This is a genomic window from Nonomuraea sp. NPDC059007 (assembly GCF_042740555.1).
Classification (GTDB): domain Bacteria; phylum Actinomycetota; class Actinomycetes; order Streptosporangiales; family Streptosporangiaceae; genus Nonomuraea.
Window position 1 is genome coordinate 19,712 of sequence record NZ_JBHYJD010000012.1, and the last position, 57,066, is coordinate 76,777.

General features: G+C 70.7%; 49 protein-coding genes (1 of these 49 running past the window's edge). 23 read left to right on the forward strand and 26 right to left on the reverse strand.

The features are described 5' to 3' along the window. The 4 genes from ACFWY5_RS21270 to ACFWY5_RS21285 all read right to left on the reverse strand — a co-directional run. The coding region (locus ACFWY5_RS21270; RefSeq protein ID WP_379633781.1) for a carbohydrate-binding protein at positions 1-596 on the reverse strand (596 nt) is incomplete at its 3' end. Between the two features lie 85 nt (positions 597-681). Further along, positions 682-2,943: a glycosyl hydrolase family 18 protein gene (locus tag ACFWY5_RS21275; RefSeq protein ID WP_379633783.1), complete on the reverse strand. Its 2,262-nt coding sequence runs from the start codon at positions 2,941-2,943 to the stop codon at positions 682-684. Between the two features lie 360 nt (positions 2,944-3,303). Continuing rightward, positions 3,304-5,121, reverse strand: coding sequence for a M14 family zinc carboxypeptidase (locus ACFWY5_RS21280; protein WP_379625910.1), 1,818 nt, complete (start codon positions 5,119-5,121; stop codon positions 3,304-3,306). A 92-nt stretch (positions 5,122-5,213) separates the two neighbouring features. Next, positions 5,214-5,888: a nitroreductase family protein gene (locus ACFWY5_RS21285; protein WP_379633785.1), complete on the reverse strand. Its 675-nt coding sequence runs from the start codon at positions 5,886-5,888 to the stop codon at positions 5,214-5,216. Between the two features lie 93 nt (positions 5,889-5,981). On the opposite strand from ACFWY5_RS21285, the gene ACFWY5_RS21290 reads away from it, so the two are divergent. Genes ACFWY5_RS21290 through ACFWY5_RS21305 form a run of 4 tightly spaced genes read left to right on the forward strand, consistent with a single transcriptional unit; the run spans position 5,982 to position 9,697 of the window. After that, on the forward strand, positions 5,982-6,461 hold the full coding sequence (locus tag ACFWY5_RS21290) for an Lrp/AsnC family transcriptional regulator (RefSeq protein ID WP_379633787.1): 480 nt from the start codon (positions 5,982-5,984) through the stop codon (positions 6,459-6,461). 52 nt (positions 6,462-6,513) lie between these two features. Then, positions 6,514-7,413 (forward strand): ATP-binding cassette domain-containing protein, encoded by a 900-nt coding sequence (locus ACFWY5_RS21295; protein ID WP_379633790.1) that lies wholly within the window; start codon positions 6,514-6,516, stop codon positions 7,411-7,413. Then, on the forward strand, positions 7,410-8,162 hold the full coding sequence (locus ACFWY5_RS21300; RefSeq protein WP_379625919.1) for an ABC transporter permease: 753 nt from the start codon (positions 7,410-7,412) through the stop codon (positions 8,160-8,162). The genes ACFWY5_RS21295 and ACFWY5_RS21300 overlap by 4 nt, the downstream gene beginning before the upstream one ends. Beyond that, positions 8,159-9,697 carry a CocE/NonD family hydrolase gene (locus tag ACFWY5_RS21305; RefSeq protein WP_379633792.1) on the forward strand — a complete coding sequence of 513 codons (1,539 nt, stop codon included), beginning with the start codon at positions 8,159-8,161 and terminating at the stop codon, positions 9,695-9,697. The genes ACFWY5_RS21300 and ACFWY5_RS21305 overlap by 4 nt, the downstream gene beginning before the upstream one ends. On the opposite strand, the gene ACFWY5_RS21310 is transcribed toward ACFWY5_RS21305, so the two are convergent. From ACFWY5_RS21310 to ACFWY5_RS21325, 4 genes are all read right to left on the reverse strand, one after another. Next, positions 9,670-12,858, reverse strand: a complete 3,189-nt coding sequence (locus ACFWY5_RS21310) for a BTAD domain-containing putative transcriptional regulator (protein WP_379633794.1) — start codon at positions 12,856-12,858, stop codon at positions 9,670-9,672. The genes ACFWY5_RS21305 and ACFWY5_RS21310 overlap by 28 nt on opposite strands. 21 nt (positions 12,859-12,879) lie before the next feature. Continuing rightward, positions 12,880-13,677, reverse strand: coding sequence for a MerR family DNA-binding transcriptional regulator (locus ACFWY5_RS21315; protein WP_379625925.1), 798 nt, complete (start codon positions 13,675-13,677; stop codon positions 12,880-12,882). A gap of 96 nt (positions 13,678-13,773) precedes the next feature. Further along, positions 13,774-15,855, reverse strand: coding sequence for a cellulase family glycosylhydrolase (locus ACFWY5_RS21320; protein WP_379633796.1), 2,082 nt, complete (start codon positions 15,853-15,855; stop codon positions 13,774-13,776). 100 nt (positions 15,856-15,955) lie between these two features. Then, positions 15,956-16,330: a hemerythrin domain-containing protein gene (locus tag ACFWY5_RS21325; RefSeq protein ID WP_379627719.1), complete on the reverse strand. Its 375-nt coding sequence runs from the start codon at positions 16,328-16,330 to the stop codon at positions 15,956-15,958. A gap of 108 nt (positions 16,331-16,438) precedes the next feature. On the opposite strand from ACFWY5_RS21325, the gene ACFWY5_RS21330 reads away from it, so the two are divergent. The 5 genes from ACFWY5_RS21330 to ACFWY5_RS21350 all read left to right on the forward strand — a co-directional run bounded on the left by ACFWY5_RS21330 (position 16,439) and on the right by ACFWY5_RS21350 (position 20,077). Beyond that, positions 16,439-16,795 (forward strand): winged helix-turn-helix transcriptional regulator, encoded by a 357-nt coding sequence (locus ACFWY5_RS21330; protein WP_379627717.1) that lies wholly within the window; start codon positions 16,439-16,441, stop codon positions 16,793-16,795. Between the two features lie 32 nt (positions 16,796-16,827). Next, positions 16,828-18,012 carry a serine hydrolase domain-containing protein gene (locus ACFWY5_RS21335; protein WP_379627715.1) on the forward strand — a complete coding sequence of 395 codons (1,185 nt, stop codon included), beginning with the start codon at positions 16,828-16,830 and terminating at the stop codon, positions 18,010-18,012. Then, a complete protein-coding gene (locus ACFWY5_RS21340) occupies positions 17,987-18,550 on the forward strand; it encodes an AAA family ATPase (protein WP_379633798.1) in 564 nt (187 codons plus the stop codon). The genes ACFWY5_RS21335 and ACFWY5_RS21340 overlap by 26 nt, the downstream gene beginning before the upstream one ends. Positions 18,551-18,579: 29 nt before the next feature. Then, entirely contained in the window at positions 18,580-19,230 is a 651-nt protein-coding gene (leuE, locus tag ACFWY5_RS21345; protein WP_379627711.1) for a leucine efflux protein LeuE, read from the forward strand. Between the two features lie 214 nt (positions 19,231-19,444). Further along, positions 19,445-20,077: a VC0807 family protein gene (locus ACFWY5_RS21350; RefSeq protein ID WP_379627709.1), complete on the forward strand. Its 633-nt coding sequence runs from the start codon at positions 19,445-19,447 to the stop codon at positions 20,075-20,077. A 934-nt stretch (positions 20,078-21,011) separates the two neighbouring features. Here the strand turns inward: ACFWY5_RS21350 and ACFWY5_RS21355 are convergent. After that, complete coding sequence (locus tag ACFWY5_RS21355; RefSeq protein WP_379633800.1) at positions 21,012-22,163, reverse strand: sensor histidine kinase; 1,152 nt, start codon at positions 22,161-22,163, stop codon at positions 21,012-21,014. 362 nt (positions 22,164-22,525) lie between these two features. Between ACFWY5_RS21355 and ACFWY5_RS21360 the strand changes: the two genes are divergently transcribed. The 8 genes from ACFWY5_RS21360 to ACFWY5_RS21395 all read left to right on the forward strand — a co-directional run bounded on the left by ACFWY5_RS21360 (position 22,526) and on the right by ACFWY5_RS21395 (position 32,017). After that, positions 22,526-23,146 carry a DedA family protein gene (locus ACFWY5_RS21360; RefSeq protein ID WP_379633802.1) on the forward strand — a complete coding sequence of 207 codons (621 nt, stop codon included), beginning with the start codon at positions 22,526-22,528 and terminating at the stop codon, positions 23,144-23,146. Between the two features lie 37 nt (positions 23,147-23,183). Beyond that, positions 23,184-23,999, forward strand: coding sequence for a DMT family transporter (locus ACFWY5_RS21365; RefSeq protein WP_379627703.1), 816 nt, complete (start codon positions 23,184-23,186; stop codon positions 23,997-23,999). A gap of 1 nt (position 24,000) precedes the next feature. Then, positions 24,001-25,206: a glycosyltransferase gene (locus ACFWY5_RS21370; protein ID WP_379633804.1), complete on the forward strand. Its 1,206-nt coding sequence runs from the start codon at positions 24,001-24,003 to the stop codon at positions 25,204-25,206. Further along, a complete protein-coding gene (locus ACFWY5_RS21375) occupies positions 25,203-25,901 on the forward strand; it encodes a DUF998 domain-containing protein (RefSeq protein WP_379627699.1) in 699 nt (232 codons plus the stop codon). The genes ACFWY5_RS21370 and ACFWY5_RS21375 overlap by 4 nt, the downstream gene beginning before the upstream one ends. 115 nt (positions 25,902-26,016) lie before the next feature. Continuing rightward, positions 26,017-26,718 (forward strand): hypothetical protein, encoded by a 702-nt coding sequence (locus ACFWY5_RS21380; protein ID WP_379633806.1) that lies wholly within the window; start codon positions 26,017-26,019, stop codon positions 26,716-26,718. Beyond that, the gene (locus ACFWY5_RS21385; protein ID WP_379633808.1) at positions 26,715-27,467 is read left to right on the forward strand and encodes an isocitrate lyase/phosphoenolpyruvate mutase family protein; all 753 of its coding nucleotides are present in this window, start codon (positions 26,715-26,717) and stop codon (positions 27,465-27,467) included. Before ACFWY5_RS21380 ends, ACFWY5_RS21385 begins: the two co-directional genes overlap by 4 nt. Positions 27,468-27,474: 7 nt before the next feature. Continuing rightward, positions 27,475-30,489 (forward strand): BTAD domain-containing putative transcriptional regulator, encoded by a 3,015-nt coding sequence (locus ACFWY5_RS21390; protein ID WP_379633810.1) that lies wholly within the window; start codon positions 27,475-27,477, stop codon positions 30,487-30,489. A gap of 31 nt (positions 30,490-30,520) precedes the next feature. Further along, entirely contained in the window at positions 30,521-32,017 is a 1,497-nt protein-coding gene (locus ACFWY5_RS21395) for a DHA2 family efflux MFS transporter permease subunit (RefSeq protein WP_379633812.1), read from the forward strand. Here the strand turns inward: ACFWY5_RS21395 and ACFWY5_RS21400 are convergent. The 9 genes from ACFWY5_RS21400 to ACFWY5_RS21440 form a co-directional block, all read right to left on the reverse strand. Further along, complete coding sequence (locus ACFWY5_RS21400) at positions 31,986-33,206, reverse strand: MFS transporter (RefSeq protein WP_379620453.1); 1,221 nt, start codon at positions 33,204-33,206, stop codon at positions 31,986-31,988. The two genes, ACFWY5_RS21395 and ACFWY5_RS21400, sit on opposite strands and share 32 nt — an antisense overlap. Before the next feature lie 293 nt (positions 33,207-33,499). Continuing rightward, complete coding sequence (locus tag ACFWY5_RS21405) at positions 33,500-34,339, reverse strand: serine hydrolase (protein ID WP_379633814.1); 840 nt, start codon at positions 34,337-34,339, stop codon at positions 33,500-33,502. 218 nt (positions 34,340-34,557) lie between these two features. After that, entirely contained in the window at positions 34,558-35,436 is an 879-nt protein-coding gene (locus tag ACFWY5_RS21410) for an alpha/beta hydrolase (RefSeq protein ID WP_379620449.1), read from the reverse strand. 52 nt (positions 35,437-35,488) lie between these two features. Beyond that, positions 35,489-36,883, reverse strand: a complete 1,395-nt coding sequence (locus ACFWY5_RS21415; RefSeq protein WP_379620447.1) for an NAD(P)/FAD-dependent oxidoreductase — start codon at positions 36,881-36,883, stop codon at positions 35,489-35,491. Between the two features lie 163 nt (positions 36,884-37,046). Then, positions 37,047-37,835 carry an ABC transporter permease gene (locus ACFWY5_RS21420; RefSeq protein ID WP_379633816.1) on the reverse strand — a complete coding sequence of 263 codons (789 nt, stop codon included), beginning with the start codon at positions 37,833-37,835 and terminating at the stop codon, positions 37,047-37,049. Further along, positions 37,832-38,689, reverse strand: coding sequence for an ABC transporter permease (locus tag ACFWY5_RS21425; RefSeq protein ID WP_379620443.1), 858 nt, complete (start codon positions 38,687-38,689; stop codon positions 37,832-37,834). The genes ACFWY5_RS21420 and ACFWY5_RS21425 overlap by 4 nt, the downstream gene beginning before the upstream one ends. A gap of 2 nt (positions 38,690-38,691) precedes the next feature. Beyond that, positions 38,692-39,921: a PotD/PotF family extracellular solute-binding protein gene (locus ACFWY5_RS21430; RefSeq protein ID WP_379620441.1), complete on the reverse strand. Its 1,230-nt coding sequence runs from the start codon at positions 39,919-39,921 to the stop codon at positions 38,692-38,694. Positions 39,922-39,926: 5 nt separating this feature from the next. Further along, positions 39,927-40,985, reverse strand: a complete 1,059-nt coding sequence (locus ACFWY5_RS21435; RefSeq protein WP_379620439.1) for an ABC transporter ATP-binding protein — start codon at positions 40,983-40,985, stop codon at positions 39,927-39,929. Then, positions 40,986-42,419: a gamma-aminobutyraldehyde dehydrogenase gene (locus ACFWY5_RS21440; protein WP_379620437.1), complete on the reverse strand. Its 1,434-nt coding sequence runs from the start codon at positions 42,417-42,419 to the stop codon at positions 40,986-40,988. It abuts the gene before it with no gap. A 203-nt stretch (positions 42,420-42,622) separates the two neighbouring features. On the opposite strand from ACFWY5_RS21440, the gene ACFWY5_RS21445 reads away from it, so the two are divergent. The 3 genes from ACFWY5_RS21445 (at position 42,623) to ACFWY5_RS21455 (ending at position 44,273) form a co-directional block, all read left to right on the forward strand. After that, on the forward strand, positions 42,623-43,117 hold the full coding sequence (locus tag ACFWY5_RS21445) for an Lrp/AsnC family transcriptional regulator (RefSeq protein ID WP_379620435.1): 495 nt from the start codon (positions 42,623-42,625) through the stop codon (positions 43,115-43,117). Positions 43,118-43,200: 83 nt separating this feature from the next. Further along, positions 43,201-44,019, forward strand: coding sequence for a hypothetical protein (locus ACFWY5_RS21450; protein WP_379633819.1), 819 nt, complete (start codon positions 43,201-43,203; stop codon positions 44,017-44,019). Next, positions 44,019-44,273 carry a hypothetical protein gene (locus ACFWY5_RS21455; protein ID WP_379633821.1) on the forward strand — a complete coding sequence of 85 codons (255 nt, stop codon included), beginning with the start codon at positions 44,019-44,021 and terminating at the stop codon, positions 44,271-44,273. Before ACFWY5_RS21450 ends, ACFWY5_RS21455 begins: the two co-directional genes overlap by 1 nt. A 53-nt stretch (positions 44,274-44,326) precedes the next feature. On the opposite strand, the gene ACFWY5_RS21460 is transcribed toward ACFWY5_RS21455, so the two are convergent. From ACFWY5_RS21460 to ACFWY5_RS21495, 8 genes are read right to left on the reverse strand one after another with little or no spacing between them, the layout of a single operon-like run. Next, entirely contained in the window at positions 44,327-47,014 is a 2,688-nt protein-coding gene (locus tag ACFWY5_RS21460; RefSeq protein WP_379633823.1) for an alpha-mannosidase, read from the reverse strand. Then, positions 47,004-48,086, reverse strand: a complete 1,083-nt coding sequence (locus ACFWY5_RS21465) for a Gfo/Idh/MocA family protein (protein ID WP_379620427.1) — start codon at positions 48,084-48,086, stop codon at positions 47,004-47,006. Before ACFWY5_RS21465 ends, ACFWY5_RS21460 begins: the two co-directional genes overlap by 11 nt. Positions 48,087-48,111: 25 nt before the next feature. Further along, positions 48,112-49,011 carry a sugar phosphate isomerase/epimerase family protein gene (locus ACFWY5_RS21470; RefSeq protein ID WP_379633824.1) on the reverse strand — a complete coding sequence of 300 codons (900 nt, stop codon included), beginning with the start codon at positions 49,009-49,011 and terminating at the stop codon, positions 48,112-48,114. A gap of 16 nt (positions 49,012-49,027) precedes the next feature. Then, positions 49,028-50,227, reverse strand: a complete 1,200-nt coding sequence (locus tag ACFWY5_RS21475; protein WP_379620423.1) for a CehA/McbA family metallohydrolase — start codon at positions 50,225-50,227, stop codon at positions 49,028-49,030. Beyond that, positions 50,224-51,315, reverse strand: coding sequence for an ABC transporter ATP-binding protein (locus tag ACFWY5_RS21480; protein ID WP_379620421.1), 1,092 nt, complete (start codon positions 51,313-51,315; stop codon positions 50,224-50,226). Before ACFWY5_RS21480 ends, ACFWY5_RS21475 begins: the two co-directional genes overlap by 4 nt. After that, positions 51,315-52,139, reverse strand: coding sequence for a carbohydrate ABC transporter permease (locus ACFWY5_RS21485; protein ID WP_379620419.1), 825 nt, complete (start codon positions 52,137-52,139; stop codon positions 51,315-51,317). The genes ACFWY5_RS21480 and ACFWY5_RS21485 overlap by 1 nt, the downstream gene beginning before the upstream one ends. Further along, positions 52,136-53,062, reverse strand: coding sequence for a carbohydrate ABC transporter permease (locus tag ACFWY5_RS21490; RefSeq protein WP_379620417.1), 927 nt, complete (start codon positions 53,060-53,062; stop codon positions 52,136-52,138). Before ACFWY5_RS21490 ends, ACFWY5_RS21485 begins: the two co-directional genes overlap by 4 nt. Next, a complete protein-coding gene (locus tag ACFWY5_RS21495; protein WP_379620415.1) occupies positions 53,037-54,410 on the reverse strand; it encodes an extracellular solute-binding protein in 1,374 nt (457 codons plus the stop codon). Before ACFWY5_RS21495 ends, ACFWY5_RS21490 begins: the two co-directional genes overlap by 26 nt. A gap of 126 nt (positions 54,411-54,536) precedes the next feature. On the opposite strand from ACFWY5_RS21495, the gene iolC reads away from it, so the two are divergent. The 3 genes in view from iolC to iolB are tightly spaced (each overlapping or abutting the next) and all read left to right on the forward strand, a layout consistent with a single transcriptional unit that may run on beyond the window. Then, entirely contained in the window at positions 54,537-55,469 is a 933-nt protein-coding gene (iolC, locus tag ACFWY5_RS21500) for a 5-dehydro-2-deoxygluconokinase (RefSeq protein WP_379633826.1), read from the forward strand. Beyond that, the gene (locus ACFWY5_RS21505; protein WP_379620411.1) at positions 55,466-56,371 is read left to right on the forward strand and encodes a deoxyribose-phosphate aldolase; all 906 of its coding nucleotides are present in this window, start codon (positions 55,466-55,468) and stop codon (positions 56,369-56,371) included. Before iolC ends, ACFWY5_RS21505 begins: the two co-directional genes overlap by 4 nt. Continuing rightward, on the forward strand, positions 56,368-57,066 hold the 5' portion of the coding sequence (iolB, locus tag ACFWY5_RS21510) for a 5-deoxy-glucuronate isomerase (protein ID WP_379620409.1). The gene runs 153 nt beyond the window's last position; only the first 699 of its 852 coding nucleotides appear in the window; its start codon is at positions 56,368-56,370; the stop codon falls past the right edge of the window. Before ACFWY5_RS21505 ends, iolB begins: the two co-directional genes overlap by 4 nt.

Genomic DNA, 57,066 nt, shown 5'->3' on the forward strand with positions numbered 1-57,066 from the left:
ACGCGATAACCCGTGACCGTCCCACTGGACGCACCCCACGACAGGGCCAGCGAACTGTTCGTCGCCGTCACCGACGCCGCACCCGGCTGACCGGGAATGCCCACGCAGCCGGTGGTGGTGCCCGAGACGTCACGCCCCGTCGACTCGCCCACACTGTTGTAGGCCTTGATCGTGTACGTGTGCGACTCACACGTACCCAAACCCGAAATCGTGGCACTCGTACCGGTCACCGTCGACTTCAACGTCGCACCCTCATAGACGCGATAACCCGTGACCGTCCCACTGGACGCACCCCACGACAGGGCCAGCGAACTGTTCGTCGCCGTCACCGACGCCGCACCCGGCTGACCGGGGACGGTCGGCTGCGGGTCGCCCTGGACGCTCTTCCAGAGGGCGGGGACGTTGGGCGGTTCCCAGCCCGGCTGGGAGGTGTGCGACTGGCGGGACTCGAAGTCGGCCGAGTTGTAGGTGACGCGGGTGCCGGTGGGATAGGAGGTCCAAGCCTGCCACTGGGGGTAGGCGACGGCCTGGGCGGGTGGTCCGACCAGGCCGAAGATCAATCCGACGACCAGGACGAGTAAGGCGCGGTATTTCATGAATTCTCCGGTTTCGAGTCGTACGGCCCGCGCCCCTGGGGGGCGAGGGCGCGAGCCGTACGGGCCCGTGGGGTGGGGGGTGTGTTCAGCGCAGGCCGTTGTTGAGGGCCGTGGTGAGGGATCCGTCGTCGCCCGACATCTCCCAGACCATCGCGCCCAGCAGGTTCTTGGCCTTGATGTACTCGGTCTTCTTGCCTATGGACCAGGGATCGTCGAACGTCCACCACTGGCCGCCGGGGCCGGTGTAGCAGTAGGAGGAGATCGACTGTTCGTCGTGCCTGACCGTGCAGCCGGGCACCCGTGAGGCGATGTTCTTGTAGCCGCGCGTGCCCGCCTCCTCGGGGAAGTCGCCGGGCGCGGCGCCGTTGGCCGACTGCCATTCGCCGAACTTGCCGCCGTCGGCCACCTGCTGCCAGCCGCGGCCGTAGTAGGCCAGGCCGAAGGTCAGCTTGCGCGGGTTCACCCCCGCGTCCAGGTACTTCTGGATGGCCTTGTCGACGCTGAAGTCCGGGTTGTACGGCGAGTCGGTGTCGAGATGAAGGTTGCCCTGGTGGCCCGTGCGGTTGGGCTCCCAGGAGTTGTCGCTGCCCGCGCCGTGGAAGTCGTAGCCCTGGACGTTGGCGAAGTCCAGGTACTGGAAGATCCTCGACAGGTCCCATCCGGCGTCGATCTTGACCGGGTCGGCGGGGGTGAAGGCGGTCAGGAGGTAGCGCTTGCCGGTGGTGACCGTCAGCGCGTCGAGCTGGGTGCGGAACTCCTGCAGCAGGAGGGTCAGGTTGTTCTTGTCGTTCGGGCTGACGTGATTGCCCGCGTGACCGGGGGCGCCCGGCCACTCCCAGTCGACGTCGATGCCGTCGAAGACGCCCGCCGCCACGCCGGGGCCGCCGCGGCCCTGGTAAACGGGCAGGTCGCCCTTGATGTACATGTCGATGCAGGACTTCACGAACGCCTTGCGCTTGGCGTCGGTGGAGGCGGCGTCGGAGAAGTACTTGGAGTAGGTCCAGCCGCCGAGCGAGATCAGCGACTTGAGGTGGGGGTGCTTGGCCTTGAGCTTCTTGAGCTGGTTGTAGCTGCCGGCCAGCTTCTGGTCCCAGGTGTCGCCCACGCCGTCCACCGACTCGCCCGCGCCGAATCCCTTGACGTAGTCGGCCCACGCGTCGCCCGCGCCGTCGCCCTGGTTGGGGTCCTGCGGGTTGGGGGTGGTGGCCCGGTCCACGCCGTTCATGCAGGTGTGCTGCGTCGGGTGGACGTTGGAGAAGGCGTAGTTGATGTGGGTGAGCTTGGCGGCCTGCGCGTCGAGGCTCTTCATCGTGTACGCGCGGCCGTAGATGCCCCACTGCACGAAGTAGGCGACCTTGTTGTAGCTGCCGCCCGGCGTCTCCGGCTGGGTCTTCGCGGTGAACGGGGCGCTCTTGTCGGACTCGTTGCCCGACGGGTCGACGGCGCTGACGGTGAACGTCTGGTTCGTGTCGGGCGGCAGGCCGCCGACCGTGGCGCTCGTCGTCGTGGAGGTGGTCTTCAGGGTGGCGCCCTGGTAGACGCGGTACTCCTTGATCGTCCCCGAGTTGTCCGTCGAGGCGTTCCAGGCCAGGCTGATCGAGGTGCTGGTCTGGCTGGGCGAGCGCAGGCCGCCGGGCACGCTCGGCTTGACCGTGTCCGGCGTCCCGGTGGTCGAGACCGTGACGGGGGCGCTCTTGTCCGACTCGTTGCCCGACGGGTCCACGGCGCTCACCGTGTAGGTGTGCGCGGAGCCGGGTGACAGGCCGGTGAGCTGCGCGCTCGTCCCCGTGGCGGTCTTCACGACCGCGGCGCCCTCGTAGACCCGATACTCCTTGATCGTCCCTGAGTTGTCCGTCGAGGCGTTCCAGGCCAGGTCGATCGTGGTGTCGGCGCGCGCGGTCGACCGCAGGTCGCCCGGCACGCTCGGCTTGACCGTGTCGGTGGGCACGCCGTCACACGGGTTGCCGTTGAGCTTGCAGCTCTGCGGTACGGCCTGCGCGCCGCCCGGATTGCCGAGGAAACCGAAGGTGACGGCGGCGCCCGGGGCGAGGGTGCCGTTCCATCCGACGTTGCTGAAGGTGAAGTGCTGCCCGCTACGTGCCAGGGTGGCATCCCAGAACGAGCCGACCGTGATGCCCGCGGGCAGGTCGAACTCGACCTTCCAGCCGTTGATCGTGCTCGTGGTGCCGTTGGTGACGGTGTAGCGGCCTTCGAAGCCGCTGCCCCAGTCGGAGGTCTTCGTGAACGCCGCGGTGGCCGAGGCGGCCTGAGCGGGCCCTGGAACGAGGAGGGCTAACAGCAGACTTGCCAGCGCGGTCAGGGAAAGTAAAGGAAGGGTACGCCGCATGATCGCTCCCTCGGCGGGAGAACTGTGGGGGGTGTCCTGCCCTGTGAGGGGTCAGGCAGGTGGTACGGGCGGCAACGGATGGTGATCGTGGCAGGCTGTGGGGGGTGGGGGGCGCGCCATGATTGCCTCGGTTCAGATCTTCTCTTAGGAAAGTTTCCTAAGAGTTATGGCGATCGTAGGCTTGACACCCATGCCTTACAAGACCTAATTCCATCTTCAATCGCCGCAGCTGGTCACCAACTCCGCGCCACGGGTTAAAAGCGCACCGTAACGGCGGCTTCGCCGTACCCGCAAGACAAGCAGGCGCGCAGACAAGAGCGCGCCCCCACACGCGGGTGGGGGCGCGCCGTCGGGAGGGGACTACGGCTGCTGCGTGATCTTGACGTCGTCGACGCCCGCCTCCAGCAGGGAGGCGGTCGAGGCGTCGGCGGCCTCGATGAGGACGCGGACGGTCTGGCCCGCGAACGGGGTCAGGTTGGCGTTGGCCACGCCCCACGAGCCGTTGCGGTTGCTCGCCGCGCCGAGCTGCTCGAACACCTGGGAGGTGGTGTTGCCGACGACCTTCACGCGGAAGTAGTCCGCGTTGGAGGAGTTGGAGCCGTGGGCCAGGTACCACGACAGCGACAGGGACAGCGTCCCCGTGGCCGGCAGCGTGATCTGCGGCGACTGGATCGAGGTCAGCCCGCCGTCGATGTCGTGATCGCCGGCCGCGGCCCCGGCCAGGCGGCCGGTCACCAGGTCGTTGGCCCCGCTGACCGTCGTGCCGAGCTGCTTGGCGCCGCTGGAGGTGGTGGCCTCGGGGTCACCGCGCTCCCACAGACCCGTCGTGGCGCTGCCCGGGACCACCGTCCAGCCCTTGTCGGTCTCGAAGGTGTCCTCCCAGACGGTGGTGCCCGGCGTGGTACCGCAGTATTGGGCCTCCTTGCCGATGATGCGGTAGACGCAGTCGGAGTACTCCAGGAAACGCAGGGAGGCCTCGCGGTTGCGCGTGGTCTGCGGCACGATCTGCTCGTCCGGCGGGTAGAAGCCGGGACTCGCGGTGCGCGGGTACATCTCGAACGTGTAGCTGAAGATCTTGTGGACGCCCCACATCCAGTCGCCGATGCTCCCGTCGGTGATGTACAGGTCGCTGGACTGCTCCGGCGTGTAGTTGTTGGTGGAGGCCATGTTCTGGCCGAGCGTCGCGTGGGCGTCACGGTCGTCCTGGGTCAGTCCCGGCGCCGTGTCGTTGAAGGTGTAGCCGTAGGGCCACAGGACCAGCTCGCTGTAGGTGTGCCAGTCGATGTGCGACCTGATCTGCTGCTTGCCGCCGACCACCCGGGTACGCACCCAGTCGGCCACGGCCTTCACCTCGACCGCCGACTCGGGGGCCGAGCCCCGGTAGGTGTCGCTGGAGGTCGAGCCGGAGGAGCCGCCGCAGCAGCCCCAGTTGTAGTTCCAGTTGCGGTTCATGTCGGTGCCGACCGCCGTCGAGCCGGAGTTCGGCTGGCGGTTCTTGCGCCAGGAGCGGTAGCTGCCCGTCGCGATGTCGTACTCGCCGCCGTCCGGGTTGAGGTCCGGCAGGATCCAGATCTCGCGGGTGTTCACCAGGTTGGTGATGCGCGCGTCGGTGCCGTAGTTGTCGGCCAGCAGGTGCATGAGGTACAGCGCCATCTCGACCGTGAGGTGCTCGCGCGCGTGCTGGTGCGCGGTGAACAGCACCTCGGTCTCGTTCTCGTCGGCGCCGACGTTGTCGCTGATCTTCACGCCGACGAGCTGCCTGCCCTGGTACGACGTGCCGTAGACGAACTTGCTGGCGATGGTCGGTTTGGCGGCGACGAGCGCGTTGATGTTGGCGTTCATCTCCGCGTAGTTGTGGTAGCCCGAGTCCGACGGCGGGAAGTCAAACGCTGCCGCGCCGGACGGGGATAACGGGCGTGGCACCTCCGTGACCCGGTAGCCGAGCTTCTTGATCGCCGCGACCTCGGCGGACGTCGCGGTGACCAGGACCGAGTCAGCCGCCACCTCCTCGATGGCCGCGCCGGTGCCCGAGACCGCGCTGCGCTGGCGCGCGTCGGCCGGGCCCTGAACCCGATACTGCTTGTTCGCGGGCGGTTCGGCACCCGCGCCCACCTCGGTAATGCCGGTCAGGCAGAACAGGCCGAGTGCGGCAAGCAGGATCGTTAATCGGCGTCTCACCTCGTTCCTCCTCAGGCGCGCGATTAGGGGGGTGTGTTGACGCGCGCCTGCACCGAGAGTGAAGACTTCCGCTCAGCCGGAAAAGGCCCAATTCAGCGGTAGTGCACCATGGCTTGCTCTAGTGGCTTCCTGGTTAGGTCGGGTACCTCGGCGCCGGCGGCGGCGTAACCCACGGGAAACAGGATGTAGGGGCGCTCGTTGGCGGGGCGCTCGCAGATCTCGGTGAGGAAGGCCATCGGGTTGGGCGTGTGGGTGAGCGTGGACAGGCCCATCGCGTGCAACGCGGCGATGAACAGGCCGCAGGCGATGCCGACGCTCTCGTTGACGTAGTAGTGCTTGGTCTTGCCGCTGTCGGGACGCAGGCCGTACTTCTCGGCGAAGCAGACCACCAGCCACGGCGCGACCTCCAGGTAGCGCTTGTCGGAGGTGGTCTCCAGCGGGGCCAGCGCCTCGCGCCACTCGGCGGGCAGCCGGCCGCCCTCGTAGTTCTGCCGCTCCTCGACCTCGGCGGCGTCCCTGATGCGGCGTTTGGTCTCCTGGTCGCCGACCACGACGAACTTCCACGGCTGCTGGTGGGCGCCGGAAGGAGCGGTGTTGGCCGCCAGCACCGCCAGCTCGACGCAGCGGAGCGGGACCGGCTCGTCGCTGAAGAAGCGGACGCTGCGGCGCCGGTCGAGGAAGTCGTAGAACTCGCGGCCGCGGGCGAGCATCTCGTCCGGCTCGTACCGCTCCGGCGTGTAAGGACGGAACGGGAACTTGTGCTCCATGAGGACGCAGTCTGCGGATAAGTGCCGGATATGACAACCGGCTGCCCGCTATCCTGACGATTTGACAGTTAAAGTCGAATATAAGGAGACAAAATGGCAGCCAAGCGGGCCGGGCTGGACGCGCTCGACCTCCGGATCCTCCGGCTGGTCGCCGAACACCCCCGCAGCGGCCTGCTGGAGTTCGCCCGGCTGCTGGGCGTGGCCCGCGGCACCGTCCAGGCCCGCCTGGACCGCCTGGCCGCCGACGGCGTGATCACCGACTTCGGCCCCGGCCTCTCCCCCGCCGCGCTGGGCTACCCCGTGCAGGCGTTCACCACGCTGGAGGTGCAGCAGGCCTCCCGCGAGCACATCTCCCGCACGCTGGCGGCCATCCCCGAGCTGATCGAGGCCTACATCGTGACCGGCCCCGGTGACGTGTGGTGCCGCATCGCGGGCCGCGACCACGAGCACATCCAGGAGATCATCGACCACATGCTGACCATCGACGGCGTACGGCGCAGCACGACGGTCATCACGCTGTCCACCGTCGTACCGCACCGCGTCCTCCCCCTGGCCGCGCGGGCTGCCAGCTAGCCGCCAGGCGCCTGCCAGCCCGTTGCCAGCCCCGCCCGCCAACCTCGGGGGCATGGACTACGCGATCGAAGCCGAAGGGCTGGTCAAGAGGTACGGCGACAAGGCGGCCCTGGACGGGGTCGATCTCGGCGCGCGGGCCGGAACGGTACTGGGCGTGCTCGGCCCGAACGGCGCGGGAAAGACGACGGCGGTGCGCATCCTGGCCACGTTGCAGCGCCCCGACGGGGGGCGGGCCCGCGTCCACGGGCACGACGTGGCGGAGCGCCCCGCCGAGGTACGCAAGCTGATCGGCCTGACCGGCCAGTACGCGTCGGTGGACGAGAAGCTCACCGGCGTGCAGAACCTCATGATGATGGGCCGCCTGCTCGGCATGAGCCGCTCCTCGGCCAGGGCGCGGGCGACGGAGTTGCTGGAGCGGTTCGGGCTGACCGAGGCCGGCGGGCGGGCCGCGTCCGGGTACTCCGGGGGCATGCGCCGCCGCCTCGACCTGGCCGTCAGCCTCGTCAGCCGGCCGAGCGTGCTGTTCCTCGACGAGCCGACGACCGGGCTCGACCCGCACGCGCGCAGCGAGCTGTGGGAGGTGGTCAGGGAACTGGTCGCCGGCGAGGTGACCGTGCTGCTGACCACGCAGTACCTGGAGGAGGCCGACCAACTGGCCGACGACATCCTGCTGATCGACTCGGGCCGGGTGGCCGCCAGCGGCACGCCCGACCAGCTCAAGGCCATGGCCGGCGGGCACCGGCTGGACATCAGGCCGCTGCGGGCCGAGGACGAGGAGAAGGCCATGGCCATCCTTGGCTCCGGCGAGCTCAGCATCCCGATCCACGACCTGGCCATGGCGCCGGCCGTACTCAGGAAGCTGGACGAGGCCGGGATCGTGCTGGCCGAGCACGCGCTGCGGCTGCCCTCACTCGACGACGTCTTCCTCACTCTCACCGGAGCACGCGCATGATCTCGCAGAGCCTCACCCTGACCTGGCGCAGCCTGGTGCCGCTGAAGAACAGTCCCGGCCAGTTGCTGGCCATGCTCATCCAGCCGGTCTTCATGATCGTCATCTTCGTCTACCTGTTCGGCGGCGCGGCGGGCGGCGACCGGGGCCAGGCGGTGCAGTACATGCTGCCCGGCGTGCTGGTGCAGGTGGCGCTGATGGCCACGATCGGCACCGGCATGAACCTGGCCACCGACATCGGCAACGGCGTCTTCGACCGGTTCAGGACGATGCCGATCGCCCGGATGGCGCCGCTGGCCGGGCGCATTCTCGCCGACCTGTGCACGATGACGGTCACGCTGGCGATGTCGGTGCTGGTCGGCTACGTCGTCGGCTTCCGCGTCACCACCTCGCCGCCGGCGGCGCTGGCGGGGCTGGGCCTGGTGCTGCTGTTCACGATGGCGCTGAGCTGGGCCTCGGCCTGGATCGGCGTGATCGCCAAGTCGGTCACCGCGATGCAGGGCGTCTCCACGGCCGTGCTGCTCCCGCTCACGTTCGGCAGCAGCGCCTTCATCCCCGCCACGGACCTGCCGGGCTGGCTGACCGCCTGGATGTCGGTGAACCCGGTCTCGCACCTGGCCGCGTCGCTGCGCGGCTTCATGGTCGGCGGGCTGGACGCCGCCGACGTCTGGATCACCCTCGGCTGGACCGCCGCGCTCCTCGCCGTCTTCGTGCCGCTCGCCCTGCGCGCCTACAACAGGAGAGTCCGATGAGAGCCCGCGACGGCGTCGAACTCGCCACCACGGTACGGCTGCCGCCCACCGGCGCCCGCCATCCCGTCCTGCTGGTCCGCACCCCCTACGGCCGCGACACGGTTCCGGGCCCCGGCCTCCACCTGGACGTGGATCGCCTGGTCGCGGCCGGATACGCGGTGGCCGTGCAGGACGTACGCGGAACCGGCGAGTCGGAGGGCGAGTTCCGCCTCTTCACCGGCGAGGCCGAGGACGGCCACGACGCGGTCCGCTGGGCGGCGACCCAGCCCTGGTCCGACGGGAACGTCGGCATGTTCGGCGACTCCTACCTCGGCCTCACCCAGTTGCTGGCCGCGCAGGAGCGCCCGGAGGGCCTGCGCGCGATCGCGCCCAGCCTCACCCCAGGCTCCTACCGCGACATCGTGTACGAGGGCGAGGTGGTGACGCTGAGCAAGATCCTCACCGTCTGCGCCCTGACGTTTGCGCTCGACGAGCTGCGCCGCCGCATCCGATCCGGTACGGCGGAGCCGTCCGCGGAGGCGGAGTACCTGGCCGGGCTGGGCTTCCCCGACCGGTTCCCGCAGCGGATGCGGGAGCTGGCAGAGCGGCTGCCGCTGTCGGACCAGCCGCTCATCAACGACCTGGTGCCCGGCTACGCCACCTGGATGGAGCACCCGGACCCCGGCGCGGAGGTGTGGCGGGGCGGCTCGTTCGACTACGCGGCGATCGAGGTGCCCGCCCTGGTGAGCACCGGGTGGCACGACTTCTGCCGCGACGCCTCCATCCGCCACTTCCAGCGGCTCGGCGGGAGTTCGCGGCTGGTCGTGGGGCCGTGGACGCACATCTCGCACGGGCGGGAGATCTTCTGGCGCGACTACGGGCCCACCGCCGCCCAGGAGGCGATCGACTGGACGGGGCTGCATCTGGCGTGGTTCGGCCACTGGCTGCGGGGGACGCCGCTGGAGGGGCCGGCGGTGCGGTACTTCGTCATGGGGGCCGACGAGTGGCGCGGCTCGCCGCGGTGGCCGGTGCCGGCGCGGCGGGTGCCGTACCACCTGGGGCAGAGCGGGGTGCTGTCCGAGACGCCCTCGCACGGCACGTGGGAGTTCGCGGCCGATCCGGGCGACCCGGTGCCGACCGTGGGCGGGGCGGTCCTGGACTTCACCGGGTTCGGGCCGCTGGACCAGCGGCCGCTGGACGGGCGGACGGACGTGCTGCGTTTCGCGAGCGCGCCGCTGGTGGGCGACGTGGAGGTGACCGGGCGGGCCGAGCTGGTGGTGCGCATGTCCACGACCGCGCCGACGGCCGACGTCACGGGCAAGCTGGTCGACGTGCATCCGGACGGGCGGGCCGAGCTGCTCACCGACGCCGTCACCCGGGCGGTGGGCGGCGAGGTCGTGGTGGACCTGGGGTGGATCTCCACGGTGTTCCGGGCGGGGCATCGGATCAGGGTGGACGTGGCCGGATCCAATTTCCCGAAATATGCCAGGAATCCGGACAAGGGGCTGACCACGATCCACTCGCCGTCCTACGTGATGTTGCCGATCAGGTCGTAGAGCTCGTCCTGGGTCAGGGCCGCGCCCCGGGCGTGCAGCCCGGCGAAGCGGTCCTCGCCCAGCGCGGCCCGCGCCGCCGCCATCCCGGCGTCGGTGTCGGCCGCGACATCGGCACGGCCGGCGCCGAACAGCAGGGCCGCGCGCTCCGCCTCGCCGCCGGCCAGCGCCGCCAGCGCGAAACCGCCGAGGACGGTCGCCAGCACCGGCAGGTCGGGCGCCGAGCCCAGGGGCGTGCCTCTCATGGCCTCCAGGGCCTCGCGGTGCTGGGCGAGTCCGCCGGGAAGGTCGCCGGAGGCCACCAGGGCTCTGCCGTAGCGGGTGCGTACCGTGGCGACGAGCTGCGGGATCGGCGCCGCGCCCGCCAGCATGTCCACGGCGGCCGACAGCGCGGTCAGCGCCTGGCCGTACTCGCCGCGCTGGTAGCCGATCATCCCCTCGCCCAGCCTGAGCTGCACGAGCACGTCCGGGTTGATCTCGTCGGTGACGCCCAGCCTGGCCTTGGCCAGGTCGGCCGCCGCGCCGTCCAGGTCGCCGCCCTGCGCCCGCAGCACCGCCATCCTGGTCAGCGTCGAGACCGACTCGTTGGCGCTGATCCACGCGCTGGTCAGCGAGGTCACCTCGGTGTACAGGTCGGTCACCGGCCGCCCCTCGCCGGCCCGCAGGGCGGCCAGCTGCAGCAGCGCCTCGCTCAGCCCCCACCGGTCGCCGATCTTCCTGAACCCGGCCACCGCCCGCTCCAACGCCTCCTCGCTCGCATGCGGGCCCCTGAGCATGAGGGCCGAGCTGGCCAGCCACAGGTCCTCGTCCTCGGCGTAGGAGAGCAGCAGTCCGTAGGCGTGCTCGTCGCGCCCGGCGATCATCGCCATGACCGCCTTGCCGATCCGCAGCATCGGATGGACCCGGCCCTCGGTCTCGGCCCGCGCGATCAGCGCGTCCATCTCGTCCGACATGCGGCTCAGCAGCGGCCGGTCCACCACGATCCGGCCGAACATCGTCACCCCGACCGCGAACCTGCACGCCGCGTAGGCCTCCGCCAGCCCCGGCGGCGGCTCCTCGCCCGCCAGCGCGAGCGCCTGCTCGGCCCACTGCGCGGACTCCTGCCGGTAGCCGCACATCCACCAGTACCAGTTCAGCGCGCCGCACAACCGCAGCGCCGTCTCGACCTCGCCCTCGTCCAGCGCCCAGCGCAGCGCCGCCGCGCAGTTGTCGCGCTCGGCCGCCAGCCGCTCGATCCACTCGATCTGCTCATCCGTCCGCAGGTACGGCACCGCCGTCTCGGCCACCTCCCGCATGTGGATCGCCAGCCGCCTCCTGAACTCCCCGCTCTCCCCCGCCTCGGCCAGCCGCTCCAGCGCGTAGGCGCGGATCGTCTCCAGCATCCGGTAACGCCCGTCGTCGCCCGCCTGCACCAGCGACTTGTCGGCCAGCGCGCCCAGAACGTCCGGGTCGCCGCCGCACACCGCCTCCACCGACTCCAGCGCCGCGCTGCCCGCGAACACCCCCATCCGCCGCAGCAGCGCCCGCTCGCCGGCGGTGAGCAGGTCCCAGCTCCACTCGACGAGCGCCCTCAGCGTCTGCTGCCGGGGCAACGCGGTACGGCTGCCGCCGGTCAGCAGCCGGAACCGGTCGTCGATGCGCTCGGCGAGCTGCCGCGCGGTCATCGTGCGCAGCCGGGCGGCGGCCAGTTCGATGGCCAGCGGCATGCCGTCGAGGCGGCGGCAGATGGCCGCGACGTCACCGACGTTGCCCTCGTCCAGACGGAACGACGGCCGCGCCGCGACCGCCCGGTCCAGCAGCAGCCGAACCGCCGGGTAGGCGGCGGCCCGCTCGGCGTCCACGCCCTCGGGCGGCAGTTCCAGCGGCGGAATGGGCACCAGCCGCTCGCCCGCGACGTTCAGCGGTTCCCTGCTGGTGGCCAGCACCCGCAGGCCGGGGCAGAGGGCCAGCAGCCGCTCGGCCACGACGGCGGCGGCCTCGATCACGTGCTCGCAGTTGTCCAGCACGATCAGCGCCCGCTCGCGCCCGAGGCGCTCGGCCACGCGGGTCACCGGGTCCTCGCCCGGCTGGTTGAGGTCGTCGCGCAGGCCGAGCGCGCCCGACAGCGCGCCGGGGACGTCGGCCGGGTCGGCGATCGGGGCCAGCTCGACCATCCAGGCGTCGGCCTCGCGCAGGGCGGCCTCGGTGGCCAGGCGGGTCTTGCCCGCGCCGCCCGGCCCGACGATCGTGGCGAGCCTCGCGTGCCCGAGCAGGCTCACGAGCTGGGCCAGTTCGTCGGCCCTTCCCACGAAGCCGGTCAGCGGGGCGCGTACGTTCCCCTTGGCCGGGCGCGGCTCGGGACGCCGGGCCGGGACCTCGCCCTTGAGCACGGCGAGGTGGGCGGCGCGCAGGTCGGGGCCGGGATCCACACCCAGGTCGGTGGCCAGGGCGCCCCTGACCCGCTCGAACAGCGTGAGCGCGTCGGCCTGGCGGCTGGCGGCGGCCAGGGCGCGCATGGCGAGACCGGCCAGGCGTTCGCGGTGCGGCCGCGCGGCCAGTTCCTCGCTCAGCCCTGCCGCCAGGGTGGCGACCTCACCGTCGCCCGGTGCCCGCGCCAGCACGGCCGTGGCATGGGCCTCCAGGGCGAGCAGGCGTTCCTCCTGCAGCCCCGCCGCGACGTTGGCCAGATGCGGCACCGCCAGCAGATCGGCCAGCGCGGGACCCCGCCACAACGCCAGCGCCACCGCCAGGGCACCCTCGCGATCCATTCCCGTGCCCGCCGCCGTTGTGCCCGCCGCTTCTGCGCCCGCCGTTTTAGTGCCAGCCGCTTTTGTGCCCGCTGCCCAGGCGTCCTGACCAGCAGGTATGGCTCGGACGGTCTGGGTGAAGGCGTGGGCGTCCACGCGCTCGCGCGGGATCGGCAGGACGTAGCCGCCCGCGCGGCCGTCCACCGTCAGGTACGGGCGCAACGCGGCACGCAGCCGCTTGACCAGGGTCTGCAGGGCGTTGGCCGCGTTGGCCGGCGGCTCCTCCGGCCACAGCGCGTCGATCAGGCGCTCGGCGCCGACGACCTGACCCGCCTCCAGCGCGAGCATCGCCAGCAGCGCGCGTACCCGGGCGCCGCCCACGTCCACGGGGACGCCGTCGTTCGTGACCTCCAGCGGGCCGAGGATGGATATGCGCACGCACTCCATCCTGCCGGGTGCTCACGACTTCAGATGCACGGCCACCTCCATGCCCACCGGCTGCCCCTCCTCCAGCAGGCCGATCTGGCGCACCTGGGCGAGCGACACCTCGGCGCCGCTCTCCTGCGCCGCGGCCAGCAGCGCGAGCACGGCCGGGTGGGTGGCGCCCTCCACCATGGGCACGTCCTGGTCCCAGCGCCAGCGCACCACCATCTCCTGCCCCGTCTCGATCGTGCCGCGCTCGACGTCCGTCCAGGACTCCGGCGGCAGGGCGGCGACCGGCCAGCAGCACAGCATCTGGACCTCGGTCTCGCTGCCAGGGGCGGCCCTGATCGTGGTCCAGAACGCGCCGGTCGGGCGGTTGCCCTCCGCGTCCAGGCGCCGCCACAGCCCGGCGAACAGCTCGTTGGCCTCCTCGTCACTGGCGATGTCCGGGGGCAGGACGACGCCGGCCCAGGGCTGGGCTTCGGCCTGCCGTATCTCTGTCTGCCAGCTGACGGGGCCGGCGAGCAGGCGTTCCAGGGCGTCGAGTGCGGCGTCCTGGCGCTCGCGGTCGGCGGCCAGCCTGGCGCGGTGCTCGGCCAGCGTGGCCGTCGCGGACTCGGCGTCCTGGAGCAGCTTGGGCGCCTCGGCGAGGGGCAGGTCGGCGGCGCGGGCGGCCTTGAGCCTGAGCGCGTGCTCGAACTGGGTGGCGCTGTAGCGGCGGTGCCGCGACCACGGGTCCACCGAGGCGGGCGGCAGAAGGCCCTGCTCGTCGTACAGGCGCAGGGCCTTCAGGCTCAGACCGGTCAGCTCGGCGAATTCCCCGATGTTCATCATGGGAACCAGTGTGGGACCTGCCCCTGGGGGAGGTTCCAGTCGTTGGTACGGGCGCCGTGCGCGGATCCCCACGCGCACGGCGCCCGAGTCGGCGGTTTAGAAGTCGTCAGGCAGGCGGACCTGGTCGCGGATCCACCGTCCCGCCTCCTTCAGCCGGCTGGTGCCGGTGAACGGGCCGCCGGGGCAGGTGCCCTCGGTGAAGACGGCGCCGGACAGCGGGTCGTCGGAGAAGTTCCAGTTGACCCAGCTGATCTTCTTCTGTGCCATCAGGTCGATGTACTGCTGCGACCTGGTGAAGTTGTTGCCGCCGCCGCCCGAGGACGTCTGCGTGCCGAACTCGGTGACGAACATCGGCAGGCGGTCGGCCGCGCGGGACAGGGTGCTGAGGTAGTTGCTGCCGTGCGAGGCGGCGTAGAAGTGGAACGTGTACATGATGTTGGTCGCGTTGACCGGGTTGCTGATGATCTCGCTCTCGTCGGAGCCCTCGGAGACGCCGAGCGAAGACCACGCGCGGGTGCCGACCAGGATCGTGCTCTCGGGGTCGTTGGCCCTGATCACGGGGATGATCTGGTGCGCGTAGTCGCGGATGCGCGACCAGGCGACGCCGCTGGGCTCGTTCATGACCTCGTAGAGCAGGTTCTTCTTGTTGTTGTGGCGCTGGGCGATCTCGGTGAAGAACGTCTTGGCCTTGTTGAGGTTGTTCTGGGCGAACGGGTCACCGGGGTTGAGCATGTGCCAGTCGACGATGGCGTACATGCCGCGGGAGGTGGCCTGCTCGATCAGGTTGTGCACCCGGTCGGTGAACGCCCGGGGGTTGGTGTCGTAGCCGCCCTCCTGGATGTACATGGAGATGCGCAGGACGTCCGACTTCCAGTCGTCGGCCAGGGCGTTGAGCGAGGCGGTGTTGAGGCAGTCGTAGTGCCACTGGATGCCGTGGCTGCTCATGCCGCGCAGCTGGATCTGCTTGCCGTTCTCGTTGCAGAGCTTGAGCCCGCAGACCCTGAGCTGGCCGTTGGCCTCGACCGGGGTGCCGCCGCTGGTGGGCGGCTGGGTGGTGGCGGTGACGGCGGCGCTGCGGTCGGACTCGTTGTTCGACGGGTCGCGCGCGGTCACGGTGTAGGTGTGCGTGGAGGATCCGGCCAGGCCGGTCACGGTGGCCGTGGTGCCGGTGACGGTGGCGACGACGGTGTCACCCTCGCGTACCCGGTAGTCCTTGATCGAGCCGCTGTTGTCCGTGGCGGCGTTCCAGGCCAGCGAGATCGAGCTGGATGTGGTCCCGGTCGAGCGCGGGTTGCCGGGGACGGTGGGCTTCTCGGTGTCGGGCGGGCCGGTGACGCCGACGCTGAGGCGGTCGAGGTTGGGGCCGCCGTTGGCGGTGGTCGAGGTGGCCCTGACGGTGTTGGCGCCCGCGTTCAGGGCGGCGTTGACCTGGACCTCCTGCCAGGTGCTCCACGCGCCGGTGCCGGGGAAGTCCTTGGTCTGGGCGCTGCCGTTGACGCTGATGGACATCGGGCGGTTGACAGTGGTGCCGTTGGCGTAGCGGAAGGTCAGGGTGGCGTTGCCGGCGGCGGCCGCGTTCACGGTGAACTCGACGGCGGAACCGGTGACGTTGTCGTAGTTGACGAAGCCGGTGCCGGTGAACCCGGCGTGGTTGGACTCCACCACGCCCTGGGTGATCGTGGCGTCCTCGGCCTGGTGATCGTTGCCGGGCGTGGCGGCGACCTCGGCGTCCAGGTAGTCCCAGTTCGGGTTGCCGCCGGTGGCGGAGGCCGTGGCCCTGATCGTGTTCGCGCCGGCCACGACCGGTGCGGTCAGCGTGGCGGTGGCCCAGGTGCTCCAGGCGCCGGTGGGGTTGAAGGCGCGGTCGTCGGCGATCAGGGCGCCGTTGACGGAGATGTCACTGGGGCGGTTGGCGGTGGTGCCGTTGGCGTAACGGAGGGCCAGGGTGGCGGTGCCCGCGGAGGGGGCGTTGAAGGTCCACTCCACGTACGGCCCCGCCACGTTGTCGCCGTTGACGAAGCCCGTACCGGAGAAGCCGGCGTGGTTGGACTCGACGGCACCCTGCGAGATCGTGGCGTTCTCCGCCTCAAGCCGGGTGGGCGCGGCTTCGGCGGGCAGTGCGGGTAAGAGGGCCAGACAGACGGCGGCCAGAGTGATCAGCCGCGTTGAACGATGCATGGGGTCCGCTCCTACTCGTTCATTAGGAAACTTAACTAACGAGCACACGGAGAATAGATCCGACGTCTGTCCGGAACAAGACCCAATTTGACAAGCGCCTCTACAGCCGTGACAACAAGGGAGCCAGTTGCTCCTCCTCGTAGTCGAGGTGGGCCAGCAGTTCGCCGGCCAGCCGTTCGAGGTCCTCGCGGAAGTCCGCGGCCCGCTCGATGGCGGCGAGGATCTCGGCGACCTTGCCGTGCTCGCGCTCAAGACGGTCGATGACCTCGGCGGACTCGGGGAAGCGGGCCCGCAGGGTGGTGAACAGGTAGTGGCTCTCGACGGTGTGGTGCATCTCGACGTGGTGGCAGTAGTACATGCAGCGCACCCGCAGATCACCGGTGATCTCGCTCGCGCCGCGCAGTTCCTTCAACTCCCGGCGCAGACCGTCGTGGACGGCGATCAGCTCGCGGACCATGGCATGGTCTCGGGACATCGGGGCACTCCTTCACGGTTCTTTCTAGTAACTAAGGGCATGATGGATTACCGTCGTGGTAAGCGCATAGATCGCACTTTTTCCTGCGTTAGTTACCTGGAGAGAACCGTGGAGTACCTGACGGAGACCGAGGCCAACTGCCGCGCCCGCGAGGTGCTCGACCGCGTGGGCGACAAGTGGTCCACGGTCGTGCTCTACAACCTCAGCACCGGCACCCACCGCTTCACCGAGCTGCGCCGGGCCATCCCGGGCATCAGCCAGCGCATGCTCACCGTCACCCTGCGCGGCCTGGAGCGCGACGGGCTGGTCAGGCGGACGGTCCACCCGGTCATCCCGCCCCACGTGGACTACGACCTGACGCCGCTGGGCTGCACGCTGCGGGAGATCGTGGGCGCTCTGGTCGGCTGGGCCCACCAGCACCTGGACGAGATCGATCGGGCGCGGGCGGCGTACGACAAGGTGTAGACGCGAGCCCGCTTCGGTGGTCAAGTCAGGGAATGACGGTACAAGGCACCTGCGATCCCCGGTTCTCCCTGGTCCGGGAGGAGTTCGAGCGCAACCTCGCCGAGCGCGGCGAGATCGGCGCTTCGGTCTGCGTGATGGTCGACGGCGAGGTCGTCGTCGACCTGTGGGGCGGCGAGGCCGCTCCGGGGACGCCCTGGCTCCACGACACCATCGGCCACGTCTGGTCGTGCACGAAGGGCGCCACCGCGCTGTGCGCCCACCTGCTCGCCGCCCGCGGCGAACTCGATCTCGACGCCCCGGTCATCCGCTACTGGCCGGAGTACGGCGCCGCCGGCAAGGGCGCCACCCTCGTCAGGCACGTGCTCGCCCACCAGGCCGGTCTGCCGGTGCTGCGCGAGCCGCTGCCCGCGGGCGCGTTCCACGACTGGAAACTGATGGCCGAGCGGCTGGCCGTGGCGGAGCCGTTCTGGGAGCCGGGGACCCGGCACGGCTACCACGCGCTGACCTTCGGCTTCCTGGTTGGCGAGATCGTCAGGCGGGTCAGCGGGCGCTCGCTTGGCACGTTCTTCCGCGAGGAGGTGGCCGAGCCGCTCGGGCTGGAGTTCTGGCTGGGGCTGCCGGAGGAGCAGGAGGTCCGGGTGGCGCCGACGATCCCGGCCGACGTCCCGGCCGAGTTGCCGTCGTTCTACGTCAGGGCGTTCTCCGACCCGTCGTCCATGCCGGCGCTGCTCCTGGGCAACGACGGCGGCTTCATGACCTCGTCCGACACCCGGGAGTCGCACGCCGGCGAGTACGGCTCGGTCGGCGCGATCACCAACGCGCGCGGGCTGGCCGGCATGTACCGGCCGCTGTCGCTGGGCGAGCTGGTTCCGGCCGAGCAGCGTTCGATCATGGCGAGGACCGAGTCGGCGGGCATGGACGCGGTGCTCGGGGTGCCGACGCGCTGGTCGGCGGGGTTCATGAAGTCCACCGACAACCGGCACCTGCCGGCGGCCGACAGCGAGGGCGCGCTGATGTCGGAGTCGGCGTTCGGCCACGCGGGCATGGGCGGCTCGGTCGGCTTCTGCGACCCTGGCGCCCGGCTGGCCTTCGGCTACTCCATGAACAAGCAGGGCAGCGGCCTGGGCATCAATCCCCGCGGCCAGGCGCTGACCGACGCCGCGTACCGGACGCTCGGTTACGATCGGGCCAATGGAGGGATCTGGTTCCGGCCCTGAGCGGTTCGTCGTCCTGACCGGCGGGCCGGGCTCGGGCAAGAGCACCCTGATCGACCGGCTGGAAGAGGCGGGGTACTCCAGGACCGAGGAAGCGGGCCGGGCGATCATCCAGGACCAGAGCGCGATCGGCGGGCGCGCGCTGCCCTGGGCGGACAAGGACCTGTTCGCCGAGCTGATGCTCTGCTGGGAGCTGCGCTCGTACCGGGCGGCCGCCGCCCTGGGGCCGGGCCCCGTCTTCTTCGACCGCGGCGTCGTGGACGTGATCGGCTACCTGCGGCTGGAGGGCCGGCCGGTGCCGGACCACGTGCACCGGGCGGCGCTGCGCCACCGCTACCACCGGCGCGTCTTCGCCGCCCCGCCCTGGCCGGAGATCTTCCGCAACGACGCCGAGCGCAAGCAGTCGGTGGAGGAGGCGGAGCGCACCTACACGGCGGTGACCGGGGCCTACGAGGACTACGGCTACGAGTTGGTGACGCTGCCGAAGGCTCCGGTCGAGGTCAGAACGCGCTTCCTCCTTGACAACCTCCCCCTATCCTGAATTATCCCGTCTTTCAGGAGCTCGCAGCCATGTACTTCGGCATCACTGACCTCTGGACCTTCGTGGCCGGTGCGTTCTTCATCATCCTGCTGCCAGGACCGAACTCCCTCTACGTCCTCAGCCTGGCCGCCCAGCGCGGCGTGAAGCAGGGCTACCGCGCCGCCGCCGGCGTGTTCGTCGGCGACTCGGTGCTCATGCTGCTGGCCGCCGCCGGCGCCGCCTCGCTCCTGAAGTCGAACCCGCTGCTGTTCACGATCGTCAAGTACGCCGGAGCCGGCTACCTGGCCTGGATCGGCTTCCAGATGCTGCGCGGCGCCTGGCGAGCCTGGCGCGCTCCCGAGGCCGGGACGGTCGACACCGCCGAGCCGGTCGACCGCGTCAACCCGTTCCGCAAGGCCCTGGTGGTCAGCCTGCTGAACCCGAAGGCGATCCTGTTCTTCGTCTCCTTCTTCATCCAGTTCGTGGACCCCGGGTACGCCGCACCGGCGTTCTCGTTCCTCATCCTGGGCGCGATCGTCCAGTTGTTCAGCGTCCTCTACCTGACCATGCTGATCTTCAGCGGGACCTTCCTGGCCGGGCAGTTCCGTTCGCGGCGCAAGTTGTCGGCCGGGCTGACGAGCGGTGTGGGGGCGTTGTTCCTGGGGTTCGGGGCCAAGCTGGCCACCACATCGCTGGGGTAAGGTCGGCCTATCGACCTGGTGAGGCGTATGTAGCCTTCGCGTGGAACGTGGCAAAAGAGGCAGTCGCACTCAGGCGGGTCAGGTACGGTTGGCCACCGGCGCGCTGCCCGGCGTGCCGAGGTGTCCGTGCCGTTACACCGACCGATCCGTTCGGCAAGCCCGGTTCCCCGCTGCCCGGGTAGTCATAGGATCTCGGCCTACCTGCGGAGCAGCCTTGAACCACCCTCCGATCACCCTGCCTCGCCTGACCACGCTCGCCCGCGACGCGGTGCCGAAGCTGCTGGAGGCGGTCGTGGCGCCGCTGGTCATCGTGTATGCCAGCGTGTGGCTGCTGGGCACGCAGGGCGCGTTGTTCGCGGGCCTGGCGTGGTTGTTCGGCGGACTGGTCTGGCGGCTGGCGCGGCGGGCCAAGGTCCCGGCCACGATGTGGATGGCGGCGCTGGCGCTGTCGTTCAGGACGGCGGTCTCCTTCTGGACCGGCGACTGGCACTACTGGGCCATCCAGCCGGAGCTCGGCACCATCTGCATCAGCGTGGTCTTCCTGGCCTCGGTCCGGCTGAACAAGCCGCTTGTGCAGAAGCTCACCCTCGACTACGTCCCGCTGCCGTCCGTGGTGCTCAAGCACGCGCGGATGCGCAGGTTCTTCGCCAGGATCACGCTGCTGTGGGGCTTCGTGCTGCTGGCCAACTCAACGGTGAGCATCTGGCTGGCGCTCAACGAGTCCCAGCTCCAGGGGTACATGCTGGTCCGCACCGGCGTGGTCGCGCTGATCAGCGGCTCGGCGATCGCCTTCTCCGTCCTGGCCTTCAAGCGGGTCCTGCGCCGCATGCACGTCGCCCACGCCTGAGCGCTCCGCCAGCACGATCGCGCCGCAGCAGGCCATCACCAGGCCGGTGAGCGTCGCGAACAGCTCCACCAGGTCCGGCACCGGCATGGCCATCGGCCCGGCGAGCGGGCCCGCGCTCAGGGTGACGATCAGGCTGTAGAGTCCCCAGCCGAACATGGAACCGGAGCCCACCCAGGCGATGGCCAGGGCGCGCCCGCCGTACCCCTTGACCATGGCGAGCAGGGCGAGCGCGCCGGCGAGGATGAGCGCGCCCTTCAGTCCGTTCTGCAGGAAGGCGACCGTGCCGGAAGCCGCCACCATCTCCGGGGGCAGGCCGAACGTGCCGCCGAAGGCCCAGAAGAGCTTGATGCCGGCGAGCGGCAGCGACACGGCGAGCGCGCCGTAGGCCATGAGCCGCTGGAGCGGCAGCGTCGCGCTCGGCGCCGGCCGGACCGCGCGGAACGCCCCCGGCCAGCGGTCGCGGGCGTAGAGGGCGAAGGCCGTGCTCAGCCCCACCGCCTGGCCGATGAACCCGCCGTAGACCGCCATGTACACCCACGGCGCGATCGGCCCGTCCGCGGGGAAGATCGACAGGCCCTCGATCAGTACGCCCGCCGGCGCCGTCACCAGGATCACCGAGAGCAGGCCGATGCCGACCCAGATGGGCAGCAGCACGAGCCAGGCGGGCAGCCGCATCCCCCACCGCAGGGTGAACGACAGCGCCAGCACCAGCCCCACGAGGTCCATGCCGAACGTCATGGCGTTCATGGCGACCATGACCGGATTGGCGAGGAAGGCCGGATCGGAGACGCCGACGGGGTTGCCCGCCAGCCAGAGCAGCTTGATCGTGAGGTAGGGGAGCATGGCGGCCATCGCGACGATCGCGGCGGTGACCCGGCCTATACCGGCTCGTTCACTGGTCATGCACCGATCGTGCCGCGGCGGGCCGCCCGGCTCATCCCGCTGTGCGGGGATGCGCCTCCCCCTCGCGGGGGAGCTCCACGGTCAGTTCGTACCCGCCGCCTCGCGGGCCGGCGGTCAGGGTGCCGCCCGCCAGCCGTACGCGCTCGCGCAGGGCCGTCAGGCCGGTGCCGCCGCCGATCGCGGTGGCCCGCCCGCGCGGCGCCCCGTTGGCGACGCTGACCCGCGACTCCTCGACCGTCACCGTCACGGGCGCGCCCGGCGCGTGTTTGGCCGCGTTCGTCAGCCCCTCCTGGACCACGCGGTGCGCCAGCGGCGGCTCGGCCGTCAGCCGCAACGTGATCTCCATGCCCGAGGCGCGCGCCCGCTCGACCAGTTCCGCCACGCTCTCGCCCACCGGGTCGAGCGGCGCGCTCGCACCCTGCTCGCGCAGCAGCCCGATGATCTGGCGCAGCCGCTCGGTCGCGTCCGCCGCGGCCACGCGCAGTTCCCCCGCCGCCTTGACCTGCGCGGGCGTCAGCCCCGGTGACAGTTCGAGCCCCGCCGCGCGCACCGCGATGAGCGCCAGGTCGTGGCCGAGGGAGTCGTGCATGTCGTGGGCGATCCTGGTGCGCTCGCGCATGCGCGCCTGCGACTCGGCCGCCGCCTGCGCCCGCGCGCGCTGGGTGCGCAGCCTGCTCCGCAACCCCCCGATCAGGTACGGCACCGCGTACGTGCCCAGCAGCCCGGTCACCATGGCGATCCACTGCTCGGCCCGCCCGCCTTCGGCCAGTACCAGCACGCATCCGCCCGCCGCGATCCCGGCGAAGGCGGCCACCGCCCACCGGACCCGCTCGACCTGGCGCCCGGCCAGGTAGGCGTACCAGAACAGGCCCAGCGACAGCAGGGTCATCGGGATGACCTTCGTGCTCCCCATCCCCGGCAGCCAGCCGAGGTCGAGCGTGGCGAAGCCCATCTCCAGGTCCCAGGGCGAGGCCAGGGTGACGAGCACGACCGCGGCCACCGGCCAGGCCCGCCCCACGGCGACGGCCGCCGCCAGCACCACGAGGCGCGTGCCCGTCACGGCCGCGAACGGCCCCAGGCCGTCGAGCGGGTCGGGCCCGGACGCGGCGGCGAGCACCGACAGGGCCGCCCAGAGGAGCACGTCGTAGCCGACCTGGCGGCCGGATCGGCGGAGGTGGTTCACGCCCTCGACGGTAGCGGGCGCCGGGCAGCGCCCGGACCTGCCGAACGTGGTGTGAGGACCCCGACGAAGGTAGGGCTAACCCCACCCCCGATTCGGATACCTGCACTCCTGACTCACCGGGAGGACACAGGAAGGATCGATGGTGTCAGCCGGAGGTCGTACCTCGACCCTGACGAAAGTCGGGGGTGGTGCGTACCGAACGTCCGATGCGCCGTGAACTGCGGACTTCTTACCTTCGTGGTGGTGTGACCCCGAGAACGTCTCAGGGGTTTGCCCGTGACCTTAGGGGGTTGTCCCCCGATGCCTCGCGGCTCCTCCCCCGAGATGGTGGATGGGCCCACTGAAGATTCGGAGTGCACGACATGTCTCACGCGATTCTCGACCTGCTGCAACAGGTCATGTCCTCGCCGTGGCTTTATGTCGCGCTGTTCGCCCTCGCGCTGCTCGACGGGTTCTTCCCGATCGTGCCCGCGGAGACCTCGGTGATCACCGCCGGGGTGTTCGCGGTGACCGGGCAGACCAACCTGGTGCTGGTCATCGTGGTGGCCGCCCTGGGCGCCTTCGCCGGCGACCACATCTCCTACCTCATCGGCCGTAAGTTCGGCGGACGGCTCCGCGAACGCAAGGCCCTCGTGTGGGCGCGCAACGCGCTGGCCGAGCGAGGCGGGCTGGTGCTGGTGGTGGCCAGGTACATCCCGGGCGGGCGGACGGCGACGACGCTGACCATGGGCGCGGTGCGCCACCCTCTGCGGTCGTTCACCTTCTTCGACGCGATCGCGACCTCCTCCTGGGCCATCTACTCCGCCCTGATCGGCTACTTCGGCGGCATGGCCTTCGAGAACGACCCGATCAAGGGACTCCTGCTCGGCCTCGGCATCGCATTGTCGATCACCGCGATCGTCGAAGGGGTCCGTTTCATCAGGAAGAAGCGAGCCGCTACTCAGGATTCGGCCGAGCGACTCCCTGTAGACACGTCCGTTTGACCCTTTTTGGCGACTATCCAGGTGAGAGGAGCGTTTCATGACTGTGCTGGCCGCGGCGATCGCCCTGATCGGCTCGCTGTTCTTCGCGCTCGGTGCGGCACTCCAGCAGTTCGAAGCACTCGGCTCCGGCAAGACCCGCCTCCGTACGCTGATCAAGCGGCCGCGGTGGGTCTTCGGCGGGGTCTCCATCGTCGCGGGCGGCGGCCTGCACATCGTCGCGCTGGGTCTCGGCCCGCTGACGATCGTGCAGCCGATGGGCGTGGCCAGCCTGCTGTTCGCGCTGCCGCTCGCGGCGGCGCTGCACGGGCGCAGGCCCTCCCGCGCAGAGCTGGGCTCGGCCGCCGTCGTGGCGATCGGGCTGATCGGCCTGGTACTCCTGGTTCCCCCATCGACCGGCCCCTCGTACCTGAGCCTCCAGGAGGTGGCGACCTTGCTCGCCGTCTCCGGGATCGCCGCGGTGCTGCTCTGGGCCGGTGCCAGGATCGCCTCCCCCGCCGGTCGCGCCGCCCTGCTCGCCACCAGTGCCGGAGTTCTCTACGGTGCCACGGCCACCCTCGTGAGGGTGCTCGCGGACACCTTCGGGGAACAGGGCTGGAACTGGTGGTACCTGCTCGCACTGCCCGTCCCCGCGCTGCTCGCCCTGATGCTCCTGCAGCGCGCCTACGCCGTAGGCCACTTCGGCGTCTCCTTCGCCTCGCTGCAGATCGCCGACCCGCTCACCGCGGTGGCCTTCGGCGCCCTGCTGCTCGGCGAACCTCTGCCCACCGGCGTTGCCCCCATCGCCGCCGCCGCGCTCACCGCGGCCGGAACCGTGGCACTTGCCCGTACCACCCCCTTGGAAAGGTCCGCCTGACATGGCCATGCCCCTGCCGACCCGCACTCCCGAGCTTCACCCCGTCGCCGACCGTCCCCGCCGGATCCTGATCTCCACCGACACGTATCCCCCCGACGTGAACGGCACAGCGGTCTTCACCTACCGCCTGGCCACCGGCCTGGCGGAGCGCGGCAACGAGGTCCACGTGATCTGCCAGTCGGACGAGGGCCCGGCCAAGGCGGACGTGGTCGACGGGGTCATCGTGCACCGGCTGCGCTCGGCGCCGCTGCTGGTCCACCCCACCATGCGGGTGACGGTCCCGACCCGGCTCGACCGGCTCGTCGAGGCCATCGACCCGGACGTTCTGCACTCCCAGGGCCACTTCGTGGTCGGCCGGGCGGCCATCAACGCCGCCCGCCGCCGCGGGGTGCCGGTCGTGGCGACCAACCACTTCATGCCCGACAACCTCTTCCAGTTCGGGCACGTGCCCGCGCGGCTGCGGGCCAAGGCCGGGCAACTGGCCTGGCGTGACTTCCGCCGCATCTTCAACCGCGCCCAGCGGGTCACCACGCCTACGCCGCTGGCCGCCAAGCTGCTGGCCGACCAGGGCTTCGCCGGCGAGGTCGAGCCGGTCTCGTGCGGCATCGACCTGACCCGCTTCCACCCGCACACCGAGCCCAAGCAGTGGGCGCGCAAGATGTTCGGGCTGCCCGACCGCAACACCGTGCTGTTCGTGGGCCGCCTCGACGAGGAGAAGCGGCTCGACGACCTCGTGCGGGCGCTGCCGTACGTGCTGAACGAGACCGACGCGCAACTCGCCTTCGTCGGCCGCGGCAACCAGCGCGAGGTGCTGGAGCAGTTGGCCAAGCGGATCGGGGTGGCCGACCGGGTGTTCATGCTCGGGTTCGTGCCCGACGAGCAGATGCCGCAGGCCTTCGCCGCCGCCGACGCCTTCGCCATGCCGAGCATCGCCGAACTGCAGAGCATCGCGACGCTGGAGGCCATGGCCAGCGGGCTGCCCGTGGTCGTCGCCGACGCGATGGCGCTGCCGCACCTCGTCGACGAGAACGGCTTCCTGTTCCCGCCCCGCGACGTCATCGCGCTCGCCAAGCACCTGACGACGCTGCTCACCGACGACGCGCTGCGCGAGCGCATGGGCAAGGCCAGCCGCGAGCTCGCCCTCACCCACGACCACCAGAACTCCCTTGCCCGGTTCGAGCAGATTTATGATGAGGTGGCGCGATGATCTGGGGTGCCGTCGCCGGTGCGCTGGTCGCTGTGTTCTCGCTGGGCTACGCCCAGCTCGCGCTGCCCGAGCAGCCTCTCCTCAGTGACTACGCGCTGGTCTCCGGCGGGCTGGTGCCGGTCGTGGCCGGCATGCTCGGGCTCGCCGCCACCTGCGTCTTCCTCGCGTACGGCCTGGCGGTCCGCGAGCCCGCGCGCACCGCGGCCACCCGGGTCCTGCTGCTGGCCGGTGCCGCCGGTCTCATGCTCAGCGCCGTCTTCCCCACCGACCCCGCGGGCGTCGCGGTCAAGTCGCTGACCGGGGAGATCCACCGCTGGTCGGCGGCGGTCGTCTTCACCACGCTGCCGGTGGCCGGATGGATGCTGGCCCGCGCCCGCGGCGCGCTGCCCCGCTGGAACGCGGTGCGGGCCCTGGCGGTGACCTCGGCGATCACGCTGGTGGTCTACCTGGCGACGCACCCCGCCTCGTTCCTGTCCCCGCTGATCAACGGCGGCGCCTACTACGGGCTGCTGGAGCGGGCGCTCGTGCTGGCCGAGATCGTGCTCCTGGTCATGATGGCCATCGCCGCCCTCAGGGAACACCGCCACCCGGACACCACCGCCGTCCCCGCACCGGACACCGTCCCGGACGCCGTGCCCGGCAACGTCTCCGACCCCGTGCCGGGCACCGGGCGTACGGAGCACCTGGCCGCCTAGCGCAAATACCCCCTTGACCACGGGGAGGCGCCTGCCTCTCCCCTTGGTCATGGGGGTGTTTGTCCTCCGCGACCCTTCGACGGGCGTCGAAGCGAATCGGACCTAGGCTCGGACCATGCTCATCACCCGATACGCGCAGGCCACGGCCGTACTGGAAGACAGCGGCGTCGTGCCGCCCCCGGTCCCGCAGGACGCCGCGCCCGGCACGCTCGCGTGGCTGCGGGCGCAGGTGTCGCGCTTCGCCTCCGGCCCCGTGCACGCCGAGCGCCGCCGGGCCGTCGTCGAGCTGCTGGCCGCGTACGATCCGGCCGAGCTGCGGGTACGGGCCAGGGCGCTGGCGGGCGTACCGGCCGACGAAGTGGCGGCCAGGAGTTTCGGGGTCGGTCAGGTGGCGGCGGTGGCCGCGGCGGCGAGCGGCTACCTCACCGGGGAGACGAGCCCCGAGGCCGATGCCGCGGTCCGGGAGCTGCTGCCGCTCGGCATCCCGATGATCACCGTGCTGCTGCAGGCGCACGCCTCCACCGCCGCCCTCATCGCGAACGCGCTGGCCCACGAGGACGGCGTCACGCCCGTCGAGGACCTGCTGCACGAGACGCTCCGCCACGACCCGCCACTGAAGCGCACCCGCCGGGTCGGGGTGGAGATCGACCTGGTGGCCGCCAACCGCGACCCCGACGTCTTCCCCGACCCGGACCGCTTCGACCCGTCCCGCGGGCGTACCCCGCACCTCACGTTCGGCCACGGCGTGCGCCCCTGCCCGGCCGCCGGGCACGCCCTGGCCATCGCCGCCGGCTACCTCGAAGGGAAGCGCTCATGACCGCGAACGAATCGGCGGGCCAGGTGTTCGGCCGCCTGCACGTGCCGGGGCGGCCGTTGCTGCTGCCGAACGCCTGGGACTATGGGTCGGCGTCCGCGCTGGCCGCGGAGGGCTACCCGGCGATCGGGACGACGAGCCTGGGTGTCGCGGCGGTGCACGGCAGGCCGGACGCCGCCGGCGCCACGAAGCAGGAGACGATCGCGCTGGCCAAGGCCATGGTCGGGCTCGGCGTGCTGGTGACCGTGGACATCGAGGGCGGGTTCAGCGACGACCCCGCCGAGGTGGCCGCGCTGGTCGCGGAGCTGGGGCGAGCCGGGGTGGCGGGCGTCAACCTGGAGGACGGACGGCCCGACGGCACGCTCAGGGACACCGCGCACCACCAGGAGATCATCGAGGCGGCGCTCGGCCACGGCGTGTTCGTCAACGCCCGTACCGACGCGCACTGGCTCAGGACCGGCGACGACGCCATTGAGCGGGTCAAGGCGTACGAGCGGGCCGACGGCGTCTTCGTCCCCGGCCTGACGGACCCGGCGCGGATCGCGGAGATCGTCAGGAGCACGAGCCGGCCGGTCAACGTGCTCTACGGCCCGCCGATGGAGGCGCTGGCCGAGGCGGGGGTGGCGCGGGTCAGCACGGGTTCGCTGCTGTACCGGGCGTCGTTGCGCGGGATGCTGGCCGTACTGGGAGATGAACGGCGGGCGATGCCGACCTACGAGCAGATCGCCGCGATGCTCCCGCAACCCCGATAATCGAGGCATGCGCTTCCAGATCCTTGGCCCGGCCAAGGTCCAGGCCGAGGACGGGCGGGAGGTCGTGCTCGGTGGCCCGCGGGTGCGGGCGCTGCTCGTCCTCCTCGCGTTGCGGGCCGGGCGCATCGTCCCCGCTGAGCAGCTCGTCGACGACCTGTACGGCACCCGCCCCCCGGAAGGCATCTCCAACGCCCTGCAGTCGCAGGTGTCGCGGCTGCGCAGGGCGCTGGGCAAGGACCTGGTGGAGTTCCATCCGGCCGGCTACCGCCTGGCGGCCGACCCGTCGCAGGTCGACGCGCACCGGTTCGAGAAGCTGGCCGCCGACGGCAGGCAGGCGCTCGGCTCGGGTGACGCCCGCACCGCCGCCGCCGTGCTCCGCGAGGCCCTTGACCTGTGGCACGGCGCTCCGCTGAGCGACGCCCCGCTGGCCGGGGCGGCCGCCGCCCGGCTGGAGGAGTTGCGCCTGGCGGCCGTGGAGGACCGCGTCCAGGCTGATCTGGCGCTCGGCCGCCACCGCGACCTGGTCGCCGAGCTGCGCCAGCTCATCACCGCCCACCCGCTGCGTGAACGGCTGCGCGCCCAGCTCATGCGCGCCCTGTACGGCAGCGGCCGCCAGGCCGAGGCGCTGACCGCCTACGAGGAAGGCCGCCGCATCCTCGACGAGGAGCTCGGTGTGGAGCCCGGCGCCGAGATGACCGCGGCGCACCTGGCGGTCCTGCGCGCCGACCCGGCCCTGGGCGGCGCGCAGGAGGGCGTGACCAGGCTCGGCCTGCGCTCGCAGCTGACCAGCTTCGTCGGCCGGGCCGACGACCTGGAGCGGCTGGGCACCCTGCTCGACTCGGCCAGGCTGGTGACGCTGATCGGCCCCGGCGGCGCGGGCAAGACGCGGCTGGCCACCGAGGCGGCCGAGCGTACGCCCGGCGACGTCTGCTTCGTGGAGCTGGCCCCGGTGGCCGACGCCACCGGCCTGGTGCGCGCGGTGCTGGCGGCGCTGGGCATCAGGGACGCGCCGGTCGCCGGGCCCGGCCGCCCCGCCCCCGCGCCCCGCGAGCGGCTGGTGGCGGCGCTGGCCGACAGGAAGCTGCTGCTCGTCCTGGACAACTGCGAGCACCTGGTGGCCGCCGCGGCGGAGCTGGCCGACGAGCTGCTGGCCGTCTGCCCCGCCCTGCGGGTGCTGGCCACGAGCCGGGAGGCGCTGGCCATCACCGGCGAGTCGCTCGTGCCCGTGCCGCCGCTGCGCCTGCCGCCGCCCGGAGTGCCCGACCCGCTGGACTATCCGGCGGTGCGGTTGTTCGCCGACCGGGCGGCGGCCGTACGGCAGGACTTCGCCGTGGAGGGCGCGGACCTGGAGCTGATCGTGGGGATCTGCCGGGCGCTCGACGGCCTGCCGCTGGCCATCGAGCTGGCCGCGGCCCGGCTGCGTACGCTGACGCTGGCCGACGTGGCGGAACGGCTCGGCGACCGCTTCCGGCTGCTGACCCGCGGCAGCCGTACCGCGTTGCCCAGGCACCAGACGCTGCGCGCGGTCGTCGACTGGAGCTGGGACCTGCTCGACGCCGGCGAGCAGCGGCTGGCGCGCAGGCTGACGGTGTTCGTGGGCGGCGGCCGGGTGGAGGCGGCGGAGCGGGTGTCAGGCGGCGGGCCCGGCACCGAGGACGTGCTGACCTCGCTGGCGGAGAAGTCGCTGGTCGAGCTGGTCGACGGCCGCTTCCGCATGCTGGAGACGATCCGCGCGTACGGCGCCGAGCGGCTGGCCGAGGCGGGCGAGCTGGACGCCACGCTGGCCGCGCACGCCGCCTACTGCCTGGAGCTGGCGACCGAGGCCGACGCCCGGCTGCGTACCCGCGATCAGTTGCCGTGGCTGGCGCGCCTGGACGAGGAGAGCGACGACCTGCACGCGGCGATCCGCTGGGTGGGCGAGACGGGACAGATCGAGCTGGCGCTGCGGCTGATCTCCCGGATGTCCTGCTACTGGTGGATGCGCGGGCACCGGGTGGTCAGCGCGCAGCTCGCCAACCTGGTGCTCGACACGATGGGCGAGCGGCCGCCCGAGGGTCTTGAGGAGGAGTACGCGGCGTGTGTGCTGACCGCCTCGGCCGACGGCCGCGCCTCCGCGGACCTGGCGCGCCGCCGTGAGCTGCTCGCGGCCGGGTTGTACGAGTACCGGCTGCCGTTCCGGGTCGAGTTCCTGACCATGCTGATGCCGCTGTTCACCGGACCGCCGGCGGGCTACCGGCCGGCGGACGTGGCGCCGCCGCCCGGGATGCTGCTCTCGCCGTGGACGCGGGCGCTGACGTCGCTGGGCACCGCCTTCGTCCACCACGCCTACGACCAGCTGGACGAGGCCGCGGAGCGGTTCGAGCAGGCGCTGGCCGACTTCACCGCCATCGGCGAACGCTGGGGCTGCATGCTGGCGCTGGGCGGGCTCCAGGACCTGCGCTTCGAACGCCGCGACTACGCGGGCGCGATCGCGCTGGCCGACCGGGCGATGGCGCTGTCGCAGGAGCTGGGCGCGAGCGCCGACGCCGCCGAGAACCTGTGCCGCCGCACCGACAGCGTCCTGTGCCTCGGCGATCTGGACGAGGCCGAGGCGGGCTACCTGCGCGCCGCCGAGCAGGCCCGCAGGATCGGCGCGCCGGACACGCTGGCGTGGGCGCACTTCGGGCTGGGCGAGGTGGCCGCGAAGCGCGGGCGGGCCGAGGCGGCCCGCGCCTACCTGGAGCAGGCGCTGACCGAGTGCCCGGAAGGCTGGTACGCCGTCGTGGACACGCGGGCCCGCATCCACCTCGCGCTCGGCCGGCTCGACCTGGCCGCCGGCGACACGGACGCGGCGTGGGACCGCTTCGCCACGGCTCTGGGCGAAGCGCAGCGCACGTTCAAGCAACTGTCACGGCCCGCGATCGACGGCCTGGCCGCGACCGCCGAGGCGCGCGGCGACGGCGAGATCGCGAAGCTGCTGCGCACGCTCACGCCGCGCGAGGCGCTGGAGCTCGCGGAGAAACCGTCAGCCACCGGTCAGTGACCGGTCAGCGCCGCCGCCCAGGGTGGGCGGCATGCGCAGTAAATGGGCCTGCCTGGCGATCGCCTGCCTCGCCACGCTCCTCCTCTCCCTCGATCTGACCGTCCTGCACCTCGCCCTGCCGAGGCTGGTCGCCGACCTCGGCGCCTCCCCGACGCAGTTGCTGTGGATCGGCGACATGTACGGCTTCGCGCTCGCCGGCCTGCTCATCACCATGGGCAACCTCGGCGACCGGATCGGACGCAAGCGGCTGCTCCTCATCGGCGCCGTGGCGTTCAGCGCCGCCTCCGTCGTCACCGCCTACGCCCCCAGCGCCGAGCTTCTCATCGCGGCCAGGGCGCTGCTCGGTGTCGCGGCGGCCACGATCATGCCGTCCACCCTGTCGATCATCCGCAACGTCTTCACCGAGCCCGGCGAGCGCACCACCGCGATCGGCATCTGGAGCTCGATGAGCGCGGCCGGGTTCGCGATCGGGCCGGTCGTGGGCGGCGTCCTGCTCGACCACTTCTGGTGGGGATCGGTCTTCCTGATCAACCTGCCGATCATGGCCGTCGTGCTCGTCGGCGGCTACCTCGTGCTGCCGGAGTCGCGCAACCCGGACGCGGGCCGGATCGACGTGCTGAGCGTCGTGCTGTCCTTCGCCGGCGTGGTCGCCGTCATCTACGCGGTGAAGGAGGCGGCGCACAACGGTCTCGGCGCCCCCGACGTCCTCGCGGCCGGCGTGCTCGGAGCCGCGGCGCTGGTGGTGTTCGCACGGCGCCAGACGCGGCTGGCCCATCCGCTCATCGACGTGCGGCTGTTCGCCAAGCGCGCCTTCAGCGCCTCCATCGGCACGAACCTGCTGGCCATCTTCACGATGATGGCGATGTCGCTCATGTTCGCCTGGTACCTGCAGCTCGTCATCGGCTGGTCGCCGCTCCAGGCGGGCCTGGCCGGCCTGCCCGGCGGCCTGTCCGGCGCCGTCGGCGGCATGGTCGCCGCGCCGCTCATCCGGGTCATGGGCCGCAACGGCGTGGTCGCGCTCGGACTGGCCATGAACGCCGTGTCCTTCGCCTGGTACGCCACGCTCGGAACCGACCTGAACTACTTCTACCTGCTGGTTCCCATGGTCATCGGCGGCATCGGGATCGGGCTCACGTTCACCGTGAACAACGACAACGTGCTGGCCACCGCGCCCAAGCAGCGCGCCGGGGCCGCGGCGGCCATCTCCGAGACCGCCTTCGAACTCGGCGGCGCGCTCGGCATCGCCGTCCTCGGCACGGTCCTGACCAGCACCTACCGCGCCAACATGACCTATCCGGACCCGGCCGCCCGCGAGTCGATCACCGACGCGATCAACCTGGCGAGCACGTTGCCCGCCGAGCGGGCCGGTGAGCTGATCGGCGCGGCGGAGCGCGCGTTCGTGGCCGGGATGCAGACGACCTCGGTGGTCACCGCCGCCATCCTGGTGGTCGTCGCGGGGCTCGCGCTGGCCGGGCTGCGCGGGGTGCCCAAGGTCATCACCGACGCTGAAGAACCTGCCCACCGGTGACCGCGGGCTCCGGCTGGGGGCGGAGGCTGCGCAGCCGTACCAGGACCAGGAGGGCGGCCAGGCCGGTCATGAGCGGCGGCACCACGAAGGCGAGGGCGGGGCCGGCCTGGTCGACCAGCTGACCGGCCACCGAGGCGCCGGTCGCGATGCCGAGGCCGATGGCGCCGTTGAGCCAGGTGAACGACTCGGTACGCACGTCCGCCGGGACCAGGTCGTCGATGATCGTGTAGCCGGTGATCACCACGGGGGCGATCACCAGGCCGGCGAGGGCGGCGGCGCCGTACGTCATGGGGATGGAGCCCGCGAACGTGAGCGCGGTGGTCGCGACGGCCAGCAGCGCCAGGCCGGCCACCAGCCGGACGCGCGCGGTGACCTTCCAGCGGACGGCGCCGTAGAGCAGCCCGCCCATCACGCTCGCGGCGGAGAACGTCCCGTAGATCGGGCCGGCCAGCGCGGGCTCGCCCAGCGCGGCCGTCAGCGACGTGATGCCGACCTGCAGCGAGCCGAAGACGGAACCCATGGCGAGAAAGGCGAGCGCCAGCGGCGCGACGCCGCGCAGCCGCAGCACCCCGCCGGTGGCCCGCACCCGGACCGGCATCGGCTCGGGCAGCGCGGTCCGCACGCTCGCGAACACGACGGTCCCGGCCACGATCAGCACCAGCGCGCCCAGCAGGGCCACGACCGGCGAGAACCCCGTGGACAGCCCCACCAGCAGGACGGGAGCGAGCGTGAAGGTCAGCTCATCGGTGATCGACTCGACCGCGAAGGCCGTGTTCAGCTTCCCAGAACCACCCAGCCGGTGCGCCCAGCGCGCCCTGACCATGGCCCCGACCTGCGGTACCGACGCTCCCGCCAGCGCGGCGGTGAGCACGAGGAACGGCACCGCCGCCCGCCCGGAAGCCAGCGCGAGCAGCGCCCCGAGCGCCAGCCCGTGAACGGCGATCTGCGGCAGCAGCACCCTGCGCTGGCCGTAGCGGTCGGCGAGCCGGCCGGTCTGCGGCCCCACCAGCGCCTGTGACACCGCGGCGGCCGCGGCGGCGATCCCGGCCGCGCCGTAGGAGCCGGTGGACCACTGCACGAGCAGCAGCACACCCATCTGCAGCATCGCGTACGGCAGGCGGGCCACCAACGCGGGCGCCAGGAACCGCCAGGCGCCAGGGGTGGCCAGCACGTTCAGGTAGGACCTCATCTGGTCTCCGTCCAGGTCATGACGGAGCCTCCCGGGAGCGCACCGTCGTGGTGGGCTTCGACCGGGGTGATACCGACGTGGTTCAGTCGGCCGCCGAGCGGTCTAACAGTGACCTATAACGCCGGATGATCCCCCTTTATTGCCCCTTGACGGGTGCCCTTGAACACACCCATCCCCCGCCACCAACCCCACCTCGCCAACCCGGCTCCACCGAACCTGGAAAGAGACCTGTGTGGGAAGGGGCGCGGGCGAAGGGGGTGCTGGGGGCCGTGCGTGGGCCCGTGGCGGCGGTGTCAGGTGATGGCGGGGACGGAGGGGCAGGTGCGGGTGATGCGGGGCGACAGGGCGTCGAGGCGCCCGCCGATCAGCCGCGCGAGGCCCTCGATGGCCTGGATGCCCCGTCCCTCCCCCGGCTGCAGGTCCGTCTGCACGGCCAGCAACAGGTCACGCCCCGGCCCGTGGATCCGGCCGTAACTGGTGACCGCCCAGGTGTTGTGCACGAAGGGCCGGGGAGTCCACCCGTTCTTCAACGCCACCCGGTCCCCGGGCCGCGCGGCGGCGCTGACCCCCCAAGCCTGATCGGCCTGCACGCGGCTCATCAGCCCGAGGATGTGCGCCCGATGGGCGGCCGACAGTCCCGCGCCCCCCTTGACCAGCAGCCGCAGCAGCCGGATGCGGTCGGCCGGGCTGGTGTTGGTCCCGCCCCAGTACCGGCTGGGCCCCGGGGTGGTCTCGCGCAACCCCATCCGCCGGTAGAAGTTCCCCATCCCGTATCCCGCGCCGACCCGCCACCACAGCGCGTCGGCGGCGTGGTTGTCACTCTCCCGGATCATCCGGGCCGCCAGGTCGCTCTCCGCGGCGCTGAGCCGCCCCCGCCGCAGCATCAGCGCCGTCAGGATGTCCACCTTGCTGCCGCTGGCGGTGATCATGCCGCTCTCGTGCTCTCGGTACGACAGCCGCAGCCCGCTGACCAGCTCGTGCGCGCTGTAGACGATCCGTCCGGGCTGCCGGGTCAGATACCGGTCGAGATCCCGCTGAAGCCGTCCTCGCGCCGCCGCCCCACCCACCGGATCCGGATATTTCAGTACACAGGCGGGGTTGGCCACGTGCACATGCGGCGCGAACGGCGCCACCGCACCCCCGCCACCACACCCCGCCACGCCCGCGACGACCCCACCGATGACAGCCGATCGCCACCCAGCACGCATGCCCGTCCCCCCGGAACACGACCTCGCCCCGGGGGTGGCGATCTTCCCATTACAGGATGATCTCTGCCCACCACCTCAACAGGTCACACGCCCCGATATCCGGGAAAGGGCACCAACCAGCCCTAATATCGGGCGGGGGTTCGTCAGGCGGCGAGGTGTTCGCGGAGGAAGGCCGCCACCTCGGCCACCGCCTGTCCCACGTACGGCTCGCGGTCGTACAGGTCCACGTGCTCCTTGGCATCCAGCCAGACCAGCTTCTTGGGCTCGTCCAGCCGCCGATAGACCTCCTCGGCCCCTTCGGGCGAGCAGAACCGGTCGATCACCCCGTGCACGATCAGCGCCGGTTTCGGGGACAGGAAGTCGGCGCCCATCATGTTGTCCATGGTGATCAGCTCGCGGATGCTCGCCCTGGTCACCTCGTTCTTCCAGGACGCCGCCGCGCCGCGGGAGGTCCCGTAGTAGGCGAACGGCTCGTCGCCCGGCATCGCCGCCTCCCCGTCCGCGGACACTGCGGGCACGTACTCGACCGCGCCACCGAGGTCCTGACGCTCCAGCACGCCGGTGAACCCGTCCAGCGCGCCCTGGTAATCCATGCCGGTCCGCATCGCGTACGGATTGTTGTACGCCCCCGCGACCCCGGCGAAAGCCTTAACCCTGGGATCAAAAGCAGCAAATTTCAGGGCATATCCGCCGCCCAGGCAGATGCCCACCGCCGCGATCCGCTCCGGATCCACCTCCGGCCGCGACCGCAGCAGCGACACCGCCGCCCGCAGGTCGTGCAGCTTGCCCTGCACGTCCTCATGCCGCCGGGGCTCGCCTCCCGACTCCCCCCAGCACCGGTGGTCGAAGGCCAGCGTGACGAACCCCTCGGCGGCCAGCCGTTCGGCGTAAAGCCCGGTCACCTGCTCACGCACGCCGGTGAAGGGGCCGGTCAGCACGACGGCCGGCCGTACCCCGGAGCCTGGGGGGACTCGCAGGTCGCCGGCCAGCACGATCCCGTCGGCGGAGAACTCCACTCTCATGCCCCAAGTCTGGGCGGCCGTGGGCCCGGGTGTCCACGGCCGCGCGCGGGACTCAGGAGTCGAAGCCCAGGCCCATCCTGTCGAGCGTGCGCAACCACAGGTTGCGCTTGCCCTGGTGGAGGTCGGCACGGGCGATCGACCACCGGGTGAACTGGATCACCCCCGACCGGACCGGCTCCGGCGGGAACGGCACCGGCTTCTCCTTGACCATCCGCAACTCGGTCCGCTCGGTACGCTCGCCCGACAGCAGGTCGAGCATGACGTTCGCGCCGAAGCGGGTGGCGCCCACGCCCATGCCGGTGTAGCCGACGGCGTAGGCCAGCCGGCCGCCGTGGGCCTGGCCGAAGAAGGCGGAGAAGCGGCTGCAGGTGTCGATGACGCCGCCCCACCGGTGGGTGAAGCGCAGGCCGGACAGCTGCGGGAAGGTGTCGTAGAAGTGCCCGGCCAGCTTGACGAACGTCTCGTCGCGCTGGTCGTACTCGGGCTTGAGGCGGCCGCCGTTGTAGTACACGGCGTCGTAGCCGCCCCACAGGATGCGGTTGTCGTCGCTCAGCCGGTAGTAGTGGAACTGGTTGGCCGAGTCGCCGACGCCCTGCCGGTTCTCCCAGCCCACCGAGGCGAGCTGGGCGGGTGACATGGGCTCGGTCATGAGCGCATAGTCGTAGACCGGCACGACGAAGTGCTTGAGCCGGCGCAGCAGCGGCGGGAAGACGCCGGTGCCGAGCGCGACCTTGGGCGCGGCGGCGCTGCCGTGCGGGGTGCGCAACGTCATGGTGACGCCGTCGTCGTCGAGTGCCCGGACCGGCGAGCGCTCGTAGATCCTGACGCCGAGCTTGAGGCAGGCCGCGCGCAGCCCGAAGGCCAGCTTGGCCGGGTCGAGCATGGCGCAGCCGCTGCGCTCCCACAGCCCGCCCAGGTAGGTGGGCGAGTCGACCTCGGCCCGCACCTGCTCCCGGTCCAGGGGCACGTAGTCGAGCCCGAGGTCGGAGATCAGGTCCAGGTGCTCGTTGAGGTCGTCGAGCTGCCACGGCTCGGTGGCCACGTGCAGTTCACCGGTGCGTTCGAAGGAGCAGTCGATGTCGTAGCGGCGCAGGGTCGCCTCGATCTCGTCGAGGTTCTCCACGCCCATGTTCTCGAGCCGCTCGATGTCCTCGGGCCAGCGCTCCAGCCCGTTGGCCAGCCCGTGTGTGAGGGTCGCCATGCAGAACCCGCCGTTGCGGCCGGTGGCCGCCCAGCCGATCCTGCGGCCTTCCAGCAGGACGACGTCCTGGGAGGGGTCGCGTTCCTTGGCCATCAGGGCGGTCCACAACCCCGAGAACCCCCCGCCGACGACGACGAGGTCGGCGGTCGTCTGTCCGAAGAGCCGCGGTTGCGGCTCAGGTCTGGCCGGACTGTCCAGCCAGTACGGCTTGCGCTCCGCATCAGCAAGCGCCTTCAGCGGATCCACAAATCCCACTTCCCTACGAAGTTAGTGTGAAATACGAAATTGCGGGATCTTATGAGTGATCACGCACGGGTTCCCCCCGCCGAAATCCGATCTCGCCTCCCTGTTCTTTGTCGTTCTTGTATGCCAAACCCCCCGCCGACCGGCGGGGGGAAGGTCGGATTTCTCAGGTACGGCGCCGCCGAGCCGAGACGAAGTTGGCCACGGCGATCAGCACTCCGACACCAAAGATCAGCGTACCCATGACGTTAACCTGCGGCGGGATGCCGGTCTTCACCGACCCGACGATCCACAGCGGGAACGTGATGGTCGAGCCGTTGACGAAGCTCGTCACCACGTAGTCGTCGACCGACAGCGCGAAGGCCAGCATCGCCCCCGCCGCGACACCCGGCATGATCGCCGGAAGCGTCACCTGCCGGAAGGTACCCCACGGCGTGGCGCCGAGGTCCCTGGCCGCTTCCTCAAGCGAGGGGTCGAGCGTGACCACTCTGGCCCGTACGGTCACCGTCACGAACGACAGCGAGAACAGCACGTGCGCGATGATGATCGTGACGGAGTCGCGCGGCATGTTCGCCGAGACGAACAGCGACAGCAGCGAGGAGCCCATGACCAGCTCCGGCGTCGAGATCGCGACGAAGACCAGGAAGTTGGTGACGCCCTTGCCACGGAACCGGAAGCGGCCGAGCGCGAGGCCCAGCATCGTGCCGATGACCGCGGTCACCACGGTGCTGGCGACCGCGATCACCAGCGAGTTGATCAGCGCGGTGGACAGGTCCGAGATCGAGAAGAGCTCCTGATACCAGCGCAGCGTGAAGCCCTGCCAGCTGGTGTTGGACTTGCTCTTCTTGTCGTTGAACCCGAAGAGGATCATCACGGCGATCGGCGCGGACAGCCAGACGATGATCAGCCAGGTGTAGGCGTGGAGGAGGCGGTCGCCCAGACGGTTCGTTCTCATCGGTTGGCCGCCGCTTCCAGAACGTTCTCCGTGCCCAGCGCCTTGGCGTAGATGAAGATGCCCACCAGCAGCACCGCCATCAGCGTGAACGACAGCGCCGACGCCGACGGGTAGGCCAGGTTCGTCAGGTACTCGGTCTGGATGACGTTGCCGATCATCGTGTTCGAGGTGCCGCCGAGGATCTGGGCGTTGACCGGGTCGGCCGTGGCGGGCACGAACGTCATCAGCACCCCGGCGAACACTCCGGGCAGCGACAGGGGCAGTACCACCCTGCGGAAGGCGGCCAGGCGGGTCGCGTACAGGTCCTGGGCCGCCTCGATCACGCGCGGATCCACGCGCTCCAGAGCGACGTAGATCGGCAGGATCATGAACGGCAGCCAGTTGTACGTCAGCCCCGCCACCACCGAGAAGGTCGTGGCCAGCACGTGGAAACCGGCGGGCAGCAGCCCCCAGCCCTTCAGCGTGCCGAGCAGGATGCCGTCGTCGGCCAGCAGGAAGCCCCACGAGATCGTGCGCAGCACGAACGAGACGAAGAACGGCAGCAGGAGCAGGAACAGGTAGGTGGACTTGCGCGTACCGCCCTTGAAGGCGATGAAGTACGCCACCGGGTAGCCGATCACCAGCATCGCGACGGTGGCCATGGCCCCGTAGGCGAACGAGCGGGCCAGCTGGGTGCTGTAGCGGCTCAGGGCGTCGGTGTAGTTGGAGAAGGCGAAGGTCTGGACGAAGCCGTCGATGTTGTTGCCGGTGGTCGTCGAGACCGAGGCCATCGCCGCCAGCGGCACCACCAGGAAGATCCCTAGCCATAGCCAGCTCGGCAGTGCGAGCAGGTAGGGGGTAAGCCGGCCTTTCATGCCTAGGCCTGGGTGACGGTCTGGAAGATGCGGTTGAACACCTGCTCGGTCTTGGTGGTGAGCTGGGTGTAACCGCGCAGCTTGGAGTAGTCGCCCTCGGTCGGGAAGATCAGCGGGCTGTTGACCAGCGTCTCCAGATCCGTCTTCTCCTTGCCCTGCAGCGTCGCCACCTTCGCCTTGAGGATGTCGTGCGCCGCGGGGACCGGGGTGACGAACTGGATGAACTCCTCCAGCTCGGCGGCGATCTCCGGCTTGTAGAACCAGTCCATCAGCGTGATCGCGTCGATCGGGTTGGCCGCGCCCTTGGGAATGAGCATGTTGTCGGTCCAGATCGTGCCGCCCTCCCCCGGCACCACGAACTTGACCGGCTCACCCGCGAGCTGGCGCTGGAACACATCGCCCGACCAGGCCATCGTCAGCCACACGTCACCCTTGGAGACGGCGTCGATGTAGTCCTGGTCGTAGTACTTGCGCACCAGCCCGGCGTCGCGCTGCTCCTTGAGCTTGGCGCCGGCCTTCTCCCAGTCGGCCTGCGTCGACTTCTCCGGGTCGATGCCCAGCGCGAACATGCCGAAGTTGCCGATCTCCTGGGCGTCGCGCATCATCCCGACGCGGCCCTTGTACTTGGGATCGAACAACGCGTTGATGCTGGTGATGTCGTCCTTGACGTACTTGGTGTTGTAGGCGATCCCCGTGATGCCCGAGGTGTAGGGCACGGTGTAGACGTTGCCCGGATCGTAGGCGCGGTCCTTGTACTTGGCGCCCGCGTTGGCGTTGAAGTTCGGCAGCTTCGACTGGTCCAGCTGGACCACGTAGCCCAGCTCGATCATGTGCTGGAGCTGGATGCCGTTCGTCATGACCACGATGTCGTAGCCGAGCGACTGGCCCGCCCTGAGCACCGGGTCGACCTTGCCGAAGAAGGAGGCGTTCTCGTCGATGACCTCTTTGTACTCGTAAGAGATACCGGTCGCCTTCTTGAACTCCTCCAGCGGCTTCTTGTCCTCGGGCATGTACTCGGGCCAGTTGGCGAAGACGACCTTGCCGGTCTTCTTCTGCTTGGCCCAATAGTCCTGGACCGCGTCCGGCTTGGCCGGGGCCTGCTTCTGACCCTGCACACCGCAGGCGGCCAGCATCAGCCCGGTGGCCGACAGCCCGGCGAGCCGCAACGCCTCACGCCGGGTGCGGGTCTGCGTCATCCCACGCAGAAGGGCGATCTTGTTCACGGGGTCCATGGCCTTCAACTTCCAATCACATATGAGTGCTGCGGCTGCCACGACAGCCAGACCGAGTCACCCCGCTCGGCCGTGGTAGTGGAGTCGTGCGCGTTCTGCTGGAATACCGTGACCTCGGCCCCGTCGGCGAGGGCCACGGCGTAACTGTTGTAGGTACCGAGGTAGACCACTTCGGCGACCGTGCCCGGCACCGCGCTGACCTGGCCGTTCGGCTCAGCGGTGTCGATGGTGATCTTCTCCGGGCGTACGGTGACCGAAACGTCGCCGTCCTGGCCCGGAACCAGGACCCGGCCACCGCCGATGGGCAGCACGCCGGCGGCAGCCGTACCAGCGAGAAGGTTGGATGTGCCGATGAAGCCGGCGACGAACTGCGTCGCCGGGCGCTCATAGATCTCACGCGGGCCGGCGAGCTGCTCCACGAGGCCGTCGTTCATGACGGCGATGCGGTCGCTCATCGTCAGCGCCTCGTTCTGGTCGTGCGTGACGTAGACGAAGGTGATGCCGACCTCGCGCTGGATGCGCTTGAGTTCGATCTGCATGGCCTGGCGCAGCTTCAGGTCGAGGGCGCCGAGCGGTTCGTCGAGCAGGAGCGCGCGCGGGCGGTTGACCAGAGCCCTGGCCAGCGCCACACGCTGCTGCTGGCCGCCGGACATCTCCCGCGGGCGGCGCTTCTCGCGGCCGGTCAGGTCGACGATCTCCAGCATCTCGGTCACCCGCTGCCGGATCTCGGCCTGGGCGACGCCCCTCTGCTTGAGCCCGAAGGCCACGTTGTCCCACACGTTCATGTGCGGGAACAGCGCGTAGGACTGGAAGACCATGTTCACATCGCGCTTGTTGGGCGGGACGTTGGTGACGTCCTTCCCGAGCAGCTTGACCACGCCCTTCGAGGGCTCCTCGAAGCCCGCGATCATGCGCATGGTCGTGGTCTTGCCGCAACCGGAGGGGCCGAGGAGGGAGAAGAACTCCCCCTCGGCGATCTCCAGCGTGACGCCCTTCACAGCCTGGACGACCTCGCCGTGCGACTGGTACTCCTTGACGACGTCATCGAGCTGGATCGCGTGCATCTAGTCTCCGATGTAGTGCATGACGTGCTTGACGCGCGTGTAGTCGTGAAGACCGAAGACCGACAGGTCCTTGCCGTAGCCGGAGTGCTTGAAGCCGCCGTGCGGCATCTCGCTCACGAACGGGATGTGCGTGTTGACCCACACCACGCCGAACTCGAGCCTGTTCGACATCCGCATCGCGCGGCCGTGGTCGGAGGTCCAGACGGAGCCCGACAGGCCGTAGCGCACGTCGTTGGCCTTGGCCAGCGCGTCCGCCTCGTCGGTGAACGTCTGGACCGTGATGACCGGGCCGAAGACCTCGTTCTGCACCATCTCGTCGTCCTGCTTGAGGCCGTCGACGATGGTCGGAGCGAAGAAGTAGCCCTTGTCGCCCACGCGGTGCCCGCCGGTCAGGACCTTGGCGTGCGACGGGGCCCGCTCGATGAAGCCCTGGACCCTGGTGAGCTGGTTCTCGTTGTTCAGCGGGCCGTACAGGGCGTCCTCGTTGGACAGGTCGCCGGTGACCGTACCGGCGGCGGCCGCGGTGAGGGCGGCCACGAACTCGTCGTGCACGCTCTCGTGGACCAGCACGCGGCAGGCGGCGGTGCAGTCCTGGCCGGCGTTGTAGAGCCCGGCGGTGGCGATGGACTCGGCGGCGGTCTTGAGGTCCTTGACGTCCTCGAAGACCACGACCGGGGCCTTGCCGCCCAGCTCCAGGTGGACCCGCTTGAGGTCGTCGGCGGCGGTCTTGGCGACGGCCATGCCCGCGCCGACCGAGCCGGTGATCGCCACCATGGCGGCGGTCGGGTGGCCCACGACCAGCGCGCCGGTCTCGCGGTCGCCGGTGACGACGTTGAAGACTCCGGGCGGCAGGACGCTGCCGATGATCTCGGCGAGTTTGACGGTGGATACGGGCGTCGTGTCCGACGGCTTGAGCACGATGGTGTTTCCGGCGGCCAGCGCCGGGGCGATCTTCCAGACCGCCATCATCATCGGGTAGTTCCAGGGCGTGACCTGGCCGATGACGCCGATCGGCTCGTGCCTGATGACGCTTGTGTGCTCGGCGAGGAACTCACCGGCCGTCGGGCCCTCAAGGGTCCTGGCCGCACCGGCGAAGAACCGGAAGTGGTCGGCCGCGACCGGAGTCTCGTCCTCGGCCATGCGGGCGCGGGGCTTGCCGGTGTTGAGGCACTCAGCCTCGTTGATCTCATCGGCCCTCGCCTCGATCGCCTCGGCGACCTTGAGCAGGAGATTGGCCCGCTCTCCCGGCGTGGTCTGACCCCACGACTCGAACGCGGCAGCCGCGGCGGCGTAGGCGGCATCGACATCCGCTGGACCGGAGATCGGAGCCTGAAGATAGGCTTCGCCGGTGCAGGGATCGATGACATCGGAGAATCGGCCGCTCTTGGCGTCCACGAACTCATTGTTGATGAAGTTCTGCAGACGGCTGGTCAACGTGTGACCTCCTGGTGAACGTGGCTGAGATGCCGCGACTCTGACAGAGTAACCGCATCTAGACAAGGGATTCCGAAGCAAAGGATACCGAATTGCTACGAATTCGCTTGACAGGACAGGGAGAACTGACAGCATGTCGCACCAGGACGGCAAGCTAGCGGGAATGCACCCGTAACGCCGGACTGGTAGGAGGATTCCCCGCGATGACGACCCCGCCCCGCGTACGCCGAAGCAACGACGCCGCTTCCGGGTCGGTCGTGCTCGACGATCTGTCGAAGCAGATCATCGAGCAGCTGCAGAATGACGGGCGGATGCCGTACGCCGCGATCGGCAAGGCGGTGGGGCTTTCCGAGGCCGCGGTCCGCCAGCGCGTGCAGCGACTGCAGGACGCGGGGGTGATGCAGATCGTCGCGGTCACGGACCCGCTGACGCTCGGCTTCCCCCGCCAGGCCATGATCGGTGTCAACTGCGAAGGCGACCTGGAGCTCGTCGCCGACGAGCTTTCGGCGATCGACGAGATCGACTACGTGGTGCTGACGGCGGGCAGTTTCGACGTGATCGTCGAGGTGGTCTGCGAGGGCGACTCCCACCTGCTGGAGATCCTCAGCAAGATCCGCGCCATCCCCGCGGTCCGCGCCACCGAGTCCTTCGTTTACCTGAAGCTCCGAAAGCAGACGTACTCCTGGGGTACCAGGTAAGGGGACATATCGTACACACAGAGTAGCTGACTGAATCCTTACAGTAGCTTTACTCTATGGTTACCCCCCTTCACGAGGGCTTGGTGGGTATCGCCACCCTCGATCCCGGGCATACCGCCCACATGCTGGAGGCATTGTTCGCCGACCGCCTCCAGATCCCTTCCGACAGCGGTGAAGTGGTGACCTGCTCGCTGTCGGAGTGTGTTCCCGCTGAGTACCGTGCGGACGGCGCCGTCCTCTACGGGAGCGACGAAGACCGGCTCGCGGTCATCACCGAGGTCCAGCTCGCCTGCGACCCCGTCAAACGCGAAACGTGGCTGGCGTACATAGCCAACATGCGCGCCCGCTACCACTGCCCCGCCTGTCTCATCGTCATCTGCCCCAGCGACACCACCGCCCGCTGGGCAAGCAAGGCCATCCACACCGGACACCCCGGACTGACCCTCACTCCTTTGGTGATCGGCCCCCGCAACACCCCCGTCATCACCGATGTCGCCACGGCGGTGGGCAACATCGGCCTGGCCGCGATCTCGGCCATCACCCACGGCCAGGACCCGGAGATCCAGACCATCCTGGCCACCCTCACCACAGCCCTGAACAGCATCGACCGGTCTGCGGCGGCTCGCTATGCTGAATACGTTGCCGTTGCCCTGACCGGCGACGCACAGAAGGAAATGGAGCGGCTCATGGCGACCACGTCATTCCTGTACCAGGGCGAGTACGCCCAGAGCCTCATCGCCAAGGGCGAAGCCAAGGCTGTGGTCAAGGTGCTGAAGGCACGCGGGATCCCGATCACCGACGAACAGCAGGCTCGCATTCAAGCCTGTTCCGACATCGAGACACTCGACCGCTGGGTGGAGCGCGCCCTCTCCGTCACCACGACCGAGGAGCTCTTCACCTGATGGAGCTCAGTCCTGAGATCTACCGAGGCGAGTACGCAGAGAGCATCCTTGAGCTGGGCAAAGCCGTAGGGCGAGCCCGAGCACAGACCATTGCCCTTGCGGCCGAGCTGATCCGGTATACCCGGGCACGCGACATCCGTGTCACCGCTGAGCAGCGCGCCATCATCGAAAGGTGCACCGACGTCAAGATCCTGGACGGCCTGACGAAGCGCGCCGTGTCCCTGCCGCCAGGCGGAGAGCTCTTCATTTCCTGACCACCCAGCAGCACCGCCCCAAGCACCGAAAGGGGCGGTGCTGCTCTGTTCGGTCAGCGGAACTGCACTGTGGCGATCTCCCAGGGGCCGAGGGGCAGGTCGAGGTGGCCTGGGATGATCGGTAGGCCGGGGCCTGGGCGGCCGCGGAGGTCGGCTTGGCGGGCTTCGGTGAAGGTGCCGTCGATGGTCGCCGTGGTGGCCACTGGCGCGTAGTTGACGACGCGGAGTTCCTTCCAGTCGTCGCGGCGGCGCAGCGAGGTCATCGCCACGCCGGGGCCGGTTATCGACAGGCCGCTCTGGGGTTCGGGCAGGTCGCCGGTGCCGGTGCCCGGGACGGCCAGGAGGTCGTGGCGGAAGGTTTCGGCCGCGGCGGGGACCTCGCTCCAGTCCCCGCTGTACGGCATCAGCGCCAAGCTCACCGAGCGAAGCCCGCGGGACTGGGCCGCCGGGGTGGGGATCTGGGGGCCGGCGGGTTCCGGGCGCAGAGCGTTGCGGTTGCGGGAGAGGAAGCCGACCGAGCGCAGGAGGGTGAGGGCGAGTTCCTGGCCGGTGATCTCGTACTCGGTGACGTGCTCCAGCAGGGCGGCCACTCCGCCGGCCGCTACCCAGGCGGAGGCCGGGTAGGTGGGCAGCGGGGTTTCGCCGCAGCCGCCTTCCGGGCTCGGGCCGCGTTCGACGACGGCGAACTGACCCTCCGCGTACGACGAGGTCGCCGCCACCGGCAACGGGATGTGCAAGCGGACCCGGTGGTCGTTGACCCGGTTGTCGAACTCCACGCGGAGCCGGACGAACGGCTCACCGGCCCGCAGTTCGACTCGCGTCTCCACGACCGTTTCGACCGTGGTGGTGCCGCGGCCGGGGTCGGGGGCGGCGAGCTGGGGGACGCGGGCGTGGTCGGCGCCGGTCATGGGTTCTGACTCGGTGGCGGGCCACAGGTACGTGCGGCGGATGTCGAAGGCGGCCACCAGCGGTCCCGACCACACCGGGGAGACCTCGACCACGACCGGCTCCGACACCAGGCGGTCACCGGCCGGCGGCGCGTAGTTGTAGGTGTCACCGGCGTCGCCGCCGTCCACGACGCGTCCGGCGCCGGTGACGGTCACGCCGTCGGGGCCGGTCAGGGTGAGGGTGCCGTCGGCGGCGACCTCGACCTTGAGCAGGCCGTTGTCCAGGACCTGCCCTTCCGCGCGGGCGGGGGCGATGCCGCCTGCCGGGGCCAGGCCGGGCTCCCACGAAACGGGACGCAGGCTGGTGTGGCCCAGCGCGGGCACCTCGACCAGCGCGGCGACGGTACGGCGGGGCTCGGCCAGGATGCGTACCCGGGTGACCCCGGCGGCCGCGGCGGCGATGTCGGCGGTGTCGAAGGCCTCGTCGCTGTGCCGGGCGACGGTGAAGGTCAGGACGCCGTCCTCGACGTTCCAGCCGGTGATGTGCTGGCCGTAGAGCTCGGGGCCGTGGATGAAGGAGAAGGCCAGCTCGGGGTCCATCTCCTCGTCGAGCAGCAGGGTGGGCTCGTATTCGAGGGTCTGGGTGTGGAGGGGCCCGCCGGGTCCGGCGAGCGGGTCCTGGCCGGCGACCTGGGTCAGGACGACGCCGCGCCGTACCGCGGGAGTGGGGTTGACGACGAGTACGCCGTCGGACGGGACGGCGGCGGACAGGCGGCTGGTGACCATGTCGCGCACGGCCTGGCCGAGGTGTTCGGCCTCGGCGATGCGGGCGGCGACCTGCTGGGCGGTCTCGTCGACGCCGCAGCCGGTGACGGAGTCGTGGCCGCTGGCGTCGACCAGGCGCCACCAGGCCATGTCGAGGAAGCGGCCCGGCCAGTCCTCGCCCCAGAGGGCGGCCAGCGGTTCGGCGTAGCGCTCGACCATGCGTTCGGCGCGGCCCATGGCCTGCTTGACGTGGGCGCGCACGGAGATGACGCCGGGCAGGATGTTGGCGCGCGCGTGCGAGCGCAGCTCGCCTTCGACGCGGGGCAGGCCGTGGACGGACGGGTCGAAGGCCTCGATGTATCCGGACAGGGTGTCCATGCGGGAGCCCATCGACGCGACCAGTTCCGGCAGCCCGGCGACCGGGGCGGAATGGTCGGTGCCGTACATGGCCAGCAGCGGGCCCTCGGGTCCGTGCCACGGGCGCATCCGCCGGGCGAAGGCGGCCGCGCGCTCCTCAAGCTTCCCGGCGCCGTGGATCAGGTCGACGCCGTTGCCGTAGCCGCCCTCGGGCAGGTACTGCGTGCGGACGGCGCTGCCGTCGGGCGCGACCCAGGCGAAGGCGTCGGTGACCACCTTCGACGGCACACCGCGGTAGACGCAGGCGTGTTCCAGCCCCGCCCGCCGAAGGATCTGCGGCATCTGGGCGGCGTGCCCGAACATGTCCGGCAGGTAGCCGACCTCCATCGCCCCGCCGAGCTTGTCGGCGCGGGAGAGCCCGAGCTCCAGGTTGCGCACGATGTTCTCGCCCGAGCACAGGAACTCGTCCAGCAAGATCTGCCACGGCCCCACGGCCAGCCGCCCGGAGCGCACCAGCGCGGCCAGGCGCTCGCGGTTCTCCGGCCGTACCTCCAGGTAGTCGTCCACGCAGGCCAGCTGCCCGTCGAGGGTGAAGTGGTAGCCGGGCTCGCGTTCCATGGTCTCGATCACTTCGTCGAGCAGCGCCACCAGCCGCAGCCGGAAACGCTGGAACGGCTCGTACCACTCCCGGTCCCAGTGCGTGTGCGGAACCAGCACGATCTCAACGCTCACGGGCTTCTCCCCCCAGGACAAGGTCATGCTGTACGGCGTAGCGTGCCGCGATCCGCTGGGCGGTGACGATGTCCTCCAGCGCCCCGGCGGCGTCGGTGAGCGGCGGCTTGCCGGAGGTCACGAACGCGTGGAAGGCGAGCAACTGTGTCTCGAACGCCTCGGTCACGTCCCGGTACTCGTTGCGGCTCTCGGCCCCGGAGACGACGGTCAGCACGGTGGGCGCGTTCATCAGGTACGGGGCGGGGAAGGCCAGCTCCAGCGTGCCCTTGGTGTGGTGGATGGCGACGGTCTCCCGGTAGGCCGGATAATCCTCCAGGTAATGCCATCGAATGGAATATCGCCCGGCGACCGGCAAAGGCCCAGAAATCTCGATTGAGCCGGGCGAACCACCCCAGTGCTCGACATGATCCACGGCGACCGGCGAGCCGGTGAAGCGCCGCAACAGCGACAGATCATGGCAGATCGAGCCCAGCGCCACGCTGTAGACCGACCGCAGCTCCGCCGTGGCCCGCTCGCCCAGCGCCCGGTCCAGGATCGTGTTCTCGGCCGCCCGCAGCGGCTCGACGTCCACGTCCCGCGCGTGCGCCAGGTTGGCGAAGGCGAGCTGCGACTCCCCGCTCGGGTGCAGCACGGTCACCTCGACCGAGCGGATCACGCCCGGCCCGCCCAGCTCCGCCAGGATCTCCTCGGCCCTGCGCACCGCCGGGTCGTACTGCTTCATGTAGCCGACCATCAGCCTGCCCTCGGGCAGCGCCGCGACCTCGGCCTCGGTCAGCGCCAGCGGCTTCTCGCACAACACGGCGTAACCGGCGGCGAGCGCCTGCCGTACCGGCTCGCCGTGGGAGCCGGAGGCGAGCATGACGACGGCGTCGAACCCGCCTTCGGCCAGCATGCCGGCCAGCGAGGTGTGACGGCGCGTCACCCCGAGCCGGTCGCCGACCGCGTCGGCGAGCGTCCGCGACAGGTCGCAGACCGCCGTGACCTCGAACAACTCCCGCCGCCTCGACAGCAGCGGCACATAGACGGCCTGGGTGACCGCCCCGCACCCCACCAGTGCGAGCCTCGTGCTCATCGTCGGCTCCCCCTCCCCCTCTGGCTCACAGCCCGAGGTCCTTCAGCTTCGCCAGGTTCGCGGCCTGGTCGGCGATGACGTCGGCGATCGGGCGGCGGCCGGGCAGGGTGTCCTGCTCGACGACGATCCAGCCCCGGTAGCCGATCTCGTCCAGCGCCCGCACGACGCCGGGCAGGTCGAGGACGCCCCGGCCCAGCGCGCTGAACCCGCCGCGGCCCATGATCTCCCGCAGGTCGGCGCCGTCGTCCAGCGCCGCGGCCAGGATGGCCGGATCGCCGTCCTTGACGTGCACCTGCCCGATCCGGCCGCGCCAGTCGCGCAGCGCCTTCACCGGATCGCCGCCGGCCAGCAGCAGGTGCCCGGTGTCGAGGCAGAGCTGGGCGTCGGTGAGCTCAAGCAGGCGTTCGATCTCGCCGGTCGTCTCCACGTTGGTGCCGAGGTGGTGGTGGAAGACCGGCTCGTAGCCGCGGGCCCGGCAGCGGTCGACCGCCTCCTGCACACGCTTGGCGTACCCGGCCCACTCGCCCGCCTCCAGCCCGGGCGCGTTCCCGCCGGGCCGGGCGAAGCGCGCGGGCGATCCGGACTCGCCGAGCGTCGGTCGCGGCGCGAAGCCTTCCTCGTACGGCGGCGCCGCGTCGAAGACGTCGAGCGTGGCATCCAGCGTGGGCAGCCCGGCGGCGAACCCATCGGCGTCACCGTAGCGCAGGTCCGCCCACCCGCCGGCCAGCAGGAACCCGGCCGCCGACAGCCGCCGGGCGAACTCCCCGCCGGTCCCGAGGAACCCGATCGGCCCCAGGTCGATGCCCTGGTATCCGGCCTCGGCCAGCGCCGCGACCATCGCGTCGGCGCTCAGGGGCGCGGGCCCGTCGCTCAGCTCGAACACCCCGAAGCTCACGGGGGCGTTGGCGATCCGTGTCACGCGCATGAGTGCCTCTCTCCCGTCACGCACATAGAGCCATCACTTCGTTCTCGTAGGTCTCCAGGCGGTGCTGCCCCGCCGTACCGGGGACCAGCACGCGCTCGCCCCTGATCACCTGGCGGCGCCCGTCGGGGCGGACCAGGACCAGGCCGTCGGCGCCGAGCGCGAGCAGTTCGTCGCCGAGCCGCAGCAGCAGGGGCGCGTCCGGGCCCGCCGAGACGGCGGTGCGCCCGGCGGCCACGGCGTCGAGGATCAGGCTCGGGTCCTCGGCCAGCACCCACGTGGTGGGCGCGCCGGGCAGGCCGTCGCTGCCGTGGCGGTGGAAGTCGCTGCCGCCGATCGCGATCACGTCGTCCCGCCAGGCGTCGGCCCAGGCCAGCGGGGCGCCCCACCGGCGATCCCACCAGCCGGAGCTCCACACCTCCGCCACCCGTGGGCGCCGCTCGATGGGCAGCAGCCAGGCGCAGTCGCCGCCGAGCGGATGGTTGACCGACATCAGGCCGCCGCGTTCGATCGCGTGCTCGGCCCAGGAGTCGGCGGGCTCGCGGAAGTCGACCCAGCCGACGTCGCCGAAGACGTTGGCGTGGCCGCGGTCGGTGGTGACCTCCTGGCCGGGGATGAGTGTGATGCCCCGGTCCGTCTTGGCCAGCCAGGGATGGTGGCTGACGGTGTTGTGGTCGGTGACGGCCAGGAAGTCCAGGCCGCGGGAGGCGGCCAGCTCGGCCAGTTCGGGGATGGTCAGGGTGCCGTCGCTGTGGACGGTGTGGGCGTGGAAGTCGCCCGCATACCACCGCATTCCCGAAATATCCGGGATGTCGCGCCGAGGGGGGCGAGCGCCGATCTCCGGCTCCGGGGTGTCCGGAAATTTCGGGATCTGGGGGGAGGTTTCAATCTCCAGCGTGTAGTCCAGGCCCTCGGGCGGGATGCGGTGCAGACGGAGCCACACCTGCCAGATCCCCGCCTCCAGGCCGGCTCCCGAGGCCTCGGGCAGGTAGCCGGGCGTCGCCCACTCGGTCGTGATCGTGTACTCGTCACGGGCGCCGCCCGACCAGCCGCGAAAGCCCGACGGCCCGCCGCAGCCCAGGTCGATCACGCCCTGGGCGCGGTCGTAGGACAGCCGCACGGTCACCGACCGCGCCCCCGCCGGCACCTCGAACGGCACCTCGCGCAGGATGCGCTCCAGCCGGTCGTCCAGCGACCAGTGCCCTCGGATCACGCTCACGCTCCGGCACCCCCGCGTCCGGCCGCCACCAGGTCGCCGTCGCGGTAGGCCAGCGCGCGGTCGGCCCGGGGCAGCGCGTAGCCGTCGTCGCCCGGCACGGGCTCGCGGCCCTCCGGCACCACCGCCTGCACCGAGGCCGCTCCGACCTCGAGCGTCACCAGGTGGGACGCGCCCAGGTTCTCCACGATCGACACCTTCCCGCCCAGCGCGCCGTCCGCGGGCTCGGCGGAGTAGGACATGTACTCGGGACGCACGCCGTACACGATCTTCTCCCCGTCGGTGAGCAGGCCGGCGGCCGACTCGGGGACGGCCACCTTGCATCCGGACACCTCCAGACTGTCGCCCCGTACGACGGCGTCAAGCAGGTTCATCGGCGTGGAGCCGATGAACGAGGCGACGAAGGTGTTGGCCGGCCGCTGGAACACCTCGGCCGGCGTGCCGACCTGGCGGATGTGCCCGGCCTCCATGACCGCCATCCGGTCGGCCATCGCCAGGGCCTCGGCCTGGTCGTGGGTGACGAAGACGGTGGTGACGCCGAGTTCGCGCTGCAGCCGCTTGAGGAACGTGCGCGCCTCCAGCCGCAGCCGCGCGTCGAGGTTGGACAGCGGCTCGTCGAAGAGGAACGCCCGCGCCTGCGTGGCCATCACGCGGGCCAGGGCCACGCGCTGCTGCTGGCCGCCGGACAACTGGCCGGGGCGCCGGTCCATGAGCTGGGCCAGGCCCAGCCGTTCGCCGACCTCGCGGGCCTTGTCGCCGCGCGCGGCCTTGGCGACCTTCTTGATGCGCAGCGGGTAGGCGATGTTGTCGGTGACGTCCATGTGCGGAAAGAGCGCGTAGTCCTGGAAGACCATCGCCAGGTCGCGGGCGCCCGGCTGGATGTTGGTCACGTCGCGCTCGCCGAGGACGACCGCGCCGGAGGTGGCGGTCTCCAGCCCGGCGATGGTGCGCAGCAGCGTGGTCTTGCCGCAGCCGGACGGGCCCAGCAGGGCGAAGAACTCGCCGTCGGGGATGACCAGGTCGAGGGCGTCGAGCGCCCGGACGCCGCCGGGGTAGACCTTGGTGAGGCCGCGCAGTTCGATGGCCGACATCAGCGCTTGATCCCTCCGTGGAAGCGGAAGCCGTACTTCTTGCTGACGAACAGGTACATGAGCACCACCGGCACCGAGTAGAGGAGGCCGAAGGTCGACAGCAACTGCAGGTTGGCCTGGCCGCCCTCGGTGTAGAGCGTATAGATGATCACCGCGGCCGGCTGGTTCTCCGGGTCACTGCTGAACAGCAGGTACGGCATGAGGAAGTTGCCCCACACGTTGGCGATCGCCCACACGGCGATGGTCGCGAGGCCCGGCCGTACCAGCGGGACCACCACGTGCCGCACGATCTGCAGCGGCGAGGCGCCGAAGACACGCGCCGACTCCTCGTAGGACTTGGGCGTGGTGTCCATGAAGTCCTTGAGCATGAAGATCGCCGCGGGCAGCAGGCCGCCGGTGAGGATGAGGATGACGCCGAGGTGGGTGTCGATGAGGTTCAGCTCGACCGCGAGCTGGTAGATCGGCACCATCGCCGCGGTGCCGGTGATGATCGACGACAGCAGCAGGAGCGCGTAGAGGAGCCCGTCGCGGCCGGGGATGCGCACCCGGCTCAGCGCGTACGCGGCCAGCGCCGCGAACACCACGACCAGCAACGCGGTGCCGACGGCCAGGATCAGCGAGTTGTAGAGCGACCCGAGCGCGTACGGATGCTCCAGGATCGCCCGGAAGTTGGCGAGCGTGAAGTCGGGCAGCGACACCTCGTAGGTCGGGTCGCTGGTGAACGGGGCCGTGGCCAGCCACAGCAGCGGCACGCTGAAGAAGGCCAGCACCACGGCGATCAGCGTGTAGAAGCCGATCCGGCCGAGTACGCGCCGCGGGCTCATGACTTCCTCCTGAGCAGCCGCAGGTAGAACACGGCGACCACGAGGTTGATCAGCAGGATGATCGCGGAGATGGCCGCGCCGACTCCGAGGTTCCCGCCGATCAGGGCCTCCTTGTAGACGTAGACGGCGAGGATCTCGGTCTTCCCGTCCGGCCCTCCTGCGGTGAGCATGAACGGAGTGAAGTCGTTGAACGTCCACAGGCTGATCAGCAGCAGGTTGGTCAGGATGTGGCCGCGGATGTGCGGGAAGACGACGTCGCGCAACTGCTGCCAGCCGGAGGCTCCGGCCAGGCGGGCGCTTTCCAGGTGCGAGGGCGGCACGTTGCCGAGGGCGGCGCCGTACAACATCATCGAGAACGCGGTGCCGCGCCAGGTGTTGAAGATGATGATCGACAGCATCGGGTAGTCGAGCAGCCAGGCGAAGCCGGGGATGCCGAGGAGGAGGTTCAGGGTGCCGCCGTCGCGGTCGAGCAGCGCCACCCACAGGAACGACACCACGGCGCTGGGCAGGATCCAGGCGAGGATGACCAGGCCCTCGACCAGGCGCTTGAGCGGGCCGGTCCGGTCGCGCATCAGCCACGCGATGGTGAAGCCGAGCACGACCTGCCCGATGACCGCGGAGCCGAGCACGAACTCCACGGTCAGCCAGGTGGAGTTCCAGAACTTGCCGCTGGCCAGCGCGTTGAAGAAGTTGTCGAGGCCGACGACCTGCGGGTCGCGGGCCTGCACGCCGCTGAGGCGGTAGTTGGTGATGCTGAGGTAGAGCACCCAGAGCGCGGGAAAGACCAGGAAGACCGCGATGAGCAGCAGCGCGGGCGCGGCGAAGACCGACGCCCTGACGCGGCCGAGACCGGCCGCGTCAGAGCTGTAGGTCTTCCTGTCCGGGGGCGCCGGGGCCTCAGGAGGCGATGTTGCCAGCGCCACCGGCTATTCCTTCGAGCTTCTTCTGGTACTCCGCGGCGGCCTCGTCCGGTGTCTTCCCGCTCACCACGGCGGCCGTGGCCTCCTGCAGGGCCGTGGAGACCTGCGGGTAGAGCGCGACCGGCGGGCGGTAGGCGGTCAGCGGGAGCACTTCCTCGGAGATGTAGGCCAGCAGCGGGTCGCCGGTCAGGATCTCCTTGTTGACGTCGGTGCGCGGGGTGATGCGCACGTTGCCGTTCTTGGTCTCCTCCTTCAGGCCCTCGGCGGAGAGCGTGAAGGCGAGCAGTTCGAAGGCTTCCTTGGGGTGCTTGCTGTTGGGGTTGAGCGTGCGCAGCGCGCCGCCGGACATGCTGACGAAGTCCTGGCCGCGCAGGCCCTTGCCGGCCTCCATCGCGGGGATCTTCGCGTAGCCGACGGTCTGGTCGCGGTCGGCCATCTTGGCCACGCCGTCGGTGGGGTTGACGACGCCGCGCCAGAAGTAGTCGCCCTCCATCAGGATGCCGATCTTGCCTTCGGCGAACTGGGCGAAGGACTTGTCGCGGCCCTTGGCCTCCTGCTGGAGCTTGGGGTCACCCAGGCCCTGCGAGTAGATCTTCTGGTAGAGGCCGAGCGCGTCCTTGAGCGGCTGGGCGGCGCCGGTCCACTTGCCGTCCTTCTGCACCTCGCCGCCGGCGCCGGCCAGCAGCGGGAGCACGCCCTGCATGGAGGTGGCCTCGCCCATCGCGGTGCCGGCGTTGATCTGGATCGGCACGGGCACGCCGGCGGACTTGAGCTTGGCGCCGGCGTCGAGGATCTCCTGCCAGCTCTTCGGCTGCCAGTCGGCGGGCAGGCCCGCCTTGGTCATGAGCGTCTTGTTGAAGTAGAGGACGCGGCCGTCGGTGCCGACGGGCAGCGCGTGCTTCTTGCCGCTGAAGGTGGCCAGGCCCTGGACCGCTTCGGGGATCTGGCTCCAGCCCTCCCAGGACTCCGTCTCGGGGCCCGCCACCTCGGCCAGCGGCTTGATGTAGCCGGCCTCGGCGAACTCGCCCATCCAGATGCCGTCGATGTCGAAGACGTCCGCCCCCTTGCCGGACTTCAGGTCCAGGGAGAGCTTGGTCTTGTACTGCTCGTCGTCGACGCCGCTCGGGATGAACTTGACCTTGACGTCCTTCCCTTTCGCCTTCTGGGCCGCCTCGAACTGGGGGATGACCCACTTCGCGATGTACTCGGCGCCCTTGGCGTTCTTGCCGCCGGCGATCGCGTTCTGGGTGATCGTCAGCTCGATGGTGTCACCGCCGCCGCCGGACGACTGGCCGCAGGCGGCGGCCGACAGGGCCAGGACGGCGACAGCCGAGATTTTTCGCAATCTCATGCGAACCCTCCAGAACGTCCTAAAAGGGGGTATATGCGGGTTTCGGGCAGGACGTAATTTGCAACATAGCGGACATCAGAATGTCATGACAATATGCCATGCTAGGTCCGAGTCCCGGGAGGTAGCTTGTTCGATCTGATCACGATCGGCCGCTGCGGCGTCGACGTCTATCCGCTGCAGACAGGCGTCGGACTGGCCCAGGTCGAAAGCTTCGGCAAGTTCCTCGGCGGCAGCCCGACCAACGTGGCCGTCGCGGCCGCGCGCCACGGCCTGAGCTCGGCGGTGATCACCGCGGTCGGCGCCGACCCGTTCGGCGACTACGTGCGCTCGGCCATCGCCGGTTTCGGAGTCGACAACCGCTACGTCGCCACCTTCGCCGAGGCGCCCACCCCCGTGACCTTCTGCGAGATCTTCCCGCCCGACCACTTCCCGATCTACTTCTACCGGGGCGAGCACCCGCCGGACCTGCGCATCACGCCCGAGTCCCTCGACCTCGACGCGATCAGGGCCGCCAAGGTCTTCTGGTTCAGCGCCACCGGGCTGAGCATGGAGCCCAGCCGGGCCGCGCACGCCGCCGCCCTGGCCGCCCGCGGCGACGCCGGCTGGACCGTCTTCGACCTCGACTACCGGCCCACGCTGTGGAAGGGACCCGCCGAGGAGGCGGTCCGCCAGGTGCTCCCCCGAGCCGACGTCGCCGTGGGCAATCTGGACGAGGTCGAGGTGGCCGTCGGCACCCGCGACCCGGAGGCCGCCGCGCAGGCCCTGCTTGACGCGGGGGTGAAGGTGGCGATCGTGAAGATGGGGCCCAAGGGGGTCTTCGCGCGCAGCCGTACCGAGACGGCGCTGGCCGAGCCGGTCGAGGTCGAGGTCGTCAACGGCATCGGCGCCGGTGACGCCTTCGGCGGCGCGATCTGCCTGGGCCTGCTGCGCGGCTGGCCGCTGGAGCGCACGATCCGCTTCGCCAACGCCGCCGGCGCCTTCGTCGCCGCCCGGCTGGCCTGCGCCGACGCCATGCCCACCACCGACGAGGTGACCCAGCTGATGGAAGGCCGCGCATGACAGATCTGACGCTCACCAGGGCCGACCGCTACGAGCGGCTCACCAGGATCCGGGCGACCCGGCCTGAGGAGATCGCGCACGCGGCGGCCAGGCGGCAGCGGCGCGGGCTGCCCGGCGACGGCGAGCGGCTGATGATCATCGCCGCCGACCACCCGGCCCGCGGCTCGCTCGGCGTGCGCGACCGGCCCTACGCCATGGCCAGCCGCCCCGACCTGCTCGACCGCCTGCAACTGGCGCTGCAACGGCCGGGCGTGCACGGCATCCTGGCCGCCCCCGACGTGCTGGAGGACCTGCTGCTGCTCGGCGCGCTGGAGGGCAAGCTGGCCTTCGGCTCCATGAACCGCGCCGGCATCCAGGGCGCCGTGTTCGAGCTGGACGACAGGTTCACCGGCTTCGACGCCGCCGCCATCGACGCCATGCGCCTGGACGGCGGCAAGATGCTGTGCCGTATCGACCCGGCCGACCACGGCACCGTCGCCACGCTGGAGTCCTGCGCGCACGCCGTCACCGACCTGGCCAAGCGGCGCCTCGTGGCGATGGTCGAGCCGTTCTGGTCCAGCCGGGCCAACGGCGGCCCCGTCCGCAACGACCTGTCGCCCGAGGCGGTCATCCGGGCCATCAGCGTCGGCCAGGCGCTCGGCGCCACCTCCGCCTACACATGGCTGAAGATCCCGGCGATCCCCGAGATGGAACGGGTCATGGCCGCCACCACGCTGCCCGCCCTCCTGCTCGGCGGCGACCCGCCGGACATCGACGCCGCCTTCGCCGACTGGGGCCGCGCCCTGGAACTGCCGGGCGTGCGGGGCCTCGTCGTGGGCCGCGCCTTGCTCTACCCTCCTGACGACGACGTCGCCGCCGCCGTGGACGGCGCCGCGACCCTGGTCAGGGAGGCCTCACGATGACCCACATCCCGTACGGCAAGGCCGCCTCAGGCCCGTGGTCCGTGGAGATCACCCCCGAGCTGGCCGGCTGGACCTACTCGGCCCTGCGCGTGGCCGACCTGACCGACGACGCCCCGGTGGCGTTCGAGACCGGCGAGGAGGAGATGCTCGTCCTGCCGCTGTCCGGCTCCTGCACGGTCACCTTCGCCGCCCCGGTCGAAGGCGGCACCACCACCTTCCACCTGGCCGGCCGCCCATCGGTCTTCGCCGGGCCGAGCGACTTCGCGTACCTGCCGATCCGCACCGAGGTGATCCTGCGCGGCAGCGGCCGTATCGCCCTGCCCGCCGCGCGCGCCACCCGGCGGCTGGAGCCGCGGCACGTCCCGGCCGACCGGGTTCCGGTCGAGATCAGGGGCGCGGGCGTGGCCAGCAGGCAGATCAACAACTTCTGCTCCCCCGCCGCCTTCGACTGCGACAAGCTCGTGGCCGTCGAGGTGCTCACGCCGGGCGGCAACTGGTCGTCCTACCCACCGCACAAGCACGACACCCCCAACCCGGGCGAGGCCGTGCTGGAGGAGATCTACTACTTCGAGGGCGGGCCCGGCTACCAGCGCGTCTACACCTCCGAACGCGGTCACATCGACACCCTGGCCGAGGTCGCACCCGGCGACGTGGTGCTCGTCCCCTACGGCTACCACGGGCCGTCGATGGCCGCC

What these genes read in the sequence shown, in the direction of transcription:
- ACFWY5_RS21275 (WP_379633783.1), bottom strand. Translation starts at nt 2,943, where the DNA reads ATGCGGCGTACCCTTCCTTTACTTTCCCTGACCGCGCTGGCAAGTCTG.
- ACFWY5_RS21285 (WP_379633785.1), bottom strand. Translation starts at nt 5,888, where the DNA reads ATGGAGCACAAGTTCCCGTTCCGTCCTTACACGCCGGAGCGGTACGAG.
- ACFWY5_RS21290 (WP_379633787.1), top strand. Translation starts at nt 5,982, where the DNA reads ATGGCAGCCAAGCGGGCCGGGCTGGACGCGCTCGACCTCCGGATCCTC.
- ACFWY5_RS21295 (WP_379633790.1), top strand. Translation starts at nt 6,514, where the DNA reads ATGGACTACGCGATCGAAGCCGAAGGGCTGGTCAAGAGGTACGGCGAC.
- ACFWY5_RS21300 (WP_379625919.1), top strand. Translation starts at nt 7,410, where the DNA reads ATGATCTCGCAGAGCCTCACCCTGACCTGGCGCAGCCTGGTGCCGCTG.
- ACFWY5_RS21305 (WP_379633792.1), top strand. Translation starts at nt 8,159, where the DNA reads ATGAGAGCCCGCGACGGCGTCGAACTCGCCACCACGGTACGGCTGCCG.
- ACFWY5_RS21315 (WP_379625925.1), bottom strand. Translation starts at nt 13,677, where the DNA reads ATGATGAACATCGGGGAATTCGCCGAGCTGACCGGTCTGAGCCTGAAG.
- ACFWY5_RS21320 (WP_379633796.1), bottom strand. Translation starts at nt 15,855, where the DNA reads ATGCATCGTTCAACGCGGCTGATCACTCTGGCCGCCGTCTGTCTGGCC.
- ACFWY5_RS21325 (WP_379627719.1), bottom strand. Translation starts at nt 16,330, where the DNA reads ATGTCCCGAGACCATGCCATGGTCCGCGAGCTGATCGCCGTCCACGAC.
- ACFWY5_RS21335 (WP_379627715.1), top strand. Translation starts at nt 16,828, where the DNA reads ATGACGGTACAAGGCACCTGCGATCCCCGGTTCTCCCTGGTCCGGGAG.
- ACFWY5_RS21340 (WP_379633798.1), top strand. Translation starts at nt 17,987, where the DNA reads ATGGAGGGATCTGGTTCCGGCCCTGAGCGGTTCGTCGTCCTGACCGGC.
- leuE (WP_379627711.1), top strand. Translation starts at nt 18,580, where the DNA reads ATGTACTTCGGCATCACTGACCTCTGGACCTTCGTGGCCGGTGCGTTC.
- ACFWY5_RS21360 (WP_379633802.1), top strand. Translation starts at nt 22,526, where the DNA reads ATGTCTCACGCGATTCTCGACCTGCTGCAACAGGTCATGTCCTCGCCG.
- ACFWY5_RS21365 (WP_379627703.1), top strand. Translation starts at nt 23,184, where the DNA reads ATGACTGTGCTGGCCGCGGCGATCGCCCTGATCGGCTCGCTGTTCTTC.
- ACFWY5_RS21370 (WP_379633804.1), top strand. Translation starts at nt 24,001, where the DNA reads ATGGCCATGCCCCTGCCGACCCGCACTCCCGAGCTTCACCCCGTCGCC.
- ACFWY5_RS21375 (WP_379627699.1), top strand. Translation starts at nt 25,203, where the DNA reads ATGATCTGGGGTGCCGTCGCCGGTGCGCTGGTCGCTGTGTTCTCGCTG.
- ACFWY5_RS21380 (WP_379633806.1), top strand. Translation starts at nt 26,017, where the DNA reads ATGCTCATCACCCGATACGCGCAGGCCACGGCCGTACTGGAAGACAGC.
- ACFWY5_RS21385 (WP_379633808.1), top strand. Translation starts at nt 26,715, where the DNA reads ATGACCGCGAACGAATCGGCGGGCCAGGTGTTCGGCCGCCTGCACGTG.
- ACFWY5_RS21390 (WP_379633810.1), top strand. Translation starts at nt 27,475, where the DNA reads ATGCGCTTCCAGATCCTTGGCCCGGCCAAGGTCCAGGCCGAGGACGGG.
- ACFWY5_RS21395 (WP_379633812.1), top strand. Translation starts at nt 30,521, where the DNA reads ATGCGCAGTAAATGGGCCTGCCTGGCGATCGCCTGCCTCGCCACGCTC.
- ACFWY5_RS21400 (WP_379620453.1), bottom strand. Translation starts at nt 33,206, where the DNA reads ATGAGGTCCTACCTGAACGTGCTGGCCACCCCTGGCGCCTGGCGGTTC.
- ACFWY5_RS21410 (WP_379620449.1), bottom strand. Translation starts at nt 35,436, where the DNA reads ATGAGAGTGGAGTTCTCCGCCGACGGGATCGTGCTGGCCGGCGACCTG.
- ACFWY5_RS21420 (WP_379633816.1), bottom strand. Translation starts at nt 37,835, where the DNA reads ATGAGAACGAACCGTCTGGGCGACCGCCTCCTCCACGCCTACACCTGG.
- ACFWY5_RS21425 (WP_379620443.1), bottom strand. Translation starts at nt 38,689, where the DNA reads ATGAAAGGCCGGCTTACCCCCTACCTGCTCGCACTGCCGAGCTGGCTA.
- ACFWY5_RS21430 (WP_379620441.1), bottom strand. Translation starts at nt 39,921, where the DNA reads ATGGACCCCGTGAACAAGATCGCCCTTCTGCGTGGGATGACGCAGACC.
- ACFWY5_RS21435 (WP_379620439.1), bottom strand. Translation starts at nt 40,985, where the DNA reads ATGCACGCGATCCAGCTCGATGACGTCGTCAAGGAGTACCAGTCGCAC.
- ACFWY5_RS21445 (WP_379620435.1), top strand. Translation starts at nt 42,623, where the DNA reads ATGACGACCCCGCCCCGCGTACGCCGAAGCAACGACGCCGCTTCCGGG.
- ACFWY5_RS21455 (WP_379633821.1), top strand. Translation starts at nt 44,019, where the DNA reads ATGGAGCTCAGTCCTGAGATCTACCGAGGCGAGTACGCAGAGAGCATC.
- ACFWY5_RS21465 (WP_379620427.1), bottom strand. Translation starts at nt 48,086, where the DNA reads ATGAGCACGAGGCTCGCACTGGTGGGGTGCGGGGCGGTCACCCAGGCC.
- ACFWY5_RS21470 (WP_379633824.1), bottom strand. Translation starts at nt 49,011, where the DNA reads ATGCGCGTGACACGGATCGCCAACGCCCCCGTGAGCTTCGGGGTGTTC.
- ACFWY5_RS21480 (WP_379620421.1), bottom strand. Translation starts at nt 51,315, where the DNA reads ATGTCGGCCATCGAACTGCGCGGCCTCACCAAGGTCTACCCCGGCGGC.
- ACFWY5_RS21485 (WP_379620419.1), bottom strand. Translation starts at nt 52,139, where the DNA reads ATGAGCCCGCGGCGCGTACTCGGCCGGATCGGCTTCTACACGCTGATC.
- ACFWY5_RS21495 (WP_379620415.1), bottom strand. Translation starts at nt 54,410, where the DNA reads ATGAGATTGCGAAAAATCTCGGCTGTCGCCGTCCTGGCCCTGTCGGCC.
- ACFWY5_RS21505 (WP_379620411.1), top strand. Translation starts at nt 55,466, where the DNA reads ATGACAGATCTGACGCTCACCAGGGCCGACCGCTACGAGCGGCTCACC.